Source organism: Rhizobium sp. YJ-22 (assembly GCF_029601685.1).
In the GTDB taxonomy this organism is placed as follows: Bacteria; Pseudomonadota; Alphaproteobacteria; order Rhizobiales; family Rhizobiaceae; genus Metarhizobium.
Window position 1 is genome coordinate 326,741 of sequence record NZ_JARRIR010000003.1, and the last position, 55,373, is coordinate 382,113.

The 55,373-nt window shown below is 64.6% G+C and carries 57 protein-coding genes (1 of these 57 cut by a window edge); 34 read left to right on the forward strand and 23 right to left on the reverse strand.

The annotated features are described in order from the left end of the window. Window positions 1–243: 243 nt before the first annotated feature. From P7F60_RS09520 to P7F60_RS09555, 8 genes are all read left to right on the forward strand, one after another. On the forward strand, window positions 244–918 hold the full coding sequence (locus tag P7F60_RS09520; protein ID WP_277917494.1) for a GNAT family protein: 675 nt from the start codon (window positions 244–246) through the stop codon (window positions 916–918). A gap of 102 nt (window positions 919–1,020) precedes the next feature. Continuing rightward, a complete protein-coding gene (locus tag P7F60_RS09525; RefSeq protein WP_277917495.1) occupies window positions 1,021–1,770 on the forward strand; it encodes a GolD/DthD family dehydrogenase in 750 nt (249 codons plus the stop codon). A 71-nt stretch (window positions 1,771–1,841) separates the two neighbouring features. Next, window positions 1,842–2,711: an SIS domain-containing protein gene (locus P7F60_RS09530; RefSeq protein ID WP_347276866.1), complete on the forward strand. Its 870-nt coding sequence runs from the start codon at window positions 1,842–1,844 to the stop codon at window positions 2,709–2,711. Window positions 2,712–2,909: 198 nt separating this feature from the next. Beyond that, window positions 2,910–3,077, forward strand: a complete 168-nt coding sequence (locus P7F60_RS09535; protein WP_277917497.1) for a hypothetical protein — start codon at window positions 2,910–2,912, stop codon at window positions 3,075–3,077. 9 nt (window positions 3,078–3,086) lie between these two features. Continuing rightward, on the forward strand, window positions 3,087–3,371 hold the full coding sequence (locus tag P7F60_RS09540) for a hypothetical protein (RefSeq protein ID WP_277917498.1): 285 nt from the start codon (window positions 3,087–3,089) through the stop codon (window positions 3,369–3,371). A gap of 191 nt (window positions 3,372–3,562) precedes the next feature. Further along, window positions 3,563–4,186, forward strand: coding sequence for a glucose-6-phosphate isomerase (locus P7F60_RS09545; protein ID WP_277917499.1), 624 nt, complete (start codon window positions 3,563–3,565; stop codon window positions 4,184–4,186). Window positions 4,187–4,193: 7 nt separating this feature from the next. Further along, window positions 4,194–5,147 (forward strand): shikimate dehydrogenase, encoded by a 954-nt coding sequence (locus tag P7F60_RS09550; protein WP_277917500.1) that lies wholly within the window; start codon window positions 4,194–4,196, stop codon window positions 5,145–5,147. A gap of 105 nt (window positions 5,148–5,252) precedes the next feature. After that, window positions 5,253–6,095: an MBL fold metallo-hydrolase gene (locus tag P7F60_RS09555; protein ID WP_277917501.1), complete on the forward strand. Its 843-nt coding sequence runs from the start codon at window positions 5,253–5,255 to the stop codon at window positions 6,093–6,095. 358 nt (window positions 6,096–6,453) lie between these two features. Here the strand turns inward: P7F60_RS09555 and P7F60_RS09560 are convergent, their stop codons facing one another. Beyond that, window positions 6,454–7,950, reverse strand: a complete 1,497-nt coding sequence (locus P7F60_RS09560; RefSeq protein ID WP_277917502.1) for a CoA-acylating methylmalonate-semialdehyde dehydrogenase — start codon at window positions 7,948–7,950, stop codon at window positions 6,454–6,456. Between the two features lie 289 nt (window positions 7,951–8,239). Here P7F60_RS09560 and P7F60_RS09565 point away from each other — a divergent pair, with 289 nt between their 5' ends. From P7F60_RS09565 to P7F60_RS09580, 4 genes are all read left to right on the forward strand, one after another. Then, the gene (locus tag P7F60_RS09565; protein WP_277917503.1) at window positions 8,240–9,118 is read left to right on the forward strand and encodes a LysR family transcriptional regulator; all 879 of its coding nucleotides are present in this window, start codon (window positions 8,240–8,242) and stop codon (window positions 9,116–9,118) included. Between the two features lie 371 nt (window positions 9,119–9,489). After that, complete coding sequence (locus P7F60_RS09570) at window positions 9,490–11,589, forward strand: methyl-accepting chemotaxis protein (RefSeq protein WP_277917504.1); 2,100 nt, start codon at window positions 9,490–9,492, stop codon at window positions 11,587–11,589. Between the two features lie 145 nt (window positions 11,590–11,734). Beyond that, window positions 11,735–11,980, forward strand: coding sequence for a DUF982 domain-containing protein (locus tag P7F60_RS09575; protein WP_277917505.1), 246 nt, complete (start codon window positions 11,735–11,737; stop codon window positions 11,978–11,980). A 127-nt stretch (window positions 11,981–12,107) separates the two neighbouring features. Continuing rightward, on the forward strand, window positions 12,108–12,578 hold the full coding sequence (locus P7F60_RS09580) for a hypothetical protein (protein ID WP_277917506.1): 471 nt from the start codon (window positions 12,108–12,110) through the stop codon (window positions 12,576–12,578). A gap of 159 nt (window positions 12,579–12,737) precedes the next feature. Here P7F60_RS09580 and P7F60_RS09585 read toward each other — a convergent pair whose 3' ends face one another. After that, window positions 12,738–13,127, reverse strand: a complete 390-nt coding sequence (locus P7F60_RS09585) for a hypothetical protein (RefSeq protein WP_277917507.1) — start codon at window positions 13,125–13,127, stop codon at window positions 12,738–12,740. A 241-nt stretch (window positions 13,128–13,368) separates the two neighbouring features. On the opposite strand from P7F60_RS09585, the gene P7F60_RS09590 reads away from it, so the two are divergent. Continuing rightward, entirely contained in the window at window positions 13,369–13,707 is a 339-nt protein-coding gene (locus P7F60_RS09590) for a hypothetical protein (protein ID WP_277917508.1), read from the forward strand. A gap of 87 nt (window positions 13,708–13,794) precedes the next feature. Here P7F60_RS09590 and P7F60_RS09595 read toward each other — a convergent pair whose 3' ends face one another. Beyond that, complete coding sequence (locus P7F60_RS09595) at window positions 13,795–14,028, reverse strand: hypothetical protein (protein ID WP_277917509.1); 234 nt, start codon at window positions 14,026–14,028, stop codon at window positions 13,795–13,797. Between the two features lie 296 nt (window positions 14,029–14,324). On the opposite strand from P7F60_RS09595, the gene P7F60_RS09600 reads away from it, so the two are divergent. After that, window positions 14,325–15,752 (forward strand): mannose-1-phosphate guanylyltransferase/mannose-6-phosphate isomerase, encoded by a 1,428-nt coding sequence (locus P7F60_RS09600; protein WP_277917510.1) that lies wholly within the window; start codon window positions 14,325–14,327, stop codon window positions 15,750–15,752. Window positions 15,753–15,809: 57 nt separating this feature from the next. Here P7F60_RS09600 and P7F60_RS09605 read toward each other — a convergent pair whose 3' ends face one another. The 3 genes from P7F60_RS09605 to P7F60_RS09615 all read right to left on the reverse strand — a co-directional run bounded on the left by P7F60_RS09605 (window position 15,810) and on the right by P7F60_RS09615 (window position 17,037). After that, entirely contained in the window at window positions 15,810–16,259 is a 450-nt protein-coding gene (locus P7F60_RS09605) for a hypothetical protein (protein ID WP_277917511.1), read from the reverse strand. Then, window positions 16,260–16,475, reverse strand: a complete 216-nt coding sequence (locus P7F60_RS09610) for a hypothetical protein (RefSeq protein WP_277917512.1) — start codon at window positions 16,473–16,475, stop codon at window positions 16,260–16,262. A gap of 82 nt (window positions 16,476–16,557) precedes the next feature. Beyond that, the gene (locus P7F60_RS09615) at window positions 16,558–17,037 is read right to left on the reverse strand and encodes an Lrp/AsnC family transcriptional regulator (RefSeq protein WP_277917513.1); all 480 of its coding nucleotides are present in this window, start codon (window positions 17,035–17,037) and stop codon (window positions 16,558–16,560) included. Window positions 17,038–17,263: 226 nt separating this feature from the next. Between P7F60_RS09615 and P7F60_RS09620 the strand changes: the two genes are divergently transcribed. From P7F60_RS09620 to P7F60_RS09645, 6 genes are all read left to right on the forward strand, one after another. Beyond that, complete coding sequence (locus P7F60_RS09620) at window positions 17,264–18,406, forward strand: PLP-dependent aspartate aminotransferase family protein (protein ID WP_277917514.1); 1,143 nt, start codon at window positions 17,264–17,266, stop codon at window positions 18,404–18,406. Window positions 18,407–18,429: 23 nt separating this feature from the next. Next, on the forward strand, window positions 18,430–20,004 hold the full coding sequence (locus P7F60_RS09625; protein WP_277917515.1) for an ABC transporter substrate-binding protein: 1,575 nt from the start codon (window positions 18,430–18,432) through the stop codon (window positions 20,002–20,004). A 376-nt stretch (window positions 20,005–20,380) separates the two neighbouring features. Next, window positions 20,381–21,328, forward strand: coding sequence for an ABC transporter permease (locus P7F60_RS09630; protein WP_347276859.1), 948 nt, complete (start codon window positions 20,381–20,383; stop codon window positions 21,326–21,328). 5 nt (window positions 21,329–21,333) lie between these two features. Continuing rightward, window positions 21,334–22,149 carry an ABC transporter permease gene (locus P7F60_RS09635; RefSeq protein ID WP_277917517.1) on the forward strand — a complete coding sequence of 272 codons (816 nt, stop codon included), beginning with the start codon at window positions 21,334–21,336 and terminating at the stop codon, window positions 22,147–22,149. A gap of 5 nt (window positions 22,150–22,154) precedes the next feature. Next, a complete protein-coding gene (locus tag P7F60_RS09640; RefSeq protein ID WP_277917518.1) occupies window positions 22,155–23,801 on the forward strand; it encodes an ABC transporter ATP-binding protein in 1,647 nt (548 codons plus the stop codon). Window positions 23,802–24,199: 398 nt separating this feature from the next. Continuing rightward, entirely contained in the window at window positions 24,200–24,577 is a 378-nt protein-coding gene (locus tag P7F60_RS09645) for a hypothetical protein (protein WP_277917519.1), read from the forward strand. 18 nt (window positions 24,578–24,595) lie between these two features. Here the strand turns inward: P7F60_RS09645 and P7F60_RS09650 are convergent, their stop codons facing one another. The 4 genes from P7F60_RS09650 to P7F60_RS09665 all read right to left on the reverse strand — a co-directional run bounded on the left by P7F60_RS09650 (window position 24,596) and on the right by P7F60_RS09665 (window position 27,427). Next, complete coding sequence (locus P7F60_RS09650) at window positions 24,596–25,699, reverse strand: PLP-dependent cysteine synthase family protein (protein ID WP_277917520.1); 1,104 nt, start codon at window positions 25,697–25,699, stop codon at window positions 24,596–24,598. 26 nt (window positions 25,700–25,725) lie between these two features. Next, a complete protein-coding gene (locus P7F60_RS09655) occupies window positions 25,726–26,136 on the reverse strand; it encodes a hypothetical protein (protein WP_277917521.1) in 411 nt (136 codons plus the stop codon). Next, window positions 26,133–26,387: a hypothetical protein gene (locus tag P7F60_RS09660; RefSeq protein ID WP_277917522.1), complete on the reverse strand. Its 255-nt coding sequence runs from the start codon at window positions 26,385–26,387 to the stop codon at window positions 26,133–26,135. The genes P7F60_RS09655 and P7F60_RS09660 overlap by 4 nt, the downstream gene beginning before the upstream one ends. A 200-nt stretch (window positions 26,388–26,587) precedes the next feature. Then, on the reverse strand, window positions 26,588–27,427 hold the full coding sequence (locus P7F60_RS09665; protein WP_277917523.1) for a bifunctional allantoicase/(S)-ureidoglycine aminohydrolase: 840 nt from the start codon (window positions 27,425–27,427) through the stop codon (window positions 26,588–26,590). A gap of 428 nt (window positions 27,428–27,855) precedes the next feature. Between P7F60_RS09665 and P7F60_RS09670 the strand changes: the two genes are divergently transcribed. Continuing rightward, window positions 27,856–29,379, forward strand: a complete 1,524-nt coding sequence (locus tag P7F60_RS09670; RefSeq protein ID WP_277917524.1) for a VOC family protein — start codon at window positions 27,856–27,858, stop codon at window positions 29,377–29,379. A 112-nt stretch (window positions 29,380–29,491) separates the two neighbouring features. Here the strand turns inward: P7F60_RS09670 and P7F60_RS09675 are convergent, their stop codons facing one another. Then, a complete protein-coding gene (locus tag P7F60_RS09675) occupies window positions 29,492–31,285 on the reverse strand; it encodes a diguanylate cyclase (RefSeq protein ID WP_277917525.1) in 1,794 nt (597 codons plus the stop codon). 180 nt (window positions 31,286–31,465) lie between these two features. On the opposite strand from P7F60_RS09675, the gene P7F60_RS09680 reads away from it, so the two are divergent. Continuing rightward, window positions 31,466–31,993, forward strand: coding sequence for a GNAT family N-acetyltransferase (locus P7F60_RS09680; protein WP_277917526.1), 528 nt, complete (start codon window positions 31,466–31,468; stop codon window positions 31,991–31,993). Here P7F60_RS09680 and P7F60_RS09685 read toward each other — a convergent pair. From P7F60_RS09685 to pcaF, 4 genes are all read right to left on the reverse strand, one after another. Next, on the reverse strand, window positions 31,990–32,373 hold the full coding sequence (locus P7F60_RS09685) for a hypothetical protein (RefSeq protein WP_277917527.1): 384 nt from the start codon (window positions 32,371–32,373) through the stop codon (window positions 31,990–31,992). The two genes, P7F60_RS09680 and P7F60_RS09685, sit on opposite strands and share 4 nt — an antisense overlap. After that, window positions 32,345–32,488: a hypothetical protein gene (locus tag P7F60_RS09690; RefSeq protein WP_277917528.1), complete on the reverse strand. Its 144-nt coding sequence runs from the start codon at window positions 32,486–32,488 to the stop codon at window positions 32,345–32,347. The genes P7F60_RS09685 and P7F60_RS09690 overlap by 29 nt, the downstream gene beginning before the upstream one ends. After that, window positions 32,475–32,756 (reverse strand): nucleotidyltransferase domain-containing protein, encoded by a 282-nt coding sequence (locus P7F60_RS09695; RefSeq protein WP_277917529.1) that lies wholly within the window; start codon window positions 32,754–32,756, stop codon window positions 32,475–32,477. The genes P7F60_RS09690 and P7F60_RS09695 overlap by 14 nt, the downstream gene beginning before the upstream one ends. Before the next feature lie 144 nt (window positions 32,757–32,900). Beyond that, the gene (gene pcaF / locus P7F60_RS09700; protein WP_277917530.1) at window positions 32,901–34,103 is read right to left on the reverse strand and encodes a 3-oxoadipyl-CoA thiolase; all 1,203 of its coding nucleotides are present in this window, start codon (window positions 34,101–34,103) and stop codon (window positions 32,901–32,903) included. A gap of 432 nt (window positions 34,104–34,535) precedes the next feature. Here pcaF and P7F60_RS09705 point away from each other — a divergent pair, with 432 nt between their 5' ends. Further along, the gene (locus P7F60_RS09705) at window positions 34,536–35,828 is read left to right on the forward strand and encodes an NCS2 family permease (RefSeq protein WP_277917531.1); all 1,293 of its coding nucleotides are present in this window, start codon (window positions 34,536–34,538) and stop codon (window positions 35,826–35,828) included. Between the two features lie 273 nt (window positions 35,829–36,101). Here the strand turns inward: P7F60_RS09705 and P7F60_RS09710 are convergent, their stop codons facing one another. Both P7F60_RS09710 and puuE read right to left on the reverse strand, forming a co-directional pair. Further along, window positions 36,102–36,587: an ureidoglycolate lyase gene (locus P7F60_RS09710; protein ID WP_277917532.1), complete on the reverse strand. Its 486-nt coding sequence runs from the start codon at window positions 36,585–36,587 to the stop codon at window positions 36,102–36,104. A gap of 113 nt (window positions 36,588–36,700) precedes the next feature. Further along, window positions 36,701–38,119 carry an allantoinase PuuE gene (gene puuE, locus P7F60_RS09715; protein ID WP_277917533.1) on the reverse strand — a complete coding sequence of 473 codons (1,419 nt, stop codon included), beginning with the start codon at window positions 38,117–38,119 and terminating at the stop codon, window positions 36,701–36,703. A 165-nt stretch (window positions 38,120–38,284) separates the two neighbouring features. Here puuE and uraH point away from each other — a divergent pair, with 165 nt between their 5' ends. From uraH to xdhC, 4 genes are read left to right on the forward strand one after another with little or no spacing between them, the layout of a single operon-like run. Further along, window positions 38,285–38,650, forward strand: a complete 366-nt coding sequence (gene uraH / locus P7F60_RS09720) for a hydroxyisourate hydrolase (protein WP_277917534.1) — start codon at window positions 38,285–38,287, stop codon at window positions 38,648–38,650. Window positions 38,651–38,653: 3 nt separating this feature from the next. Continuing rightward, window positions 38,654–40,138, forward strand: coding sequence for a xanthine dehydrogenase small subunit (gene xdhA / locus P7F60_RS09725; RefSeq protein ID WP_277917535.1), 1,485 nt, complete (start codon window positions 38,654–38,656; stop codon window positions 40,136–40,138). Window positions 40,139–40,141: 3 nt separating this feature from the next. After that, complete coding sequence (gene xdhB / locus P7F60_RS09730) at window positions 40,142–42,496, forward strand: xanthine dehydrogenase molybdopterin binding subunit (RefSeq protein ID WP_277917536.1); 2,355 nt, start codon at window positions 40,142–40,144, stop codon at window positions 42,494–42,496. Window positions 42,497–42,502: 6 nt separating this feature from the next. Beyond that, window positions 42,503–43,348 (forward strand): xanthine dehydrogenase accessory protein XdhC, encoded by an 846-nt coding sequence (xdhC, locus tag P7F60_RS09735; RefSeq protein ID WP_277917537.1) that lies wholly within the window; start codon window positions 42,503–42,505, stop codon window positions 43,346–43,348. Between the two features lie 6 nt (window positions 43,349–43,354). Here the strand turns inward: xdhC and P7F60_RS09740 are convergent, their stop codons facing one another. Genes P7F60_RS09740 through P7F60_RS09750 form a run of 3 tightly spaced genes read right to left on the reverse strand, consistent with a single transcriptional unit; the run spans window position 43,355 to window position 45,050 of the window. Beyond that, window positions 43,355–43,786 carry a type II toxin-antitoxin system VapC family toxin gene (locus tag P7F60_RS09740; protein ID WP_277917538.1) on the reverse strand — a complete coding sequence of 144 codons (432 nt, stop codon included), beginning with the start codon at window positions 43,784–43,786 and terminating at the stop codon, window positions 43,355–43,357. After that, complete coding sequence (locus P7F60_RS09745; RefSeq protein WP_277917539.1) at window positions 43,783–44,037, reverse strand: type II toxin-antitoxin system Phd/YefM family antitoxin; 255 nt, start codon at window positions 44,035–44,037, stop codon at window positions 43,783–43,785. The genes P7F60_RS09740 and P7F60_RS09745 overlap by 4 nt, the downstream gene beginning before the upstream one ends. A gap of 56 nt (window positions 44,038–44,093) precedes the next feature. Beyond that, the gene (locus P7F60_RS09750) at window positions 44,094–45,050 is read right to left on the reverse strand and encodes a LysR family transcriptional regulator (protein ID WP_277917540.1); all 957 of its coding nucleotides are present in this window, start codon (window positions 45,048–45,050) and stop codon (window positions 44,094–44,096) included. Between the two features lie 139 nt (window positions 45,051–45,189). Here P7F60_RS09750 and P7F60_RS09755 point away from each other — a divergent pair, with 139 nt between their 5' ends. Next, window positions 45,190–46,431 carry a urate hydroxylase PuuD gene (locus P7F60_RS09755; RefSeq protein ID WP_277917541.1) on the forward strand — a complete coding sequence of 414 codons (1,242 nt, stop codon included), beginning with the start codon at window positions 45,190–45,192 and terminating at the stop codon, window positions 46,429–46,431. Then, on the forward strand, window positions 46,428–47,771 hold the full coding sequence (gene guaD / locus P7F60_RS09760; protein ID WP_277917542.1) for a guanine deaminase: 1,344 nt from the start codon (window positions 46,428–46,430) through the stop codon (window positions 47,769–47,771). Before P7F60_RS09755 ends, guaD begins: the two co-directional genes overlap by 4 nt. Here the strand turns inward: guaD and P7F60_RS09765 are convergent, their stop codons facing one another. Next, window positions 47,772–48,065 carry a hypothetical protein gene (locus P7F60_RS09765; RefSeq protein WP_277917543.1) on the reverse strand — a complete coding sequence of 98 codons (294 nt, stop codon included), beginning with the start codon at window positions 48,063–48,065 and terminating at the stop codon, window positions 47,772–47,774. It lies immediately after the preceding gene. A gap of 55 nt (window positions 48,066–48,120) precedes the next feature. Continuing rightward, window positions 48,121–48,948 (reverse strand): HTH-type transcriptional regulator BhcR, encoded by an 828-nt coding sequence (gene bhcR, locus P7F60_RS09770; RefSeq protein ID WP_277917544.1) that lies wholly within the window; start codon window positions 48,946–48,948, stop codon window positions 48,121–48,123. Between the two features lie 164 nt (window positions 48,949–49,112). On the opposite strand from bhcR, the gene gcl reads away from it, so the two are divergent. From gcl to P7F60_RS09795, 5 genes are all read left to right on the forward strand, one after another. Next, window positions 49,113–50,900, forward strand: coding sequence for a glyoxylate carboligase (gcl, locus tag P7F60_RS09775; RefSeq protein WP_277917545.1), 1,788 nt, complete (start codon window positions 49,113–49,115; stop codon window positions 50,898–50,900). A 71-nt stretch (window positions 50,901–50,971) separates the two neighbouring features. Beyond that, complete coding sequence (hyi, locus tag P7F60_RS09780) at window positions 50,972–51,751, forward strand: hydroxypyruvate isomerase (protein ID WP_277917546.1); 780 nt, start codon at window positions 50,972–50,974, stop codon at window positions 51,749–51,751. 35 nt (window positions 51,752–51,786) lie between these two features. Continuing rightward, window positions 51,787–52,671 carry a 2-hydroxy-3-oxopropionate reductase gene (locus P7F60_RS09785; protein ID WP_277917547.1) on the forward strand — a complete coding sequence of 295 codons (885 nt, stop codon included), beginning with the start codon at window positions 51,787–51,789 and terminating at the stop codon, window positions 52,669–52,671. A gap of 195 nt (window positions 52,672–52,866) precedes the next feature. Further along, window positions 52,867–54,147, forward strand: a complete 1,281-nt coding sequence (locus P7F60_RS09790) for a glycerate kinase (protein WP_277917548.1) — start codon at window positions 52,867–52,869, stop codon at window positions 54,145–54,147. A 106-nt stretch (window positions 54,148–54,253) separates the two neighbouring features. Further along, on the forward strand, window positions 54,254–55,012 hold the full coding sequence (locus P7F60_RS09795) for a hypothetical protein (RefSeq protein ID WP_277917549.1): 759 nt from the start codon (window positions 54,254–54,256) through the stop codon (window positions 55,010–55,012). Window positions 55,013–55,064: 52 nt separating this feature from the next. Here the strand turns inward: P7F60_RS09795 and P7F60_RS09800 are convergent, their stop codons facing one another. Continuing rightward, window positions 55,065–55,373 carry the final stretch of an amidohydrolase family protein gene (locus tag P7F60_RS09800; protein WP_277917550.1) on the reverse strand. It continues 516 nt past the right edge of the window, so 309 of the gene's 825 nt are visible here — the last part of the coding sequence; its start codon lies beyond the right edge, outside the window; its stop codon occupies window positions 55,065–55,067.

Below are 55,373 nucleotides of genomic sequence, written 5' to 3' on the forward strand. Positions count from 1 at the left end.
CCCGCGGCCAGTTCTCCGTCGGCCCGATGGTGATGGCGGCGGCGCGCGCGCGCGGCGTGATCGGCGCGGCGAAAAGCCCCCTCCCCTCCTGAGCCGGATACTTCCATGAAATCAAGGTATTGCCATAGTTCTAAAAATGGTTCGACGGCAAACCGGTGGATTGGTTCTTGGCAAGACGGCTGGTGCGGAGCCAGAAACCATGCAGATATGGCGAGACTGCCGGGATGAAAAAGGATGGATGACATGACGGTTGATTTGAGCAACTGGACGCCGCGGCCGCGGCCGGAACGCAAGATCTTCGAGGGGCGTTACGTGCGGCTGGAGCCGCTCGACGCACAGGTCCATGGCGACGGGCTTTACGAGGCCTCGAGCGTCGCCGATATCGACGGCCGTTTCGCCTGGTTGCCGGACAATCCGCCGCAAGGCCGGGCCGATTTCCAGCCTTGGCTCGACACGGCGGCCGCCAGCGCCGATCCGATGTTCTTTGCCGTCATCGACCGGCAGAGCGGAAAAATCGCCGGTCGCCAGACCTTCATGCGCATCGATGCCGCCAATGGCGTCGCCGAAATCGGCAACATCTACTGGGGACCGCTGATCTCGCGCCGGCCGGCGGCGACCGAGGCGCTGTTCCTGTTCGCCGACCATATTTTCCGCGAGCTCGGCTACCGCCGGTTCGAATGGAAATGCAACAACAACAACACGCCTTCCAAGCGGGCGGCGGAACGCTTCGGTTTCAGCTTCGAGGGCATCTTCCGCCAGCACCTGATCGTCAAGGGCGCCAATCGCGATACCGCCTGGTATTCGATCATCGACGGCGAATGGCCTGATCTCTCCGCCGCCTTCACAGCCTGGCTCGACCCGGACAATTTCGACGCCGAGGGCCGGCAGAAACGCCGGCTGGAGGATTTTCGCCGCTGAGCCTGTCGCCACGCGGAAAGGTTTGACCGAATCCCGGTTGCGAGACTACAAATCGCTGGCGGCGTTGGAGGCAGGCGCCGCCGGGACCGGGAGGCGGACGGCATGAAAATCAACGACAGCGAATTCGAGGGACGCGTGGTGATGGTCACCGGTGCGGCCGGCGGCATCGGCCAGGCGATGGCGGAGGCCTTTTGCGCCCGCGGCGCGACCGTCGTGCTGACCGATCGCAGCGAGGCGGTGCATGAAACCGCCGGAAAACTCGGCCCCCGCCACCGCGCCTTCGTCATGGATGTCTGCGACGAGGCCGGGATTGCCGCAACCGTCCGCGCCGCGGAAGAGACGCTCGGGCGCATCGATGCGCTGGTCAACAATGCCGGGATCGGCATCCTCGCGCCCGCCGAAAGCCTGACGACCGAGGTCTGGGACCGGCACATGGACGTCAATCTCAAAGGGGCTTTCCTCGTCGCCCGCGCCGTTGCTGCGGGAATGCTGGCGCGCGGTTATGGCCGCATCGTCAACATCGCTTCGCAGGCGGCGGTCATCGGCATCGAGGGCCATGTCGCCTATTGCGCTTCCAAGGCTGGATTGCTTGGCATGACCCGATGCATGGCGCTGGAATGGGCCCCGCGCGGCGTCACCGTCAATGCGATTTCGCCGACCGTGGTCGAGACGGATCTGGCGCTGGTCGGCTGGGCCGGCGAAAAGGGTGAGCGGGCGCGCGCCGCCATCCCCACCCGCCGCTTTGCCCAGCCCTGGGAAATCGCAGCCGCCGCCTGCTTCCTCGCCGGCGAGGGCGCGGCGATGATCAATGGCGAAAACATGCTGGTCGACGGCGGCTACACCGTCATCTGATCGGGTAAAGCCCCCTCCCCTGCCCCGAAAGGGGAGGGCGGGGCCAAGCGAAGGGCCAGCCATTCATGAAAATGCAGACCGAGCCGCCGGCCAGCGGCGCCAATATCCTGGAAATCGCCCGCGGCATGCGCGGCAGCCTGCGCAAATCGGACCGCAAGGTCTGCGACGTCGTGCTTGCCGATCCCAGGCGTATCCTCACCGCCACGGTCGCCGAAACCGCCGATCTCGCCGAGGTCAGCCAGCCGACCGTCATCCGCTTCTGCACCGCCATCGGCTGCGAGGGGTTTCAGGATTTCAAGCTGCGCCTGGCGCAGGCCCTGGCGCTCGGCCTGCCGGCCACCCATTCCGTCATCGCCGATACCGATACGCCCGACGATGTCGCCGACAAGATCTTCGACTACATGATGACCAGCCTCGACTGGGCGCGCCATCACCTCGACAAGCGGGCGCTGACGGCGGCCGTGGATTGCCTGACGGCGGCAAAACGCATCGAATTCTTCGGTTTCGGTGCCTCGGGCATCGTGGCGCGTGATGCGCAGCAGAAATTTCCGCTGTTCGGTGTGCCCTGCGGCGCGGAAATCGACTCGCACCAGCAGGTGATGACCGTTTCCATGCTGGGGCCGGGCGATGTCGCCGTGATGATTTCCAACACGGCGGCGACACGTTCCATTGTCGAGATCGCCCGGCTGGCCCGGGCGCGCGGCGCCCGTGTCATCGGCCTTGTCGGCATGAGGGGAGCGTTGACAGCGGAATGCGATATCGTGCTGCGCGCCGAGACGCTGGAAAACACCAATATCTATACGCCGACCATTTCCCGCATCGCCGCACTGACCGTCATCGATATTCTTTCCACCTCGGTGGCGCTGCGGCGCGGCGCGGCGCATATGGAAGACGTCAAGGAAATGAAGCAGGCGCTTTCCGAATTGCGGATCACGCTTTGAGCATACTGGGAAGGCATATCAACGGCATCGCGATTGTCTTCGCCCTCCCCTTCCTCGCGCTGCTGATGTTCACCTCTTCCCCGACAACCAGCCGCAGGTGCATGCCATAACCGAGGGCGAGGCCGGCCGCGATGCGCTCGACACATTGCGTGCTTGCGCCCGGATCGCTATCGCCCGGCCCGCTTCGGGCGCGGCGGCTTGCAGATCGTCGTCCTGCCGGGCTTTTTGGGCAAGGACACGGCAGAGCGTAAGGAGTTACTAACAAAGAACGGCGTTTCCGCCGATTTCGCCGCGATGCTGCGTCCCCTCCCCGTTTCGCATCCGCCCTGCTCCGCCTTTCTGGGCGAGGCCAATGGCTGGGCGTAGGGCGGTTTCGTGTTCGTCGATCCGCAAGCCGGCGCGATGTCGCAGGAGGATGCGCGCGCTTGTGTCATCGCCGGCTTCGATTACCTGCTCGGCGTGCCGGTTGCCGGCGGCCGGTTCGATTGGAAGCTGTTTCCCGATCCGGCCGCAAGCCTGGTGCTGCTCGACCATGTCAGGCAATGCGCCCATGCTGGCAAGACCAATCATGCGCCGCCGCTGCGCAACAACCGGGGCATCACCAGTCTGCCGTCGCTCTCCTGCATCCGCGCCGGAATTGCCGCCGCACTGAAGGATTGACGGCTATTTTTGATGACGGATTTGTAGTGGCACAACAAAGCGCGGGGTCAACCACTGGAACTTGTGCACCGCAGCGTTCAATTCTGTAGTAATGTTCCCGAAAATGCTTTCGAGCAGGCCGATTCTGATGTAAACATGCACGCACGGAGCGCGACGCCGTAGCGACGCGACATCAGGCATGGAGATCGGGAATGATACGCGAACCTTTCGGCGGCGTCGTCGATGTGGTCACAGGCGGGCTGGGCGGCGGAACGGGGCGATATGAAAAGAAGCTCGGTGACCTCGACGGCCTCTATCTCGATGCCGATGCCCATGAAAAGCTGATGCGGGAGCTCGGCAATCCTCTCGTCTATGCCGTCGAGGATTTTCGCCCGGGCACGCAAGCCGGCGACCTGATCTATGGCGTCACCCGCATGATTCCCGGCAAGGTCGGCGACGAATTCTTTTTCACCCGCGGCCATATCCATGCCAGGGCCGACCGCCCGGAGATCTATTACGGCCAGCAGGGCCGGGGGCTGATGCAGCTCGAATCCCCCGAGGGCGAAACCCGCATCGTCGAAATCGGCCCACAGACCATCTGTTACGTGCCGCCTTTCTGGATCCACCGCTCGATCAATGTCGGCGAGGAGGATTTGGTGATGGTTTTCGCCTACCCTTCCGATAGCGGCCAGGATTACGGCATCATCGAGCGTTCCAACGGCATGCGCCACCGGGTGATGAGCGACGGCAAAGGCGGTTGGCAACTGGTGGAGAATGCCGACTACCGCCCCCGCGATGCCGCCACCGTCGCCGCCCTGCTCAGCGATTACGCCTGAGGACATCATGACCGTGCTTCAGCCCGCCACCCGCCCGACGCTGTATTTCATCGGCGTCACCACCGCCAAAAGCTCGATCATGAAAGTGTTTCCCGCCTGGGCCGACTATCTCGGCCTCACCGATGCGGCGATCCAGGGCATCGACTTCGCCCTGCATGACGACCCGGCCGCCTATCGCGCCGCCGTCGAGTTCATCCGCGACGATCCCCTCTCGCGCGGTGCGCTGGTGACCACGCACAAGATCGATTTGTTCAATGCCTGCAAGGACATGTTCGACGAGATCGATCCGCATGCGCAACTGATGGACGAAACGAGCTGCATTTCCAAGCGGGAGGGCAGGCTGATCTGCCACGCCAAGGATCCGATTTCTTCCGGCCTCGCCATCGATGGTTTTCTGGGGCCGGATTATTTTGCCCGCACCGGGGCCGACCTGTTTTCCATGGGCGCCGGCGGCTCGACCATCGCCTTTACCTGGCACCTGATGCGCCGGTCGCGCGGCGACAATGTGCCGTCCCGCATCGTCATCGCCGATCGCGACCCGCATCGCCTCGACGACATCCGCCGCATCCACGCGGAAATCGACAGCGCCGTGCCGGTCGAATACGTGCTTTCGGCGCGGCTGGAGGACAACGACGCCGTGCTCTGCGGCCTGAAACCCGGCTCGCTGGTGGTCAACGCCACCGGCCTCGGGAAGGATGCTCCAGGCTCCCCCCTGTCACCTGCGGCGGTTTTTCCGGAAGGGGCAATCGCCTGGGATCTGAACTATCGCGGCGACCTCGTTTTCCTCGACCAGGCCCGCGCCCAACAGCAGGCCAAAAAGCTGGGCATCGAAGGCGGCTGGACCTATTTTCTGCACGGCTGGACGCAGGTCATCGCCGAGGTTTTCGATATCGACATTCCAGCCTCGGGGCCGGTCTTCGAAAGGATTTCGGACATCGCCAGGCAAGCCGCCGGGCGCTAGGCGGATCGGGCGCAAATGCTCCTTAGCCGGCCTGCCGGTCCTGTTCCCTCCGCAACCACGAGGCAGCTCCGGTCACCGAACACAGGGAAATATTCGATGCCCTTCATGGCCCGCGCAACCACAAGCCCCCTGCCCTCGATGCTCGCCGAACCGCCGGCGGCATCCCTCGCCATCCACTGGCTCGGCCAGGCCGGCTTCGTCATCGACCTGGCCGGCCGGCGCGTGGTGATCGATCCATATCTCTCGGATACGCTGGCGACAAAATACCATGGCAGCGAAACGCCGCATGAGCGGATGATGCCCGCGCCGGTGACGCCGGAGGGCATCGCGCATGTCGACGCCGTGCTCGTTACGCACGCCCATACCGACCATATGGACCCCGGCACCCTGCCCGCCTTGCTCGCCACCAATCCCGCCGCGCCGTTGCTGGCGCCAAAGGCTTCGCAGACGCAAGCCATCGACCGCTCCGGCCTCGATGGCGATCGTCTCATCCCGACGGATGCCGGCGAGCGCCTGGTGTTCGGCCCGCTGACCATTCTCCCGACGCGGGCGGCGCATGAGGCGCTGGAGCGGGACGACGAGGGGCATCACCGCTTTCTCGGCTACGGGATCGAGGCGGACGGCCTTCGCATCTGGCATTCCGGCGATTGCGTGCCGTTCGAGGGGCTGGTCGAGGAGGTCGCGGCATGGAAGCCGGATATCGCCCTGCTGCCTGTCAACGGCCGACGGCCGGAACTTTCCGCACGCGGCATCGCCGGCAATTTTTCGCTCGAGGAGGCGGTGGAGTTGACCCAGGCCGTTGGCGCGGGCGCCGCCATCCTGCATCACTACGGGCTGTTTGCATTCAACACCGAAAGCCCCGAGAGGATCGATGCGACGATTGCGGCGCATCCGGACCTGGCGCTTTTCCGGGCGCGGACCGGAACGGTCATAACGCTGGATCGATAGTGGCATACCTTGTCAGGTGACAAGGTTTTTGGAAGGGAGGCGGCTACCGCCCGATGCCTCCCGGTTGTTTCGAAACCTTGTCAGGTGACAAGGTCCAGCCACTCCAGAACGGATCTCCTTCCCCTTCGTCCATCTTTTAAAGGACCGGGCCGTTGCGTGTTGGTCGGTCTCGTTCCGCCAGAATCCTTTCGTGTCCGAGGGGAGAAGGGGTGGGCGAGGGCGCGCCGTTCATGGAGGGCGGTTTCAGAAGACGCCCAGCGGCAACCACGGCATTCCAACAGGCCCTTGGAGAGCTACAAAACAAAACCGCCGCCCTCTTGCGAAGGCGGCGGTCGTTGTGTTCAGGCTTTGAAGATAGTTACTTCATGGTCGGGATGGAGAATTCGGCGCCGTCCTTGATGCCGGAGGGCCAGCGCGAGGTGACGGTCTTGGTCTTGGTGTAGAAGCGGAAGGCATCCGGGCCGTGCTGGTTCAGGTCGCCGAAGCCGGAGGCCTTCCAGCCGCCGAAGGTGTAGTAGGCGATCGGAACCGGGATCGGAACGTTGATGCCGACCATGCCGACCTGGACGCGGCTGGCGAAATCGCGGGCGGCATCGCCGTCGCGGGTGAAGATGGCGACGCCATTGCCGTATTCGTGGTCGTTGGGCAGGGCGAGTGCGTCTTCATAGGTCTCGGCGCGAACGATGGAAAGAACCGGGCCGAAGATTTCTTCCTTGTAGATGCGCATGTCCGGCGTGACGTTGTCGAACAGGCAGCCGCCCATGTAGAAGCCGTCCTCATAGCCCTGCATCTTGAACCCGCGCCCGTCGACGACCAGGTCGGCGCCTTCCTGGACGCCGAGATCGACGTAGCCCTTGATGCGCTCCAGGGCCTGCTTGGTGACGACGGGGCCGAAGTCGGCGGACGCATCGGTGGAGGGGCCGACCTTCAGGCTTTCGACGCGCGGCACCAGCTTGGAAAGCAGGCGCTCGGCGGTGTCCTTGCCGACGGGAACGGCGACAGAGATTGCCATGCAGCGCTCGCCGGCCGAGCCGTAGCCGGCGCCGATCAGGGCGTCGACGGTCTGGTCCATGTCGGCGTCGGGCATGATGATCAGGTGGTTCTTGGCGCCGCCGAAGCAATGGGCGCGCTTGCCGTTGGCGGTGGCGCGGCCATAAATGTACTGGGCGATCGGCGTCGAGCCGACGAAGCCGATGGCCTGGACGTCCTTGTCGTCGAGCAGCGCGTCGACGGCTTCCTTGTCGCCGTTGACGACGTTGAAGATGCCCGCCGGCAGGCCGGCTTCGATGAACAGTTCGGCAAGGCGCATCGGCACGCCCGGATCGCGCTCGGAGGGTTTCAGGATGAAGGCGTTGCCGGAGACGATGGCGGGGCCGGCCTTCCACAGCGGGATCATCGCCGGGAAGTTGAACGGCGTGATGCCGGCGACGACGCCAAGCGGCTGGCGCATGGAATAGGTATCGATGCCGGAGCCGGCATTGTCGGTGAACTCGCCCTTGAGCATATGGGCCGCGCCCAGGCAGACTTCGATGACTTCGAGGCCGCGCTGGATGTCGCCCTTGGCGTCGACGACGGTCTTGCCGTGTTCGCGGGCCAGCAGCTCGGCCAGCGAATCATATTCGGCCTCGACCAGTTCCAGGAACTTGCGCATGATGCGGATGCGGCGCTGCGGGTTCATCGCGCCCCAGGCGGGCTGCGCCGCCTTGGCGTTTTCGACGGCTTCGCGCACCTCGGCCGAGGTCGCCAGCGCGACCTTGCCCTGGATGGTGCCGTCCATCGGCTGGAAGATGTCCGCCGTCTTGCCGCTCTTGCCGGCGACATGCTTGCCGCCGATGAAATGTCCGACTTCCCGCATGGGTCTAGCCTCCCTGATGTTTCCGTTGACGAGATGGGCGGATCATGGCTTTAAATTTTGATCATAGCAAGACGAGGTTCGGCGTATCCGTTGTGCGGAAATGGATGTTCGAAAGCGGGAGAGAGGGCATGAAGGATGACATTTTCGCCATGGCGTGTAGCCACTCCAGCCCTGCGCATCCCTTGTTCTCCCGGGAGGAGAAAGGGAAAACGGCGCCGGTGTGCCGTATCGAAGACCGCCTCGCGGGGGGAGGGCAGGGCGGGCGGGCTCGCAAGGCGGGGGCGCGGGCATGAACTGGGATGACGTGCGCATCTTTCTCGCGGTCGCGCGCGCCGGGCAGATTCTCGCCGCCGCGCGCCGGCTGGGGGTGAACCACGCGACGGTGGCGCGGCGGGTGAGCGCGCTGGAGGCGGCGCTGAAGACCCGCCTGCTCACCCGGCGCACCAATGGCTGCGACCTGACGCCGGCGGGCGAGGCTTTCCTGCTTTCGGCCGAGCGCATGGAGGCGGAAATGCTTTCGGTGCGCTCCTCGCTGGGGGATGAGGATGTCGCGGTCTCCGGCTCGGTGCGCATCGGCGCGCCGGATGGTTTCGGCGTCACCTTCCTCGCACCGCGCCTCGGCGAACTGACGGCGCGGTATCCCGATCTGAAAATCCAGCTCGTGCCGGTGCCCCGCTCCTTCTCGCTGTCGCGGCGCGAGGCGGATATCGCCATCACCGTCGAGCGGCCGGACCAGGGCCGCTCGGTGGCGCGAAAACTGGTGGATTATTCGCTGGGCCTCTATGCCAGCCGCGCCTATCTGGCCGACAATCCGCCGCCCGCCGCAATCGACGACCTCGCGGGCCATCGCCTCGTCGGCTATGTCGACGATCTCGTCATCAATCCCTCGCTGAACTACGCCCCCGACATCACCCGCGACTGGAAGCCGGCCTTCGAGATCTCCAGCGCGCTGGGGCAGGTGGAGGCGGTGCGGGCCGGCGCCGGCATCGGCATCCTGCATGCCTTCATCGCCAGGCTGCATGACGACCTGGTTCCGGTGCTGCCCGAAAAGACCATCCGCCGCGCCTATTGGCTGTCCTACCATGAATCCGTGCGCTCGCTGCGCCGCATCCATGTCGTCGCCACCTTCATCTCGGATGCCGTGGCCAGGGAGGCGGCGCGGTTCTGAGCCCATGCGTGGCGCCGCGAAAAAAATGCGGTTACGCAATTTTTCCTGCGCAGGGGCAGGCGGCGGGACGCGCCGACGATGCGCGGCAGACCGGCCGGCCAGAAAGACAAGGCGGAAGGAGACAAGGGAAAACAAACGGTTAACGCGCGGCATCGAATTTTGTGCGGGGCGGGATCTCCGCGCCGGCCGCTTTCCCGCTGGAATCGCCCAAACCGCCGGGATTCAGGCGTTTTTAACCTCCTTGGCCTAGCTTCGGCTCAGCGCGACCTTGCGTCGCAGCCCCGCCATGACGGCGACCATCTTCCAGAAAAACGAATTCGGCCCCGCTGTCGCCAGACACGCGGCCGGGTGACATCCACGGGGGTTCCTCCTTGCGTACACGTTTCAACCTCATGGCCAAGATCCTGATGGTGGCGTCGTTGGTCGTCGTCGCGTCGCTCACGGGCTTCTCGGTCTATATCGACAGCCTGCAGCGCCAGACCACCGCCAAGGGCATCGGTGAGGACATCCAGTCGTCAGGAGAGCTGGCGGCGACCGGCATAGCCAACTGGCTGAATGCCCGCGTGATGCTCACCCAGTTCGCCGGCGACATCGCCGGCAAGGCGCCGTCGAACGACGCGATGCTCAAGGGCTTCGACAACCCGATGATGACGCGCGAATTCTCGATGATCTATTTCGGCTCCGAGCAGGACGGTTCGTTCACCCGCCTGCCGGCCGCCGAAATGCCCAAGGGTTACGATCCGCGCCTGCGCGGCTGGTACAAGGATGCCGTCGCCGCGCGCGGCCCGATCATCACCGATCCCTATACGGATGCCGCCTCCGGCGAGCTGGTGCTTTCGGTCGCCTCGCCCGTGGAGCGCGACGGCAAGCTGGCCGGCGTCGCCGGCACCGATTTCTCGCTCACCAGCCTGCTCGGCATGATCCGCGATATCGACATGGGCGGCATCGGCTCGGCCTTCCTGGTCAACAAGGACGGCACGGTCCTCGTCCACCCCGACAACGCCATGCTCGCCAAGAAGCTCGGCGACATCTTCCCCAAGGAGACGCCGGTCATCGGCGCCGGCCTCAGCCAGACCGAGTTGGCCGGCAAGCCGGTGCTGGTCAACTTCATTCCGGTGCATAACCTGCCGGTCGAAGGCTGGTATCTCTGTGTCATCGTCGATCGCGACATGGCCTATGCCGCCGTCGGCGAATTCCGCATCGCCGCCACCATCGCCACCGTCGTCGGCGTCATCGCCATGGTCGGCGTGCTCGCCATGCTGCTCTCGAACATGGTCGTCCGCCCGGTCGTGCGCATGACCGGCATGATGAGCAAGCTGGCGCGCGGCGATGTTTCCGAGGAAATTCCCGAAGCTCACCGCACCGACGAGATCGGCCAGATGGCCGCCGCCGTCGCCGTGTTCCGCGACAATATCGTCGAGCGCGGGCGGCTGACCCGCCAGGCCGAGGAAAACCAGGCGCTGACCGAGCGCGAACGCCAGGAACGCGAGGCGCTGAAGGCGCGCGAGGCGGAAACCGTCGCCTTTGCCACCCACACGCTGGCCGATGCGCTGGGACGCCTCGCCGATGGCGACCTCGTCTACCGCATCGAAACGCCCTTCGCCGGCGATCTCGACCGGCTGCGCCTCGACTACAACGGCTCCGTCTCCAAGCTGAACAAGGCGCTCAACACCGTGGGGCAGAAGGCGATGGCCATCGATGGCGGCGCCAACGAGATCCGCACCTCCGCCGACCAGCTGGCGCGGCGCACCGAGCAGCAGGCGGCCTCCGTCGAGGAGACCGCCGCCGCGCTGGAAGAGATCACCACGACGGTCAAGGACAGCGCGCGGCGCGCCGAGGAGGCCGGCAATCTCGTCACCCGCACCCGCGCCGGCGCCGAACAGTCCGGCGAGATCGTTCAGCGTGCCGTCGGCGCCATGCAGGGCATCGAGAAATCCTCCGACGAGATCTCCAACATCATCGGCGTCATCGACGACATCGCCTTCCAGACCAATCTTCTGGCTTTGAATGCCGGCGTCGAGGCGGCGCGCGCGGGCGAGGCCGGCAAGGGATTTGCCGTCGTCGCCCAGGAAGTGCGCGAGCTGGCGCAGCGCTCGGCCAAGGCCGCCAAGGAGATCAAGGCGCTGATCACCACCTCCGGCGACCAGGTGCGCGCCGGCGTCGATCTGGTCAACCAGACCGGCAAGGCGCTGGACGTCATCGTGCGCGAGGTGCAGGAGATCAATGCCCATGTCCACGCCATCGTCACCGCGACGCGCGAGCAGGCGACGGGGCTGCAGGAGATAAACACCGCCGTCAACACCATGGACCAGGGCACCCAGCAGAACGCCGCCATGGTCGAGGAACAGACCGCCGCCAGCCACGGCCTCGCCGGCGAGGCGGCTGAGCTTGCCGCCCTGCTCGCCCAGTTCCGCCTGGACGGCGCACCGGCTTCGCCCCGGCAGACGCGCAACATCGCCTACGCGGCCTGAGGCGACGCAAGCTGCGCACGACAGGCCCTTCGCGACGGAACGCCGTCGCGAAGGGTTTTTTGCGTGGAAGGGGAGGGGAAGCCCTCTCATCAAACCGGCCGTTCGATGCTATCACCCTGAAAAACCGCATTCAGGAGGCAAAGCCGTGAGCGACAATTGGAACAAGGGCGTGACTTTGGCGCTGGAAGGCCCGGGCAAATTCACGACGATCAGCACGCTGCAACAGGCCTCATGGGCCCTCATCGAGGATTGGCCGACCGAGGACGGCGAAGCCCTGGACCGCGCCCTGCTGGTCATCGAGGCCGCGCTCAAGGGCAGGAAGACGCCCGAACAGGCAAGAATGGCCTTCATCGCCGCAGCGCATGAAGCACAGATCGAGATTCGCGAGTAGGGCGGGCGACTGCCCGAGGGGAACGACGACGCCACCGCTGCAAACGGCTGCATCTGGCCGGCTACCGTCATGACGCCGAAGCGTCAATGTCGCTCTCACTGCGTTTTCGTCGATTGTGGCGGGCTGTATGTTCGTTTCAATTGGTTTTTTTGAGGAAATAGAGCTTGTGAGATTTATTGCGTCGCTTTTGTTTCTTTTCCCGGCATCAGCGGTGGTGGCTCAGGTGCCGCCGGGACCACCGCCATGGTCATGCTCTTTGGTGGCAGCGTGCAATGTTGCGGATGTGTGCATTCCTCTGCATGCCATTCCCATGCGGTTGCGCTTCAAGCTTACTCAGGTCGATGGTGATGCGAGACGGTATCATCTGGAAGGAAATGATGGATTTGAGGACATCGCGTTGGAACTTCCCAGCCTGGAGGACGCGAAACACTTTGCCGAAACCTACAGCTCCAATGAGCCGACGCCGCTTATGCTGATCCGAAACGACAGGGTTTTCGATGCACATGGTTTCTGGCTCCAGGCCATCTGGCGGCGCGGCGGCGGCGGGCACGTCGTGGCAGACGAAAAAATGCTCGTCGCTTGCGACAGCATTCGGTAGACATGTATTTCGATCGTAAAATTCTTATGCAGAAGCCGCGTTTTTGCGACCGAGTTTTGCAATGCGTCTGGGCCGCTTCGGGTTGGCTGCGCACCCGCTTGCGGCTGCGCACCACGAGCGGCTGTGTTGTTCGCCATAGCGCCAGCCTGCTCAGACCGACTATTCCGCCGGTGGCTCAAGTCCGTTCGGCAGCGAAATCCAGATGACGGTCTGGGCCTGCGGGGCATGGCGCGACAGATGGCCTTTGCCATGCGTGTCCTCGACCAGCACGAAGCTGCCGGCCGGGACATGGCGGACGGCTCCGTCGCTGGTCTCGTAGTCCACCGCGCCATCCAGCCGGATCGTCAGCACCGGTTCCGGCACCGTGTGCCAGGCGACCGGGCGCATGCCGGCGGGGATATGGGTGATGCGCACGCGCGATGCCGGATAGCTGGCCGTCACATCGAAAGGAACGGCGTCGGGATGCACCGATACCGGCATTGTCGGCAATTCGATCTCGTCGAAATGGGATTCGCCATCCGGGGTGGCGTAGATGCGAAGGCATTTCATGCGGACAGTTCCATCTCGGTTGATGCGCTGACGGTATGGCTGTCTAGCATGGGATTACGGATCGATACCACATGCAGACACTATCCCTGCCTTCCGCTTCCGGCCGCTTCCGCATCGCCAACTTCCCGTATTCGACCGATACCCTGGCAATAGGTCCGTGACTTCGCGGAATATAGCGTGGCTGCAAAAGCATCGCAAAACCGGTAAGCTCTGTCGTGGCGCATTCTCATGGAGGTGGTTCATGCCCCGTTTTCTTGCCGTTTACACCATGAAATCGGAAGACGTCGCGTCTTTCAGAAGCATGCCGAAAGCCGATCAGGACGCTGTCGATGCCGTCGGGGTCAAACAGTGGGCGGCCTGGGAGGAAAAAAATGCCGCGTCAATCCTGGATCGTGGCGGCATGGTCGGGAAAACGACACGCGTCACCCGGGACGGCGTTTCCGAGGCGGTCAATCCGTTCTGCGGCTATCTGGTCGTCGAGGCCGAGAGCGCCGATGCCGCCGCTCAGCTTTTCCTCGACCATCCCCACATCACGGTCTTTCCCGGCGATGGCGTCGATATCATGCCCTTCGTCACCTAAGTGCTTGCGCCCGCGGTGGCGTAGCGGTGGAAGCCCGCGTCGGGCCGAAGCCGCCATGCGTTTTCGGCCGCGACACCTTGGAAAGGGTTACGAGGCCGAGAAGGTCACCGTCACGCCGCGCTGGCGAAAATAGGCCTGCATCAGCTTGCGGCCCGAGCGGTTGTTCTGCACGAGCTTCGCCGGGTCGAAGACGGCCTGTTTCAGGCCCTCGCGCGTCAGCGCCGCCTTGAGGGTGGCGATATGCGTGTCGAGATCGGCATTATCCGCCTGCAGCGATTGATAGATGCGGTCTGTTGCCTCTGCTACGGTCGGTTCGCTCAATGCTTGCACTCCTGTTTCGGCTGGCGGGGGCCAGGGTTCTTCTTCGCCCTGACCCTATCGCGGCGAATGATGGCGCCGTCAATGGGGCAGCGTGCCGGGCAGGGGGGCGCGGTTGTGTCTCGCGCGCCGCATGTACCGTAAAATGACGTGTCGCGCGGTCCAAAAATCAATTCCGATTTGCCGGCCTTTGCTGTAGAACCCCTCGCGCGGCCCTGGAAGGCGGGCCGCCGGCAGGGCCGATGAACCTTCCGCCGGGCATGGCGAGACCGGCCGCCAGTTTTGAGGATAGTGCACAGATGAGCAAGAAAATCGTTCCCGTCATTCTGGCCGGCGGCAAGGGCACCCGGCTCTGGCCGCTGTCGCGCGCCACCGCGCCAAAACAGTTCATCCAGTTCGTCGGCGACCAGACCCTGTTCCAGGAAACGCTGATGCGCGTGTCCGACACCGCCGTCTACGAAGCGCCGATCGTGCTGACCAACGAGGAATTCCGCTTCCTCGTGGCCGAACAGGCGCGCGAGGTGGGCGTGGCGCTCTCCACCGTGCTTCTGGAGCCGATGGCGCGCAACACCGCGCCGGCCGTCGCCGCCGCTGCTGCCGTCGTTGCCGAGCGTTTCGATGCCGATACCGTCATCCATGTGTTGGGTTCGGATTACGAAATCGACGCCAACGCCACCTATTTCGATTGCGTGCGCACCGCCCGCGACGGCGCCGCCTCCGGCAAGCTGGTGACCTTCGGCATCACGCCGACCGAGCCGGCCACCGGCTATGGCTATATCGAGGGCGGCACGGAGGTCGGAAACGGCATCCAGGCCGTCAAGCGCTTCATCGAGAAGCCGGTTCTGGAAAAGGCCGAGGACATGCTGGCCGCCGGCGGTTTCTACTGGAATTCCGGCATGTTCATGTTCAAGGTCTCGACGCTGCTGGCCGAAATGAACGAATATGCGCCGGAAGTTGTGCGCGCCGCCAGCGAGGCCGTGCGCGCCGCCGTCAACGATCTCGATTTCACCCGCCTCGACGCCGAAGCGTTTTCGAAGAGCCCCGACATTTCCATCGACTATGCGATCATGGAAAAGACCGCCAACGCCACGGTTGTGCCTTCGCCCTTCCGCTGGTCGGATCTGGGAAGCTGGGATTCGGTGTGGAAATCCGGCGACCGCGACGCCGACGGCAACGTCGCCACCGGCAATACGACGGTCGTCAACACCCGCAATTCGCTGGTCATGACCCATGGCGTGCATCTGGCCGTGCAGGGGCTGGAAGACGTCGCCGTCATCGCCAGCGAGGATGCCGTCTATGTCGGCAATCTCAAGGACAGCCAGAATGTCGGCAGCCTCGTCAAGCTGCTGGCCAAGTCGCCGAAAACCTCGAAGCTGACCGAGCTGCACCCGACCTCCTACCGCCCCTGGGGCGGCTATACCTCGATCTGCAACGGCGACCGCTTCCAGGTGAAGCGCATCTTCGTGACGCCGGGCAAGAAGCTGTCGCTGCAGAAGCACCATCACCGTTCCGAACACTGGATCGTCGTCAAGGGCACGGCCGAAGTCACCGTCGGCGACAAGGTGCAGATGCTGCGCGAAAACGAATCCGTCTACATTCCGCTCGGCGAAATGCACCGCCTCGCCAATCCCGGCAAGATCATGCTGGAACTGATCGAGGTGCAGACGGGGTCGTATCTGGGCGAAGACGATATCGTGCGTATCGTCGACGAGTTCGGGCGGACCTGAGCCTGTCATCCTTATCCCTCTCCCTGCCATGTCGGGGGGAGGGGACTTGCACGGCGACTAAGCGCCCGTGAACTGTTTGTATTGCGCTTTCAGGCGTTCCTTCATGGCATCGGTAAAATGGCCGGAAATCGTCGACCTGCCCTTCGCGTTTGAAAAATAACGCGGGGACCAGGGAAGCGTCAGGTGATCGCTCAGATCGAAGACGGTATCGACGCTCAGCCCGCAGGCCCGCTTCTCTTCGGCATCGTCCACATGCAGGCCATGCGGCGGATTGAACTTGTCGATCTGCTTGGTTCCGTAGATGACAACGACATAGCCGACGGCATGGCGCACGCCCTTGATCAGGGTGTCGCGCCGATAAACCCTGCGCACCAGGCAAGGCCGCGCCACGGGACCGGGCTCAAGCCCCTGCTGTCGATACGGAAAATGGCACCAGATAATATCAAAAGCGACCGGCAAGGCGGTCGCTTCGAGATCGAAAATATCGTCGGGACCGAGGTCCGGCAATTACCAGCCAACCTCTCCGACCGGCACCAGGTCATCGGGCGTCGGCCCGAATCGGTCTTCAACATCCTTCCGCAGGGCGGCTTTCCATTCGTCCGGCGACATGCCGTTATAGTCGGCTTCTTCGGCTGAGGGTTTGGAAAAGGCGCGCGCCTTTCCATCGTCCGCGCGGCTGTGGCGCGGGTGATGATGGGGTATGCTGGATTTCGCGGTGGCCATTCTCAACTCCCGGAATCCCAAACGGCGAGGATTCAACGTCCTTAAACAATAGGCGTTCCCGACGTCGTTTGCAATCCAGCCCTCACTCCTCATCGAACGCCAGCGTCGGCTGCAGTTTCACATGTTGCGCGACGGTGATCGAGCGGTAGGTCTTGATGATCGGGCAGCGGCGCATGAAGTCGCGGGTGACTTCGCGGAATTCTTCCATGTCGGCGACGTTGAGGCAGGCGAGGATGTCGGTGTCGCCGGTGATGACGTCGCAGCAGGAGACGTAAGGCGAGGCGCGCAGCACGTCGATCAGCGCGTTGAACATGTCGAGCTGGTGCGAGGACAGCGAAATTTCGATCCACAGCGAGAGTTTGCGCTCCGAATAGGCGCGGTTGACCACCGAGATATCGCCGAGGATGACGCCGGCGTCGCGCAAGCGGCGGATGCGGCGGTGGCAGGCGGGCTGGGAAATGCCGACCTTGTCGGCGAGTTGCTGGAAGGTCGGCAGGCTCGATTGCTGCATCAGGTTCAGGAGTTTTCGGTCGATGCGATCGAGAACGAGCTTTTGCGACATCGCGGGACTCCATGATAGATGTGCCCGTTTGCTAGAGCCTTTCCCCCACCGTGGCAAGGCGAGCGCGGCGGAAGATTTATGCGTGACGAGCCGCATTCGGTTATGAATTTCTCGCCCCGGCGGATCACTATGAGAAAACCATAATCCCCGCCAATGCCATACTCGCCTCCGGGCCGGCTTCGGGAGGCGGCCCCGGAATTTCAAGGGACGGGGAATTTTGGTTCGCATGCCGCACTACGTTGCCGATACCACGCTGGCGCAAGGCGCCTGCGAGATCCACGATCCGACCGGCGCGGTGGTGCCGCCGATCCATCTGGCGACGACCTTTTTGCGCCCGCCGGAGGGATATTCGGCGGATGGCTGGAGCTATAGCCGCTACGGCTATCCGGGGCTGGAGCAGCCGGAAGCGACGCTAAAGGTGCTGGAAGGCGCTGCCGATTGCCGGCTGTTCGCTTCGGGCATGTCGGCGATGACGGCGGTGCTGCTGGCGCTGAAGCCCGGCGATCACTGCGTTTTCCCCATCGACATGTATCACGGGCTGCGCACCTGGCTGAAGCAGTACTCCGCCCATTGGGGCATCGGCATCGACCATGTCGACATGACAGACCTCGATGCGGTGCGCGAAAAACTCGTGCCCGGCGCGACACGCCTCGTCTGGGCGGAAACGCCCTCCAATCCCCATTGGCATATCTACGATCTCACGGCCCTTGCCGAGATTGCGCACGCGGCCGGCGCGCGCCTCGTGGTCGACAATACCGTGGCGACGCCGATCCTGACGCAGCCGATTTCCTTCGGCGCCGATCTCGTCGTCCATTCCGCCACCAAATATCTGAACGGCCATTCCGACGTGCTGGCCGGTGCGGCGCTGACGGCGAAGGCCGACGATTTCTGGGAAAAGGTAGTCTTCAACCGGGATTATACCGGCGGTCTGCTCGGCCAGTTCCAGGCGGCGCTGCTGATGCGCGGCATGAGGACGCTGCATTTGCGCGTCGAGCGCGCCTGTCGGTCAGCCGAGGCGCTGGCGGCGGCGTTGCAGACCCATCCGCGGGTCAAGGCGGTGTTTTATCCGGGCCTGAAAAACCATCCCGGCCATGGGCTGGCGGCGCGGCAGATGCGCGGCGGCTTCGGCGGCATGGTCTCGGCCATCGTCGAAGGCGGCAGGCAAGAGGCCGAACGGGTGATGCAGCGCACGCGCATCTGGAAACCGGCGACCTCGCTCGGCGGCGTCGAAAGCCTGGTTGAGCGGCGCGAGGCGGTGGAAGGGCCGAATTCGCATGTCGATGCGGCGCTGCTGCGCTTTTCGGTCGGCATCGAAGGCACGCAGGATCTGATCGACGATATTTTCAGCGCCCTCGAAGCGGGCAGATAACAGGCAGCAAAGGGATAGATCGCATGGGAATGAACGACATGAACCTGCTCGGCGAACAGTCGCGGCGGCATTTTCTGAAGACCTCGGCGCTGCTCGGCCTCACGGCCGCCTCCGCCTCGACCATGATCGGCCGCGCCTTTGCGCAGGAAGCCGTGAAGAAGGGCGGCACGCTGAAGATCGGCATGCGCGGCGGCTCGACCACCGACACGCTGAACCCGACCACCTATTCCAATGCCGTGCCGCTGCTCGTCGGCTATGCGATCATGAACGGTCTGATCGAGATCGACGAGAAGGGCGTGCCGCGCCCGGAACTGTTCGAAAGCTGGGAGATCGGCGCCGGCGGCACCGAATGGGTGTTCAACGTCCGCAAGGGCGTCTCCTTCCATAACGGCAAGGCGATGACCGCCGACGACATCCTCTATTCGCTGTCGCTGCATACCGGCAAGGACAGCAAGTCGGCCATCGCCGGCTCGCTGAGCCATATCAAGGAAGTGACCAAGCTCGATACGCACCAGGTCAAGATCACGCTCTCGGCCCCGGATGTCGACCTGCATTATGCGCTCAGCGATTACCATATCCTCGTGGTGCCCGAGGGCTTTTCGGATTGGGGCAATCCGGTCGGCACCGGCGCCTTCAAGCTGGAAAGCTTCGATCCGGGCGTGCGTTGCGTGCTGGTCAATGCCGGCAATTACTGGAAGGACGGGCGCGGCAATGTCGAGCGCATCGAGATCACCGTCGTCAACGATATCGTGCAGCGCATGAATGCGCTGGTCGCCGGGCAGGTGGATGTCATCAACGACGTCGACAAGCGCGCCGTCGACCTGTTCAAGGCGGCCCCCGGCATCGAGCTGGTGCAGGCGCCGGGCGGCTGGCACACGATCATGGCGATGCAGAGCGACGTCGCGCCGTTCAACAATGCCGATTTCCGCCTGGCGCTGAAATATGCCTGCGACCGCGAGCAGATCCTTTCGGCGCTGTTCAACGGCTTCGGCCGCGTCGGCAACGACCAGCCGATCCCGGTGTCCGATCCCTTCTTCAACAGCGAATTGCCGCAGCGCGCCTTCGATCTCGACAAGGCGAAGTTCCACCTGCAAAAGTCCGGGCTGGCCGACAGCAAGATCGTGCTCTCCGCCTCGGATGCGGCCTATGTCGGCGCGGTGGATATGAGCGTGCTGTTCCAGGCCTCGGCCGGCAAGGCGGGGATCCAGGTCGACGTCAAGAAGGAGCCGCATGACGGTTTCTGGAGCAATGTCTGGCTGAAGGCGCCGTTCTGCACCTCCTACTGGGCCGGCCGCGCCTCGGCTACCGACATGCTGGCCTCCGCCTATCGCTCCGGCGCCAACTGGAACGAGACGCATTGGAAAAGCGAGAGCTTCGACAAGATGCTGGACGCGGCGCGCGCCGAAGTCGACGAGGGCAAGCGCAAGCAGCTGATCTGGGACATGCAGGCCATGCTTTCGGAAGAGGGTGGCGCGCTGATCCCGGTGTTCTCGGATTGGCTGGATGCGCATCGCAGCCACGTCAAAGGGCATACGCCGCATAGCCAGTTCGACCTGGCGAACGGCCGGCTGTGCGAGAAGGTGTGGCTGGACGCGTAAGCGTTTGAAGCAGGAGGGGTGCCGAAGATCCTTCTCCCCTCGGGGGAGAAGGTGGCCCGAAGGGCCGGATGAGGGGGACGGCGGAGCCGAATACCCTCATCCCTATGTGCCTTCGGCATCCCCCTCATCCCGCTGCCGCGACCTTCTCTCCCGAGGGGAGAAGGGCCGGGGCGATGGCTTCTCCAACAAGGGCCGTGGGCGAGCAAAGCTCCTTCTCCCCGTCAGCGGGATGAGGGGAAAGCGCAGCAGGATTGCCGTGAAAAACCCGCCGTCTGTTGAAACTGCAAAAGCCAAAACCGCTTTCGAGTAGGCGATGAAATGACTAAACCGGCGTCGAGCCGTGCAAAAACGGCGAAACCGCCGAATTGGGGGACACTTGCTTAAACTCGTGTTGAGGCGGGCGGCGCTGGGGGTGATGACCCTGTGGGCCGCCTCGGTGCTGATCTTCGCCGGCACGCAGATCCTGCCAGGCGACCTCGCGCAGGCGGTATTGCAGAACAATGCCACGCCCGAAAACGTCGCCGCCATGCGCCACGAACTGGGCCTCGACCGCCCGGCGGTGGAGCGTTACGTAGAATGGCTCGGCAATGCCGCGCAAGGGGATTTCGGCAAGTCGCTGGTCAACCAGCGCGATGTCGCCCAGGAGCTGGCGCCGCGCCTTTACAACACCCTGTTCCTGGCGGTCTATGCGGCGCTGATCGCGGTGCCGCTGGCGCTCGTGCTCGGCGTGCTCACCGCCGCCTTCCAGGGCCGCGCCTTCGATCATATCGCCAATGCGGCGACGCTGTTTGCCATCTCCCTGCCGGAATATTTCCTCGGCTACCTGCTGATCAAATGGGTGGCGCTTTATCTCGGCTGGTTTCCGGTGCTCGCCAATGTCGCGCCCGAGACCGGCTTTTTCGGCCGGCTCTATCTCTCCTTCCTGCCGATGCTGTCGCTGGTGCTGGTGATCATCGCCCATATGATGCGCATGACCCGCGCCTCGGTGCTGGCGGTGATGGCGAGCCCCTATATCGAGATGGCCTTTTTGAAGGGCCTGCCGAAATGGCGGGTGGTGGTCGAACATGCGCTGCCGAACGCGCTGGCGCCGATCATCAACGTCGTGGCCCTCAACCTTGCCTATCTCATCGTCGGCGTCGTGGTCATCGAGGTGGTCTTCGTCTATCCCGGCCTCGGCCAGTCCATGGTCGATGCGGTTTCCAAGCGTGACGTGCCGGTGGTGCAGGCCTGCGGCCTGATCTTCGCCGCCGCCTTCATCACGCTCAACATGGTCGCGGATATCCTGGCGCTCGTCAGCAATCCGCGCCTGCGCCATCCGAGGTGATCGCCATGCAGCTTTTCGGACGCAAAATGCCGCTGAGGGCGCAGATCGGCCTCGCCATCGTCATCGTCAACCTGCTGGCGGCGATCTTCGTGCCGGTCATCGCGCCTTACCCGGAGGCCGAGGTCGTCGGCCGCGCCTGGGCGGGATCGAGCGCCGAACACTGGTTCGGCCTCGACAATCTCGGCCGCGACATCCTTTCGCGCCTGCTCTATGGCGCGCGGCTCTCCATCGGCCTGTCGCTGCTGATCACGACTTTGTCCTTCTCCATGGGCGTGTTCGGCGGTTTTGCCGCCGCCGTGCTCGGCAAGGCGGCCGACATGGTGCTGTCGCGCATCGTCGACCTGCTGCTCTCGATGCCGGCGCTGATCTTCGCCATGGTGGTGCTCTCGGTGCTCGGCACCGATCTCATCGTGCTGATCGTCACCATCTCGGTGCTCGATGCGACGCGTATCTTCCGCGTCGCCCGGGCGCTCGCCATGGATATCGAGGCGCTGGATTATGTCGAGGTGGCGCGGCTGCGCGGCGAGGGCCTGTGGTGGATCGTGCGCCGCGAAATCCTGCCCAATGCCGTGCCGCCGCTGGTGGCCGAATTCGGTCTGCGCTTCTGCTTCACCTTCCTGTTCATCTCGGCGCTCAGCTTTTTGGGCCTCGGCATCCAGCCGCCGAATGCCGACTGGGGCAGCATGGTCAAGGATTATTCGGCGCTGATCATGCTCGGCGTGCCCGCCGTCTTCTATCCGGCCGGCGCCATCGCGGCGCTCACCATCGGCATCAACATGCTGGTCGACTGGCTGCTGTCGATCAACACGGTAAGGCGGTGATTTCCATGACGAACACGCAAACCCTGCTCAATGTCGAAAACCTGCGCATCGAGGCGGCCTCTCAGGCCGGCGGCAAGACGGTGCTGGTCGATAATGTCAGCTTCTCGCTGCGGCGCGGCGAGGTGCTCGGCCTGATCGGCGAATCCGGGGCCGGCAAATCCACCATCGGCCTGTCGAGCATGAATTATACGCGCGGCGGCTGCGCCATCACCGGCGGCCGCATCGTCTTCGACGGCGAGAATATCCTCGAACTCTCCGAAGCCGGAAACCGGGCGCTGCGCGGCGTGCGCATCGCCTATATCGCCCAAAGTGCGGCCGCCTCCTTCAATCCGGCGCTGACCATCGGAAAACAGGTCTGCGAGGTGGCGGTGCGCCATCATCTGCTCGGCAGGGCGGACGCTTCCGCCAAGGCGGTGGAGTTGTTCAAGGCGCTCGAACTGCCGGACCCGGAGCATTTCGGCGAGCGCTATCCGCATCAGGTCTCCGGCGGCCAGTTGCAGCGCGCCATGGCGGCGATGGCGATGATCGCCGAGCCCGACCTGCTGGTCTTCGACGAGCCGACCACGGCGCTCGACGTCACCACCCAGGTAGAAGTGCTCTCGCTGTTTCGCAAGCTGATCCGCGAACGCGGCACGGCCGCACTTTACATCACCCACGATCTCGCCGTCGTCGCCCAGATCGCCGACCGCATCCTCGTGCTGCGCCACGGCAAGATGGTGGAGATGGGGGCGGCGCAGGATATCCTGACCGCGCCGAAGGAAGACTATACCCGCCGTCTCGTCGCCGAACGCGAGGCGGCGACCGCCGATGCCTTCGTTTCCGAAGGGGAGGGGGGCCGCGAGGCGGTGCTGACGCTCGACGCCGTCACCGCCAGCTATGCCGCGCTGCCGCGCGTGGTCGATACGGTCAGCCTGTCGATGGCGCGCGGCGATACGCTGGCGATCGTCGGCGAATCCGGCTCGGGAAAAAGCACGCTCGCCCGCGTCATCGTCGGCCTGCTGCCGCGCGAAAGCGGCAGGCTGGTGTTTCAGGGCAGGGAGTTGTCGCCGGGTTTACGGGAACGCTCGCGCGAGGAATTGCGCCGCATCCAGATGATCTACCAGATGCCGGATATGGCGCTGAATCCAAAACATACGCTGCTGGAAATCATCGGCCGTCCCGTCGAGTTCTATCTCGGTAAGTCCAAGGCCGAGGTGCGGGCCCGCGTGCTCGAACTGCTGCGCCAGATCGAGTTGCCGGAGCATTTCATCGACCGGCGGCCGACGGAGCTTTCCGGCGGCCAGAAGCAGCGCGTCTGCATCGCAAGAGCACTGGCGGCCGAACCGGACCTGATCATCTGCGACGAGGTGACCTCGGCGCTCGATCCGCTGGTGGCGGAGGAAATCTTGGCTCTTTTGCGCCGGCTGCAGGAGCGGCTGGGGCTGGCCTACCTGTTCATCACCCATGACCTCTCCACCGTGCGCCGCGTCGCCAACACGGTGGCGGTGATGCGCAAGGGCAAGGTGGTGGCCTATGGCAAGACGGCGGAGGTGTTTTCGCCGCCCTATCACCCCTATACGGAATTGCTGCTCGATTCCGTGCCGGAAATGCGTCCCGACTGGCTCGACGACGTGCTGGCGGCGCGAAAAGGCCGGGTGGAGGCGACGCGCTGATTTCTTCCGCTCTCGCACGTTTGCATCTGCTGGCGCGGCGCCGCGCCGCGAAAATTGTGCCGCAATCCTGCAACACACGCCGCGCGTCGCAGCGGTTTTCGCCGAAAATGGATTGTGCGACGCATTTCGCTTCGCTATGCAGGGCTTGAACCTGGGCAAATCGGCTTGGCCCATTCCGAGACAGGAATGCTGGCGGCGCGCTGATGGCCTGCAAGCGCCTTCCCGTGTCGTGTAGCGCTTCCTTAATCTGTTCGTGCGAGTCTGGTGTTCTGTTCCGCGAGGCCGAGGGGCTTGCGGCTGCGTACCGCAGATTCCGATCGTCATGGCGTCCTCGCATGTCCGGTCCGGCGTGCGCGGGGGCTTTGGCGATTGTCAAGGCAACCATCGAAGGGGCTTTCATGTCTTCCAAATTCGCAAGATCCGGCGCCGCCGGATCGTGGGGGTATCGCCGCGTTCTTGCCGCCGCCGGCGTGCTCGCCGTCTCGGCGCTGCTAACCTCCTGTTCGCTCGACAACATGCTGTCCGAGCGCCCGGCCGCGACCGCCATGGCCAGGCCGCAGGTCCACAAGCCGATCCATAAGGTCGCCGCCGCCAAGCAGCCGCGCGTCGCCGCACCGAAGATCGCGGCCGCCAGGCCGGAGCCGAAGGCCCGCACCTTCGAGGTGAAGATGGCCAATGTCACCGAAGTCGCCGCCTATGGCCGCGGCCCGTATATCTGCTCGCCGAGCGGTTTCGGGCAGAAGTCGCACTGCGTCGCCCGCAGCCTGTTCAACTGAAGTCGATAACGGTCTGCCTCAGTCCTGGCGGGCCGATTGCAGCGGCGTTTCCAGAATGCCGGTGGCGAAAAACGCTTCGATATCGGCCTCCGACTGCGCGCAGTCGAGGCCGCAATCGGCAAGCCAGCCTTGCGCATAATAGGTGCGCGAATAGCGCTCGCCGGAATCGCAGATCAGCGATACCAGCGAACCCTGCTCGCCGTTGCGGATCATCTCGGCCGCCTTCCAGCACAAAGCGAACATGTTCGAGCCGGTGGAGCCGCCGACGCGGCGTCCCAGGTGATGCGACAGCGCCCGCATGGCGCCAAGCGCCGCCTTGTCCGGCACGCGCACCATTTCGTCGATCACTTCCGGGATGAAGGACGGCTCGACGCGCGGCCTGCCGATGCCTTCGATGCGCGACGGCTTTTCGCAGGTCGCGGCGCGGTCGTTGCCGGCATAACCGTCGAAAAAGGCGGAGAATTCGGGATCGACGCCGAGCAGGCGCGTCGCCAGCCGCTTGTAGCGGATATAGCGGCCGATGGTCGCGGTCGTGCCGCCGGTGCCGGCGCTCATCACGATCCAGCGCGGCACGGGATGCTGCTCGCGTGCCAGCTGGTCGAAGATCGATTCGGCGATATTGTTGTTGCCGCGCCAGTCGGTGGCGCGTTCGGCATGGGTGAACTGGTCGATGTAATGGCCGCCCAGCGACTCGGCCAGCCGCGCCGCCTCCTCGTAGAGCGAGACGCCCGGCGCGACGAAATGGCAGCGGCCGCCATAATGCTCGATGGTCGCGATCTTTTCGGCGGACGTGCTTTTCGGCATCACCGCATAGAAGGGCACGCCGATCATCCGCGCGAAATAGGCTTCCGACACGGCCGTCGAGCCCGACGACGCCTCGACCACCGCAACGCCCTCGCGGATTTTTCGATTGACCAGCGCATAGAGGAACAGCGAGCGCGCCAGCCGGTGCTTCAGGCTGCCGGTCGGATGGGTGGATTCGTCCTTGAGATAGAGATCGACGCCGCGAAACCCGGTTTCGAGCTTGAGCAGATGCGTATCCGCCGACCGCCGCTGGTCCGCCTCGATCAGCGCCACCGCCTGATCCGCCCACCCCCGCCCGGAAATCTGGTCTTGCGTCATTGTTCCTGTCTTTCCTGAATGGCTATCTACCGGTTGGTTTGGCGAAGCAGATGCGACCTTACTTCGTCGGCGAGGCGTTTGCGAAGCGCGTCGAAGAACTCCTTGGGGATCATGCCGTAGTCAACCCTGCCGGGATCGTTCGGCAAGGGACGCAGGTGATCTCCCGGCCATTGAAACCGGTTGACCTCCAGCTTGACGTAGTTCACGCCGTCGTCAAGGGCGATCTCGGCGGGGATTTCCATGGAAAGCGCCTCTTCGCCCGGCTCGGGATAGGAATGGGTGATCGGGACGACGGTGACCAGCCCGGTTTGCCGGGAGGCGATGACGATGGCGCAGGGCCTGTCCTTGCTGCCTTCGGAAAAACCCTTCAGCCTGTCGTCACACCAGAGGTAATTGTAGCGGATCACCAGACCCGGAACCGGATCGGGAAGCTTCACTTGCCGACGACGCCATATTCAGCGCCTTCGAGTTCGGCCAGCATCTCCGCGTCGAAATCGACGGCGCGGAAAACCTCGCGCTCCCTCTGCTTGAGGCGCTGGTAATGCTCCAACTCCTTGGCGCCGAGATACCCGCCGATCACCCGGCCGTGGGAGGTGACCTCGATGACATCGGTGGAAAAAGCCTCTTCGCGATAGCGCGCGAAGCCACGGGCAAACTCGGTTGCCGACACTTTTAGAACCTGCACCATGCCGATCTCCTTTATTCTGTGTAAAATACACAAAATGCGTATTTTGGCAAGGTCGGCGGCGTGCCGGGCAGGTGACGTCACTCCCGCCAACTGGCAAGGCTGTTGCTTCTGGAACAAGGGCGTCGCCCCAAGGTCCCTTCCCCCCGAGGGGAGAAGGGGTCCTCGGCAACGTCGTGCCTGGAATGCGATTGCGCCGCCGCTTACCGCGCCCCGCCGCCGAGGCGCAGCGGCATGTGGCGGTTGACGTCCTTGTAGAGCAGGTAGCGGAAGGGTTCCGGGCCGCCGGCGTAGCAGGCTTGCGGGCAGAAGGCGCGCAGCCACATGAAATCGCCGGCCTCGACTTCCACCCAATCCTGGTTGAGGCGATAGACCGCCTTGCCCTGCAGCACGTAGAGACCGTGCTCCATCACATGCGTTTCGGCAAAGGGAATGACGGCGCCGGGCAGGAGGGTGACGATGGTCACATGCATGTCGTGGCGCAGGTCGCCCGGATCGACGAAACGGGTCGTCGCCCAGCGGCCCTCAGTGCCGGGCATGGCGGCGGGTTCGATATCCTTCTCGTTCAGCACCAGCGGCTCGGGATGGTCGAGGCCGTCGACGGCCTGGTAGGCCTTGCGGATCCAGTGGAAGCGGACATCGGCCTGCGACGTGTTGCGCACCGACCAGCTGGCGCCCGGCGGGATGAAGGCATAGCCGCCCGGCGTCAGGGTGTGGGTCTTGCCGGCGAGCGTCAGTTGCAGCTCGCCGTCGACGATGAACAGCACGCCTTCTGCGCCCGCATCCGGCTCCGGCCTGTCGCTGCCGCCGCCGGCGGCGACTTCCATGATATATTGCGAAAAGGTCTCGGCGAAACCGGAGAGCGGCCGGGCGATCACCCAGCAGCGCGTCTTGTCCCAGAAGGGCAGGAAGCTGGTGACGATATCCTTCATCACGCCCTGCGGAATGAAGGCATAGGCCTCGGTGAAGACGGCGCGTCCCGTCAGCAGGTCGGACTGGGGCGGATGGCCCCCGACGGCGGAGAAATAGCTCTTCTTGGACATGATCAACCCTCTCAGTCTCGCCGCGCCCGCAAAACGTCCGCGCGGGTGGGGACGGAAAAGGCCGGCTGCCTTGTCCATAGCCTGTTTGGCGGCGTCTGTCGCCGGGCCGGCTGCGATTTTCGCATGGCTGGCCGGTCATTGCCGGCGGCGCGCGGGGCATCGGACGCCGTTTCGCGCCAGACCGCCCCGCTGGCGTTACGGTCGCCATTGGGTTTGATAAAGCCTTGTTATACCTCGGTTATCTTCACGCGGGTCGGATTTCGCGTTCACCCAAGAACGGTAAGCCGGTGAAAGGGAGGCGGCGATTGTCGTTTTGGGCTGGAGGATTTTCAGGAAAAGTGTGAAACAGTTTCCCGTCCGAACCCATGTAAAGGCGAGGGAGCGGCAATGCTTCCGGCGCGAACGGCATCACGACGGGAGAAAAGCCATTGGCCAGCGCCGCGACCGGCATCCACCACGTCACTCTCATCACCGCCCGCGTGCAGGCGAACGTGGATTTCTATCTCGGCTTTCTCGGCCTCGATCTGGTCAAGCGCACCGGTGGCTATGAGGATGGCGAGCAGCTTCACCTGTTCTATGGCAATGCCGAGGGCGCCCCCGGCACGCTGATCACCTTCCTCGTCTGGGAAGACGGCGCGGCCGGGCGGGTGGGCAACGGCCAGGTTTCGGAAATCGCCCTTGCCGTGCCGCGTGGCTCGATCGGCGGCTGGCTGACGCGGGCGCTGTCGCGGGGACTTGCCGTCGAGGGACCGTTGCGCGAATTCGACGAGCCGGTGCTGCGGCTGAAGGATCCCGATGGCGTCATCGTCAAGCTGGTCGGCGTCGAGGCACCCGGAGAGGAGCCGACCATCCTGCGCCTGCGCGGCGTGACGATCCTGACCGAGACGCCGGAGGAGACGGCGGCCTTCGTCGCCCGCTTCGGCTATCGGCCGGGGCCGGTCTCCGGCTCGGTGCGGCGGCTGCTGTCGCAGACCGATGCCGTCGATGTGCGCGATGCGACCGGTTATGTGCCGGGCATTCCGGGCACCGGCACGGCCGATCACGTCGCCTTCCGCGCCGCCGATGTCGCGGCGGTGCGTGAGGCCGAGCGCGGTTTCGCACGGCTGAACTCCTCGCCCACCAATGTCCACGACCGCAAATATTTCACCTCGCTTTATGTGCGCGAGCCCGGCGGCACGCTGATCGAATATGCCACCGACGGCCCCGGCTTCGCCATCGACGAGGCCCCCGGCCAACTCGGCAAGATCCTGTTCGTGCCCGATCACGATGCCGCCCGCGGCGAGGATCTGAAGCTGCTGATGCCGCAATTCTCCCTGCCCGGGGAGCCGCGCATGCCGCGCCGCGACCTGCCCTTCGTGCATCGTTTCCATGTGCCGGAAATCCCCGGAGACGAGACGCTGGTGCTGCTGCATGGCACCGGCGGCAACGAGGCCGACCTGATGCCGCTCGCCCACCGCATCGCGCCATCGGCGACGCTGCTGGGCCTGCGCGGCCGCGCCCATGAGGAGGGCGTCGCCCGCTGGTTCCGTCGCTTTGGCCCTGATCGTTTCGACGAACCCGATATCCGCGCCGAGGCGGACGCCTTCGAAGCCTTTATCGAGGGTGCGCGGACCGGCTACGGCCTCGATCCGGCGCACACCACCTATCTCGGCCTCTCGAACGGCGCGAACTTTTTGGGGGCCGCGATGGCGCTGCATCCGGGTCTCATCCGCCGCGCCATCCTGCTGCGCGCCATGCCGGTGCTTTCGGAACTGCCGGAGGTCGATCTCGGCGGCACGGCGGTCTTGTCCATCGCCGGCACGCAGGATGCCTTCGTGGCGGAGGCGGAGCGGCTGGAAGCCTGGCTTTCCGCCTGCGGCGCAGAGGTCACCGCGAAACGCATCGAGGCCGGGCATGGGCTGGCCGCCGAAGACGCGGTGCTGGCGCGGGACTGGCTGGCGGGCCTGGCGTAGAGTCTTTTCCGTAGCGGAAACTCAGGCCATCCTTTGGGTCTAAGGGCGAAAACTCCCGTGATTGCGGGGATCGTCGCGTCTTCACCGAGAGACCATGACTGACAATCCGTCCTTACCCCGCCGCCGCGCCGGGGCGAAACCCGCGCAGCGACGAAACGGCGACGGCGCGGTTGCGGCCGGCGGTTTTCGCGGCGAGCAGGGCGGTGTCGGCGCGGGCGAGCAGCGTCGCCACCGGCCCCTCCTGGGGGGCTGCGGCGACGCCGACGGAGACGGTGACCGTGCCGAGGAAACGGCCGTGATCGGACAGCGGGGCGGCGGCGATCTGGGCGCAGAGGGTTTCGCCGAGGCGCAGGGCCTCGGCCTCGCCAACACCGTCCAGCAGGATGGTGAATTCCTCGCCGCCGAAGCGGAAGACTTCGCCGGCCTCCGGCAGCGCCGAATGCAGGATATCGGCGACATGGCGGATGACGGCGTCGCCGGCGTCATGGCCGAATTCGTCGTTGAAGCGCTTGAAATGGTCGATGTCGAGCATCAGGCAGGCATGCGGGGCCGGTGCCTTGGCGATGCGGTTGATCGCCTCGTCCAATGAGCGGCGGTTGAGAAGGCCGCTCAAGGGGTCGCGGATCGCCATGCCGGTCAGCCGCTCGCGCAATTGCAGGTTGGCGATGGCGAGCCCGAGATTTTCGGCGATCAGCTCCAGATAGAGCCGCGCCTCTTCCAGCCGGTCGAGCTCGGCCGCTTCCAGATGCAGCAGGCCGACGGTTTCGCCGAGGGCCGTCAGCGGCACGCACAGCGCCGGGCGCTGCGTCTCTTCCAGATGCGGGCAGGCGACGTCGTGGTCGTTGCTGTCGCTGAGATGCGGCCGGCCGCGGCGCAAGGCCCAGCATTGTTCGGCCGGGAAGGCCGCGGGTGTGGTTTCCGGTCCGTTCCAGCTGCTGCGCGGCACCAGAGACCGGTGCCCCTCGTCATGGGTATAGAGGCTGCCGGCCATGCCCGGAAAGGTCTGGGGCATGAACAGGGCGACGACATCGGCGATCTCGTCCTGCGTCTGGCAGGCCTGCAGGCGATGCATCATCTGCAGGATGAAATCCTTGATGCGCTGGTCGCGGCGCAGCTCCGCCGCCAGCCTTTCGCGCTCCAGCCCGTTGGCGCGGAAGACGGCGATGGCCGCCGTCATCTCGCCGATCTCGTCGCGACGCGCCACCTGCGGCACCTCGACGTCGAAATCCTGCTTCGCCAGCCGGTTGATGATTCCGGTCATGGCGACGATCGGGGTGGCGATGCGCCGCTTCAGCACGAAATAGAGTACGCCGAGGAAGACCAGCGCCGTCAGCGCCAGCATGGATTTGGCGATGATGTCGAAGAGATCGCTGCGCGCCTTTGCGCGCGACAGCGCCTCACCGCTGCGCGCCGTCATCATCTGCTGCACCTCGTCGACGCTGCCGAGCAGGTCTTTATGGGCCGCCTCATGCGCGGGGCCGAACACGGCCTGGCGCGCCGCCTCCTGTCGTCCGTCGCGATAATCGGCGATCGCCGTGCGCTCGATCCTATCCAGCGCCTCGGCCTCGCTGACGATGCGGGTGAGGACGGCGATCTCGTCTTCGGTGGCGCCGAGCGTCCTGGCGCGCTGTGCCGCCGCCTCGAAGCCGCGCTCGTCCTTCTCGTCGACGTAGAACGCCGCCAGCTCATCCTCTGCGCCGCGCATGAAATAGAGGCGGATGTCGTCGGTGCGCTTTTCCGCGCCGATATCGAGTTCGTCGACCAGTTCGCCGAGCGCCAGATGCTGCTCGACGGCGCGGCGCTCCAGAAGCGCCGAATGCGCCGAGAGAATGAAGGACAGGCCGGCCAGCATGGTCAGTAGCACGGTGGCGACATAGGCCAGATTGGTGATCGTCCCGATCCGCATTCTGCAAAAATCTCCCCGGAAAGGCATGGGCGTTCCGATGGAACCGAACCGGCTTATAGCACGGATTGATTAATGGGAGACGACCGGAATTTGCCGGGATCGGGAGCGGCCGCTTGTGCGTGCATAAGCCGTGCTGTACCACCTTCGTGCCGAAATGCAGCGCTGGAGGACTGGTCGCTTATGGCCGTTTTGTTGACGAAACATCTGAGGCTCAGCCCCTGCTGCCCGGCCGACCGCGCCGATTTCATCGCGCTGGAGCAGGATCCGGACGTCATGCGCTTCCTCAATGGCGGCCACCCGGTCGACCGCGCCAAGGCCGGCCCCGACGCCAGTTTTCTCATGCCCGAGGGAAACGAACCGCATGTCTGGACGGCGCGGCGGACGGACAACGGCGCCTTCGTCGGATGGTTCTGCCTGTGGCCGGAAAGCGAAACGCTTGCCGAACTCGGCTATCGCCTGGCGCGCGGGGAATGGGGGCGGGGGCTGGCCTCGGAAGGCGCGGCGGCGCTGGTCGGCTGGGGCTTCGAATGCGCCGGCTATGACAGGATCGTGGCGACCACCATGGCGGTGAACCTCGGCTCGCGCCGGGTGATGGAAAAGATCGGCATGACATACGCCCGCACCGAGCATGGCGAATGGGCCGATCCGATTCCGGGCTGCGAGCAGGGCGAGGTCTGGTATGAGGTGACGCGCCCGATCCGATCCTAGCCTGCGGGCTTGCCGTTTCCGCCGTCGTGATCGTCCCCGCCTTTCATCGTCTTTTCCAGCGCGGTCACCGCAGCGAGGAAGACGGGAAAGGTTTTGCGGAGAAGCGCAAGATTTTCGACGACTTTCTCCGGCTTGAGGTCGAAACCGTAGCGGTGCCGCACGAGGTGGCGGAACCCCTTGATTTCCGTCAGAGCCTCGTAGAGATCGAGATCGAGCAGGGCCGGCCGCGTTCCGGCAATCTCCGCCGCCATCTGGTCCAGCACGTCCTGATGGGCGGAGGGGCCGGTCGGCACGGCGTCGTCGATGTCCCGCGCGAGGCTGAGAAGCATGTCCTCGATGCCGTTGTAGACGCTATGGATGCCGGCGGAGACAGTCGCCATCCGCCAGCGCTTTCGCCTGTTTCTCGTAAAACTGCTGCATCTGCGCCAGCTCGCGCTCGGCGCGGAGGATCTTTGGCGTCAGCCGTGAGAAGGTCGGCAGGCTAAACGATGTCATTCAGGAGCTCCCGAAGGCGGTCTTCGGTCAGGTCGGCCTCGAAGATGAGATCGTAGGGAATATCCGAGCCGCGCATGCCGTCGGCCACAAGCCTCTCGACGAGAAGGCGGCGCTTCGGATCCAGCGGGCCACGGACGAGAAGGTCGACATCCGAATGCGCGCGAAAATCGCCGCGCGCCAGCGAGCCGACGAGGCTTATGTCGATTCCCTTGGCGGCGGCATCACGCAGAATGTGAAACACGGCTGCGGACGCATTTTCGCGCCGCATGTCGCGTCTCCTCGCCATCAATGCCGCCATCCTGCTCATGCGCAACTCCCGTTTCGGGAGGCAGTATCGCATGGGGCGCGGCCGGCGAAAAGCCGGCGGCATGGCCGTCGCGCGCCAATCGGCGCGCAACGCATTACCCTGCAATCAAACCCGTTCCAGCGCCAGTGCAATGCCCTGACCCACGCCGATGCACATGGTCGAGAGCGAGCGGCGGCCGGCGGTTTCGGCCAGTTGCAGGGCGGCGGTGCCGGTGATGCGGGCGCCGGACATGCCGAGCGGGTGGCCGAGCGCGATGGCGCCGCCGTTGATGTTGACGCGGGGGTCGTCGTCGGCGATGCCGAGCAGGCGCAGCGTCGCCAACCCTTGCGAGGCGAAGGCTTCGTTGAGCTCGATGACGTCGAAATCGGCCGGGGTCAGGTTCAGGCGGGCCATCAGCCTTTGCGAGGCCGGCGCCGGGCCGATGCCCATGATGCGCGGGGCAACGCCCGCCGTGGCGCCGCCGAGAATGCGGGCGATGGGGGTGAGGCCATGCTTCTTCGCCGCTGCTTCCGAGGCGATGATCAGGCCGGCGGCGCCGTCATTGACGCCGGAGGCGTTGCCGGCGGTCACCGTGCCCCCCTTGCGGAAGGGCGTGCCGAGCTTGGCCAAGGCCTCCACGGTGGTGGCGCGCGGATGCTCGTCGCGCTCGACGACAATGGCGTCGCCCTTGCGCTGCGGGATGGTCACGGGGGTGATTTCCTTCGCCAGCCGGCCGTTGGCTTGCGCGGCTGCCGCCTTCGCCTGCGAGCGCACGGCGAACAGATCCTGGTCCTCGCGGCTGACATGATAGTCCTCGGCAACGTTTTCGCCGGTTTCCGGCATGGAATCGATGCCGTATTGCGCCTTCATCAGCGGATTGACGAAACGCCAGCCGATGGTGGTGTCGTGGATTTCGGCGGCGCGGGAAAAGGCGGTCTCGGCCTTGGGCATGACGAAGGGGGCGCGGCTCATGCTCTCGACGCCGCCAGCGATCATCAGCTCGGCCTCGCCCGCCTTGATGGCGCGGGCGGCGACGATCACGGCATCCATGCCGGAGCCGCAGAGCCGGTTGATCGTCGTGCCGGAGACGGCAATCGGCAGGCCGGCGAGCAGCACGGCCATGCGCGCCACGTTGCGATTGTCCTCGCCCGCCTGGTTGGCGCAGCCGAGGATGGCGTCGTCGACCGCTTCCCAGTCGACATTCGGATTGCGCGCCATCAGCGCCTTCAGCGGCACAGCCGCGAGATCGTCCGCGCGCACCGAAGACAGCGCGCCGCCGAAGCGGCCGATCGGCGTGCGGATATAGTCGCAGATAAAGGCTTCCGTCATCATCGTCTCCTCACAGGCGCCCAGCGCGGCCGGGTGATGCTTTATGTTTAAAGCATTTCGGCAAAAGCGCGAAGCGGTTTGCGCGCCCTCATGCGGAAAATATCCATGCCGCTTGCGAGACAGGAGATAATTTGCAGCGATGCCGGTCGCAATCAATTTGTGCGATATCGCTACTTTGTTCGATTATCGCACGATAGAGATGGGCAGCTCGGCCGGCGAATCGTGAAAGAGTTTCGCTCAAATCCACGGCAATCGTGCTCTGGCGCGCGAGGACGGGAATGCGCAGTATGACGAAACTGTGATTGCGTCGCGGCCTTCGGGTCCGGCGCCGGCAGGGGCGGAAACATCCGCGAACGGACCGATCGCTGGAGGAGCGGCGGGCCGGTCATTCGTGCGGGCGGCCTCATGAAACGGCCGACCAGGGGAGGAATTATGTTTGAACGGCTTTTCAGGCTGAGTGAGCACGGCACGTCCGTGCGTACCGAAGTGGTGGCGGGTCTGACGACCTTTCTCACCATGTCCTATATCATCTTCGTCAATCCGGACATCCTGTCGACGACAGGCATGGACCGGGATGCGGTCTTCGTCGCCACCTGTCTGGCGGCGGCGCTGGGCTCGCTGATCATGGGCCTTGTGGCCAATTGGCCGATCGGCATGGCGCCGGGCATGGGGCTGAACGCCTTCTTCGCCTTCACCGTCGTCGCGGCGCTCGGCTTCACCTGGCAGCAGGCGCTGGGCGCGGTGTTCATCTCCGGCATGATCTTCGTTTTGCTGACGGTGACGGGCGTCAGAAGCTGGCTGATCGCCGGCATTCCTCATTCGCTGCGCAGCGCGATTGCCGCCGGCATCGGCCTGTTCCTCGGCATCATCGCGCTGAAGAATGCCGGCATCGTCGTCGACAATCCGGCGACGCTGGTCGGCCTCGGCGACCTCAAGGCCACCGGCACGCTGCTCGCCATCCTCGGTTTCCTGGTCATCGCGGTGATGGATTCGCTGCGCATCCGCGGGGCGATCCTGATCGGCATCCTCGTCGTCACCGTTCTCTCGTGGATCTTCGGCGTCAGCGAGTTTCGCGGCGTCGTCTCGGCCCCGCCGTCGATCATGCCGACCTTCCTGCAACTCGATATCGTCGGCGCGCTGCATGGCGGCCTGCTGCATGTCATCCTCGTCTTCGTGCTCGTCGAGGTCTTCGACGCCACCGGCACGCTGATCGGCGTCGCCAAGCGCGCCAACCTGATCCGCGAGGGCGAAAAGAGCCGCCTGGGCCGGGCCTTGCTCGCCGATAGCGCGGCGATCGTCGCCGGCTCGCTGATGGGCACCAGCAGCACCACCGCCTATGTCGAAAGCGCCTCCGGCGTGCAGGCGGGCGGGCGCACCGGGCTCACCGCGTTTACCGTCGCCATCCTGTTCCTGGCCGCCCTGTTCATCTCGCCGCTGGCCGGCTCCGTGCCGACCTATGCGACCGCGCCGGCGCTGCTCTACGTCGCCGGCCTGATGATGCGCGAACTGACGGAAATCGACTGGGACGACCTGACGGATGCGGCGCCGGCCGCGCTCACCGCGCTCGCCATGCCCTTCACCTATTCGATCGCCAACGGCCTCGCCTTCGGTTTCGTCAGCTATGTCGTGCTCAAGCTGTTCACCGGCAAATGGCGCCAGATTCACCCGGCGACCCTGATCGTCGCCATCCTGTTCGTCATCCGCTTCGCGTTCTTCGCGGAGTAAGGGTTTCGGATCGAGAATGGGAAAGGGCCGCGTGACGAGCGCGGCCCTCAGGCTGCTGACAAAAAGCCGAAAACCTCTCTTTCGTCATGCTCGGCCTTGTGCCGAGCATCTAAGCACGTCGGATATGTTCTTTATCGTCAATGGCTTGGTAGGCGCAGGCAGATCCTCGGGACGAGGCCGAGGATGACGTCGGGGTTGTGGAGAGGGCTTGCCAAAAGCATAAGGGCCGCGTCGATGACGCGGCCCTTGTTCGGTTTCTTTCCTCCAGAATCCTCACCGGATCAGAAACGATTCCGCGTAAAAATGCTCTTCGAGGTTCACGCCCTCGCCGCCGCGGTCGATGACGGCGAAGTCGGAGGTGGTGTCGAGGGGGGTGAGGATTCCATGCCAGACGTTGCGGGCGATGTTGACGCCCTGGCCGGGGGCGGTGCGAAAGGCGATGGGGTCGGCAGGGCCGTTTTCGGTCTCCTCGGCGACGACGACGAGGAAGGCGCTGTCGCCGAGCGGAATGAAGGCCTGGCTGCCGAGCGGATGGCGCTCGACCATCTTCAGCTCCAGCGGCAGGGCATAGGGCTCGCCGCGCAGCAGGCTGATCATCGGCCTGGCTTTGTCGCCTGTCGTCTCGATACGGGCGAGGTCGTGGTAGCGGGTGCATTTGCCGGCATTGATCGGAAAATTCTGCGCGCCGTCCTGCTCGATCACCTGACCGAAAGGCGCGAATGCTGCGCGGGTCAGCGGCCTGATCTCGATGGTCTTCATGTCTTCCTCCCTTGAAAAAAAATGCCGGACGATCCGGCTTTTGACGGATGCTCGATGCGTTGGCCGATGCGATGGGGAGGGGAGGCCCCCAGGCACCGGCCGGATCTATGGTCTCAGTTCGGCAGCAGCGCTTTCAACCGCAGCAACGCGATGCGCTCGACCTGCTTGCAGGCGGTTGCGAATTCGGTGTCACGGTCGTTGGCGATGCGGGTCTCGAAGGCGGCGAGGATGCTGGCCTTGGTATTGTCGCGCACGGCGATGATGAACGGGAAGCCGAATTTCTTCACATAGCTTTCGTTGAGTTCGGTGAAGCGGCGCCGTTCGTCGTCGGTCAGCGCATCGAGGCCGGCGGAGGCCTGTTCCTCGGTGGAGCTTGCCGTCAGGCGTTTCGCCGCCGCCAGCTTGCCGGCGAGATCGGGGTGGGCGACGAGCACGCCGAGGCGCTGTTCGTCGCTGGCGGCGCGGAACTGGAAGGTGAGCGCCGCCGCAAGGCCGATGGCCGTATCATGCGCGGGCGAAAGCTCGCCGGCAAAGGCGCGCCGCGCGATCCAGTCGGAATGCTCGAAGATACCGCCGAAACGCTCGACGAAGGTCTCTTCCGACATTTGCGACGGGCGCTCGGCCAAGGGCTGCGGCGGATGGGTCTTCGCCCAATGCTCGGCGATATCGACGCGGCGGGGGATCCACACCTTGTCGTGGCTCTGGATGTAATCGATGAAGCGGGCCAGCGCCATGACGCGGCCGGGGCGGCCGATCAACCGGCAATGCAGGCCGATCGACATCATCTTCGGGCTGCCGGCTTCGCCTTCGGCATAAAGCGCGTCGAAGGAATCCTTGAGGTAGCTGAAGAACTGGTCGCCGCTGTTGAAGCCTTGCGGCGTGGCGAAACGCATGTCGTTGGCGTCGAGCGTATAGGGGATGATCAGCTGCTGCCTGCCCTTGTGCTCATACCAGTAGGGCAGGTCATCGGCATAGGTGTCGGAGATGTAGTCGAAGCCGCCGGCTTCCGTCACCAGATCGACGGTGTTGACCGAACAGCGGCCGGTATACCAGCCGCGCGGGCGTTCGCCGGTCACCAGCGTGTGCAGGCGGATCGCTTCGGCAATCGCGGCGCGTTCCTCTTCGGCCGGCATGTCCTTGTGCTCGACCCATTTCAGGCCGTGCGAGGCGATTTCCCAGCCGGCCTCGATCATCGCCGCCACTTGCGCGGGCGAACGCTGCAGGGCGGTGGCGACGCCGTAGACGGTGACCGGCACGTCCTTTTCCGTCAGCAGCCGGTGCAGGCGCCAGAAGCCGGCGCGGGCGCCGTATTCATAGATGGATTCCATGTTCCAGTGGCGCTGGCCCGGCCATTGCGCGGCACCGACGATTTCGGAGAGGAAGGCTTCCGAAGCCGCGTCGCCATGCAGCACGCAGTTTTCGCCGCCCTCCTCGTAGTTCAGCACGAATTGCACGGCGACGCGCGCCTCGCCCGGCCAGGCGGCCTTCGGCGGCGTTTGTCCATAGCCGTGCATGTCGCGGCAATATCGCATGGGAATGCTCCTCCAGACCTGATCGATGGCAAATTTCTAACCCATAAATCGCGCGCGCCATTCCCCTTGGAAAATTTGAAAGTCTCCCACGATACCTGCGGCTTTTCAGTGGTAAGGGGGTGGCGGATAGTGGATGCAGGAGCGCTACGTTCGGGAGGAAAACGCATGCATTCTCAATCGCAAACGGGCGGTCGGCTGACGACTCATGTGCTCGATACCGCGCTCGGCAAGCCGGCCGGGGGGCTGCGCGTCGATCTCTACCGGGTCGAGGGCGATGCCCTGCTTCTGGTCAAGTCGGTCGAGACCAATGACGACGGCCGCTGCGATGCGCCGCTGCTGTCCGGTGAGACGATGAAATCCGGCACCTATGAGCTGCGTTTCCATGCCGGCGATTATCTCGGCCGCACTGGCGAGGGGCCGATGTTCCTCGATGTCATCCCGATCCGTTTCGGCCTTGCCGACGAGGGCGCGCATTACCATGTGCCGCTGCTCGTCTCGCCCTACAGCTATTCCACCTATCGCGGGAGCTAAGCCATGGCAGACGCCGCCGTCCGCTCGCATCTTCGTTTCATCCTCAACGGCCGCGACGTCACACTGACCGATGTCGCGCCCGACCAGACGCTGCTCGACTGGCTGCGCCTGGCACGCGCGCTGAAGGGCACCAAGGAAGGCTGCGCCGAGGGTGATTGCGGCGCCTGCACCGTGCTTGTCGGACGCCTGACGCCCGATGGCGGCCTCGTCTATGAGGGCGTCAATGCCTGTATCCGGTTCCTCGGCTCGCTGGATGGCTGTCATGTGGTGACGGTCGAGCATCTGGCGGCGAAGGACGGGCATCTGCATCCCGTGCAGCAGGCGATGGTGGATTTTCATGGCTCGCAATGCGGATTCTGCACGCCGGGCTTCGTCATGTCGCTCTATGCGCTCTGGATGCAGACGCCGAACCCGGACGACCGGCAGATCGAGACGGCCTTGCAGGGCAATCTCTGTCGTTGCACCGGCTATGAACCGATCCTGCGCGCAGCGCGGGCCATTTCCAGCTATGGCGGTACGGAGAAGGATCCGCTGCTTTCCGAGCGCGAGACGATGATCGCCCGTCTCAAGGCATTGAAGGATGGCGCCCGTGTCGAGATCGGCGCAGGCAAACACCGCCTCGTGGTGCCGGCCGGGCTCGACGATTTCGCCGATCTGCTGGAGGCTTCGCCGGCCGCGACCCTTGTCGCCGGCTCCACCGATGTCGGGTTGTGGGTCACCAAGCATATGCGCGATATCTCGCCCGTGATCTTCATCGCCGGGCTGGACGAGTTGAAATCCATTTCGGTGAAAGACGGCGCTGTCAGCATCGGCGCCGGCGTGACCTATTCCGAGGCCATCGACACGCTGGGCCAGCATATCCCGGCGCTCGGCCCGCTGATCGCCCGCATCGGCGGCCAGCAGGTGCGCAACATGGGCACCATCGGCGGCAACATCGCCAACGGCTCGCCCATCGGCGACACGCCGCCGGCCCTGATTGCTCTTGGCGCGACGCTGACCTTGCGCAAGGGTAAGGCACGGCGCACCATCCCCCTGCAGGATTTCTTCATCGCCTATGGCAAGCAGGATCGCCAGCCCGGAGAATTCGTCGAGGCCGTGCATATCCCGATCCCGGAAAGCCACGAACACTTCGCCGTCTACAAGGTGACCAAGCGCCGCGACGAGGACATTACCGCGACGCTCGGCGCTTTCCGCATGACGCTGGCCGAAGACGGTACGGTCGCCTCGATCTGCATCGCCTATGGCGGCATGGCGGCGACGCCGAAGCGGGCCTTGGCGGTAGAGGCCGCTCTTCTCGGCCAGCCCTGGACGGAAGCGACGGTGGAAGCGGCGATGGAAAAATACGCGGACGATTTCTCGCCGCTGACCGACATGCGCGCCACCGCCGATTACCGGGCGCTGGTCGCCAAAAACCTTCTCCTGCGTTTCTATCTGGAAACGACGTCGAACGCGGCACCGGCGCAGGTGTCCAGATACGAGGCTGCGTGAGCCATGAACAAGCATATGACCGATCTCACGGCGGAAACCATCACCGGCGGCGTCCATTCCAGCCCGCGCCATGACTCGGCGCACAAGCATGTGGCCGGCACTGCCGTCTATATCGACGACATCACCGAGCCCGCCGGCACGCTGCATGCCGGTCTCGGCCTTTCCACCGTCGCCCACGGCATTTTGAAATCCGTCGATCTCGACGCCGTGCGCGCCGCCCCCGGCGTCGTCGACGTGCTGACCCATGCGGATATCCCCGGCGTCAACGACATCTCGCCGTCCGGCATGAACGACGATCCGGTGCTGGCCGAAGGCAAGGTGCAATTTCACGGCCAGCCGATTTTTTGCGTGATTGCCGAGACCCGCGAACAGGCCCGCCGCGCGGCAAAGCTGGCCAAGATCGAATACGAAGAACTGCCGGCCGATATCGACATCTGGGATCTCGACGTCAAGACACATCGCCAGGTCTTCACGCCGCTGACGCTGAAGCGCGGCGATGCGGCCGGCGCGCTCGAAACCGCGCCACGTCGCGTCAAGGGTCGCATGCGGCTCGGCGGCCAGGACCATTTTTATCTCGAAGGACAGGTGTCGCTCGCCGTGCCCGGCGAGGATGACGAGGTGCTCGTCCATTGCTCGACGCAAGGGCCGAGCGAAACGCAGCACATGATCGCCCATGCGCTCGGCGTGCCCAGCCATGCGGTAACAGTGGAAGTGCGCCGCATGGGCGGCGGTTTCGGCGGCAAGGAAACACAGGCGAACCAATGCGCGGCCCTTGCCGCCATCGCCGCCAAGAAGCTGAACCGCGCCGTCAAGGTGCGGCTCGACCGCGACGAGGACATGGTGGCGACCGGCAAGCGGCATGATTTCGCCATCGATTACGATGTCGGCTTCGACGACGAGGGCCGCATTCTGGCGGTGGATTACACGTTTGCCCTTCGTGCCGGCTTTTCCGCCGATCTCTCCGGCCCGGTCGGCGACCGCGCCCTGTTTCATTGCGACAACGCCTATTTCTTCCCGCATGTGCATGCGAAGTCGGCGCCGCTCTATACCAACACGGTTTCCAACACCGCCTTCCGCGGTTTTGGCGGGCCGCAAGGCATGGTCGGGGCCGAGCGTGTCATCGACGAAGTGGCGTTTGCCGTGGGCAAGGATCCGCTCGATATCCGCAAGCTGAATTTTTATGACGCCATGGGCGTCGAGGGCGAGCGTAACGTCACGCCCTATCACCAGAAGGTCGAGGATTGCATCATCCAGCGCATCGTCGCCGAGCTTGAGACCAGCGCCGATTATGCCGGCCGCCGCAAGGCGATTGCCGAATTCAACGCGAAAAGCCGCGTCGTCAAGCGCGGGCTGGCGCTGACGCCGGTGAAATTCGGGATTTCCTTCACCAAGACCGAATCCAACCAGGCCGGCGCGCTGGTGCATGTCTATACCGACGGTTCCGTCCACATGAACCATGGCGGCACGGAAATGGGCCAGGGCCTGCACCTGAAGGTGGCGCAGGTGGTGGCCGAGGAATTCCAGATCGATCTGGAGCGGGTGAAAATCACCGCGACGACGACGGCCAAGGTGCCGAACACCTCGCCGACCGCCGCCTCCTCCGGCGCCGATCTCAACGGCATGGCGGCGCAGGATGCCGCCCGCCAGATCAAGGACCGCCTGATCGCCTTCGCCGCCGAGACGTATCAGGTGCCGCGCGAAGCCGTGGTCTTCCTGCCGAACCGGGTGCGCATTGGCGAGACGGAGATCCCGTTCAACGATCTGGTGAAGAAGGCTTATATCGCACGCGTCCAGCTTTCGGCCGCCGGTTTCTACAAGACGCCGAAAATCCATTGGGACCGCTCCAAGGGGCGTGGCCATGCCTTCTATTATTATGCCTATGGCGCGGCCTGCTCGGAGGTCTCCGTCGATACGCTGACCGGCGAATATGTGGTCGAGCGCACCGATATCCTCCACGATACCGGCCGTTCGCTGAACAAGATCATCGATATCGGCCAGATCGAGGGCGGCTTCATCCAGGGCATGGGCTGGCTAACGACGGAGGAGCTGTGGTGGGACGGCAAGGGGCGCTTACGCACCCATGCGCCCTCCACCTACAAGATCCCGCTTGCCTCGGACCGCCCGAAAATTTTCAATGTGGCGCTGACCGATTGGTCGGAGGCCTATGAGCCGACGATCCACCGTTCCAAGGCGGTGGGCGAGCCGCCGCTGCCGCTCGGCCTTGCCGTGCTGCATGCGCTGTCGGATGCGGTGGCGAGTGTCGCCGATCACACGGTCTGCCCGCGCCTCGACGCGCCGGCGACGCCGGAGCGGGTGCTGATGGCCATCGAACGGCTGAAGAAGGACAGGAAAGGATAGGCAGCCATGTCTGCGGTTCGTGAAGACATCCGGGATTTCCTGCGCCGCGAGCCGGCGGCAATCCTGGTCGAGGTGACGGGTGCGGCGGGATCGACGCCGCGCGATACCGATGCCTGGATGCTGGTGTCGGAACGGGCGATTTTCGCGACCATCGGCGGCGGGCAGCTCGAATATATGGCGATCGACCAGGCGCGGCGCGCCATTCGTTCCGGCCTGTCGGCCGAGCCGATGACCGTGCCGCTCGGGCCGGAAATCGGCCAGTGCTGCGGCGGGCGTGTGGGCCTTTCCTTCACCGCCATGCATCCGGCGCTGGCCGACGATCTCATCGCCCGCAGCGACAAGGACATGGCCGAGCGGCCGCATGTCTATGTCTTCGGCGCCGGCCATGTCGGCGATGCCTTGGTCATGGCGCTGTCGCTGGCGCCGCTGCGCGTCGTGCTGGTGGATACGCGCGAGGAGGAACTGACCGCCTGCACCGTGCCGCGCATCGAAACCTGCCTGACCGCCATGCCGGAGGCGGTGGTGCGCGCTGCCCCCGAAGGCAGCAGCTTCGTCATCCTCACCCATGACCACGCGCTGGATTTCCTGATCGCGGCGGAAGCGCTGAAGCGCGCCGATGCGGCCTATGTCGGCATGATCGGCTCGAAGACCAAGCGCGCCACCTTCCGCAACTGGCTGACCCGCGAGATCGGCCGCGCCGACCTCTTCGACCGCCTCGTCTGCCCCATCGGCGCCACGGCGCTGAAGGACAAGCGCCCCCCGGTGATCGCCACGCTCGCCGCCGCCGAAATCATGACCGCGGCGCTGATGTGGCGCGCCCAGACGCAGGAGGCGGTGCGGGGCAGGGGGTGAATAAGTTCAATTTGTCGGGGGCCTATCCCATGGGTTCAGGCACCCGACGCCGAGCGGCCGAAAATCGGCGAGATTGCGGGTGACAAGGACAAGGCCGTGATGAAGTGCCGTCGCCGCAATCATCGCATCGGCGGTGGGGCGCTTGTCCGCCGTTGGCAAGCGGCCTGTCACGACAGCCGTCTGCTCCTCAAATGGCAGGATTCGCCCCTTGAAAGCGGGCAGCACCATTGTTGTAAACCAGCGTGAGAGATCCTCGGCAAAGGCCTGATTACGGCCGCGCTCCCGCTCGATGCCGAATTCGATCTCCATCACCGTGATTGCCGAGATAAAGGCCTTGTCCACATCGAATTCCCGCAGGAAAGACCGGAATTCTGCGGTCTGGCGATCCGGCCGGCGAGACGCCGAAACGACATTCGTATCCAGAAGATAGGCTATCAAAACTCTATATCCCGGTGGCCGACATCGGCGCGCTCGGGCATAAAATCCGCATCGAATTTGGACTCGGTGTCTTCCAGTGCCTCGTAAAGGCTTTTGGGCTTGCGCCAGTTTTCCTGAAAATCCGCGTAGCGGATCAGCACATAGCTCGCCTCGCCATGCTCGGTGATAACGAGTGGACGCTCGTCCGCTTCCTTTTTCGCCTTGCTGGGATTCTGGTTGAAGGCGGCACTGGTCATGTAGGTGAAACGCATCGACGGCCTCCATCTAGTACATTTTGTACGAAATATACTAGCGGTCTCGGCTCCATTCAAGTCGCCTGTGCTTCCGCCTCCGCATCTTCCGCCGCCGTATTCGCCAGCAGCTTGCCGATCAGCCGCTGACAGCGCTCGGACATGAAGTCGATCATCAGCCGCACCTTCGGATCCTGGAAACGCTTGTGCGGATAGATGGCGGCGAGCTGGACGGGGGCGGGCGGGGTGTCCTTGAGAATCTCCACCAGCCGGCCCTCGTCGAGATGGGCTTTGACCTCGAACAGCGGCTTGTTGATGATGCCCCGGCCTTCCAGCGCCCATTGGGTGAGCACGTCGCCGTCGTCGCTGTCATAGGGGCCGCCGATCTCGAATTTGCGCGGGCCTTCCGCCGTCATCAGCGTCCAGTAATATTCCTTGGAACCGGGGTAGCGCAGCAGCAGACAGTCGTATTTCTCCGAAATCAGCGCATCGGGATTGGCCGGGATGCCGCGCCGCGCCAGATAGGCCGGGGCGGCGCAGAGCACACGCTCGCAATTGAGAATCCCGCGCATGCGCAGATTGGAATCTTCGAGCACGCCGAGCTTGAAGGCGACGTCGACGCCCTCGGCGAGGATGTCGACATTGTGGTCGGAGAGGCGCACGCGCACCTCGATATCCGGATATTTGTCGTGGAATTCCGGGATGCCAGAGGCGATCAGCCGCCGGCCGATGCCGAGCGGCGCGGTGATCCTCAACGACCCCTTGGGGTTGCGCGACAGGTCGGCGATGGCGGCTTCGGCCTCGTTCACCGCCTCGATGATCTTGACCGCGCCCTCGTAGAATACCCTGCCGTGCTCGGTCGGCGAAAGCTTTCGCGTCGTGCGGTTGAAAAGCCGCACGCCCAAATGGCGCTCCAGCTCCTTGATGCGGTTGCTGGCGACCGCCGGCGTGACGCGCTGGTCGCGGCCCGCCGCCGAAAGCGTACCGAGTTCGACCACGCGAACGAAGACGCGGACATTATCGAGATAGGACATGGCCCCTTCTACCACATCGGTATGCGGATCACAGGGGGCGCGATCTTAAAGATTTTTTTGAAAGTGTTGGTGATAGCGAGGGATTTCTAAGAAAATCGCGCGATGGCAAGACGGATCTTCGAAGACTGGGAGGTCCCCTATGTATGAATACGCCATTGCCTGGGACTGGCTGACATTCGCCGTCCGCTGGTTGCACGTCATCACGGCGATCGCCTGGATCGGCTCGTCGTTCTATTTCGTCGCGCTCGATCTCGGCCTGAAGAAACATCCCGGCCTGCCGCCCGGCGCCCATGGCGAGGAATGGCAGGTGCATGGCGGTGGCTTCTACCACATCCAGAAATACCTGGTGGCGCCGGCCAACATGCCGGAGCATCTCGTCTGGTTCAAATGGGAAAGCTACGTCACCTGGCTCTCCGGCTTCGGCATGCTGTGCCTCGTCTATTATGCCGGCGCCGACCTGTTCCTGATCGATCCGAACGTGCTCGACGTCACCAAGCCGGTGGCCATCGCCATTTCGCTGGGTTCGCTCGCCTTCGGCTGGATCGTCTACAACCTGATCTGCAAGTCGTCTTTCGGCAATGACAATACCCGGCTGATGGTGGCCCTGTATTTCATCCTCGTCGCCGTCGCCTGGGGCTATACGCAGCTTTTCACCGGCCGCGCCGCCTTCCTGCATCTCGGCGCGTTCACCGCGACGATCATGTCGGCCAACGTTTTCTTCATCATCATGCCGAACCAGCGCATCGTCGTCGCCGACCTGATCGCCGGCCGCACGCCCGATCCGAAATACGGCAAGATCGCCAAGCAGCGCTCGACACACAACAACTACCTGACGCTGCCGGTGCTGTTCCTGATGCTGTCGAACCATTATCCGCTGGCCTTCGGCACGCAGTATAACTGGATCATCGCCTCGCTGGTCTTCCTGATGGGCGTCACCATCCGCCATTACTTCAACACCCGCCATGCCGATGCCGGCAACCCCACCTGGACGTGGCTGGCGACCGTGCTGCTGTTCATCGTCATCATGTGGCTCTCCACCGTGCCGAAAATCCTGAGCGGCGAAACGGCGGAGGCGAAAATCTCGGCGGCGCAACAACCCTTCGTGACGGCGCAGGCCTTTCCCCAGGTGCGCGACACCATTCTCGGGCGCTGTTCCATGTGCCATGCCAGGGAGCCCGGCTGGGAAGGGATCGTCGTTCCGCCCAAGGGCGTGACGCTGGAAACGGACGGCGACATCGCCGCTCATGCCCGCGAAATCTACCTGCAGGCCGGCCGCAGCCACGCCATGCCGCCCGCCAACGTCACCCAGATCTCCGGCGACGAGCGCCGCCTGCTGGTCGCCTGGTATGAAAGCGCCGTCAGCGGAGGCAAGACCGAATGAACACGCTCCTGATCCGCGGCCGTGTGCTGACCTTTCTTGCCGAGCCGCAGGGGATCGATGACGCCGCGTCCTATCGCTATATCGAGGACGGCGCGGTGCTGGTCCGCGACGGCAAGGTGGTGGCGAGCGGCGACTATGCCGATCTCCAGACGAAGGCCGGCGCCGATGCCGAGACTGCCGACCATCGCCCGCATCTGATCCTGCCGGGCTTCATCGACACGCATCTGCATTTTCCGCAGACGCAGGCCATCGCCTCCTACGGCGCCCAGCTTCTCGAATGGCTGAACACCTATATCTTCGTCGAGGAGCAGAAATTCGCCCATGCCGCCCATGCGGCCGCTGTGGCCGAACGCTTCATGGACGAGCTGATTTCCAACGGCACCACCACCGCCGTCGCCTATTGCTCGGTGCATCCGACAAGCGTCGACGCCTATTTTGCGGCGGCCGAAACGCGCGGCATGCGCATGATTGGCGGCAAGGTGATGATGGACCGCAACGCGCCGGATGCGCTCACCGACACGCCGCAGCAGGGTTATGACGAGACCAAGCGGCTCATCGAAAAATGGCATGGCCGGGGCCGCGCCCATTATGCCATCAGCCCGCGTTTCGCCATCACCTCGACGCCGGAGCAGATGGCGATGGCGCAGGCGCTCGTCGCCGAACATCCCGATTGCTACGTGCAGACGCATCTCTCCGAAAACCGCGACGAGATCGCCTTCGCCACCTCGCTTTACCCGGAAGCGAAGAATTACACCGACATCTATGCCCGTTACGGCCTGCTGAACGACCGCATGCTGCTCGGCCATTGCATCCATCTCAGCGACCGCGAGATTTCGGTGCTGGCCGAAACCGGTTCCGTCGGCGTCTTCTGCCCGACCTCGAACCTGTTCCTCGGCTCCGGCCTGTTCGACCGCGACCGTTTCGATGCGGCCGGCGCGCGCTGGTCGGTGGCGACCGATGTCGGGGCCGGCACCAGTTTTTCGATGCTGGAGACCATGGACGAGGCCTACAAGGTGCTGCACCTGCGCGGCCAGAAGCTGACGCCGTTCAACTCCTTCTACCGCATGACGCTCGGCAACGCCCGGGCGCTCAAGCTGGAAGACCGGATCGGCTCGCTGCATGACGGCGCCGATGCCGATATCGTCGTGCTGGATTCCAGCGGCAAATCGGCGATGGAATACCGCATGCGCACCGCGACGACGCTGGCCGAGGAACTCTTCATCCTCCAGACCATGGGCGACGATCGCTGCATCGCCGAAACCTACGTCGCCGGCAAGCCGATGAAGACCAAGGCCGCCAAGCGCCAGGCGGCGGCGAGCCGGTTGCTCGAAACCGTCTGATTACTTGACGGTGCAGATCCCGTTCGCGCCGCCGTGTCCGGTATAGGAGACGGCGGCGGAGCCGTCGGGATTGATGCTCAGCGAAATCGTCACCTTGCTGTTCTTGGCCTCGTAATAATTGTCGTTGACGACACGCAGCTTGGCTTCTTTGCCATTGATATAGATTGGCCCGCCTTCATCGGCATGCACCTCGATCTTGCCGGGGCAGGTGGCGTTGAGCAGCGGAAGCTTTGCGAAAGCCGGGCTTGCGGCGAGAAAGGCGAAGCCTGCGGCGGCGATGGCAAGGCGGATCATCGGCAGTTCCTTTTTCTGAGGTCTGTCGTAGGAACTGCGCCCCGAACGCACAAAGTCAAGCGCCGGCCACACGCCCGCCCATCGCCTTGGTCAGCCCCGCAGCAGCCGTCACCACGATGGGTCCGAGCGCGTCCACCTTCTCGTCCGGCAGGCGCACGGCCGGGCCGGAGACGGAGATGCCGGCGACCGCCTCGCCATATTCGTCGAAGATGGGGGCGGCGACGCAGCGCATGCCGAGCGTGTGCTCCTCGTCGTCGATGGACCAGCCGCGGGCGCGGATGTTTGCGATATCGTCGAGCAGCAGGGGCAGGCTGTCGCGGGTCTTGTCGGTGAAATGCTGCAAGGTGCGGCCAGCCAGCAGCGCCTCGATGCGGGCATCCGTCCAGGTCGACAGGATCGCCTTGCCGATGCCGGATGCATGGATCGGCCCGCGCCTTCCAGGGCGGAAGAAGGCGCGCATCGGCGCATGGCTTTCCACCTGCGAGATGAACACCACGTCGCCGTCGTCCTCGATGGCGATATTGGCGGTCTCGCCGCAACCCTCCATCAATTGCTTGAGAAACGGCCGGCTGATCGTGCCGAGCTTGCGGAAACGCAGGTAAGCGGTGCCGATCTCGAAGGCCTTGACGCCGATGGTCCAGGCGCCGGTCTCGGCGTCATGGGTCACCATGCCATGGCCGGCCAGCGACGTCAGCAGCCGGTGGACGGTGGACGGGGCCATGCCGGACTGGTCGGCGAGATCGGTCAGCCCCGCGCCATCGGCGCCGGCCACCAGCTCCAGCAGCTTCAGGCTGCGGTCCAGCACCTGAACGGAGGAGGGCGCGGCGTTCTTGCCGGCCTTGCGCCCCGGTTTGCCCCTCGTCGTTTCCTGCCGCCCGGCCATGCCTGCCTCTTCCTTTTTGGTGAGTCTCTCATAGCCGCCCTGCATCGATTGTTCCAGTTTTGTTGAAAATGTTTATTTCCATATGATGAGATTGATTTCCATTTTTAGATTGCGCGCCTCCGCCGTTGCGCTACCCTGCCTGTGAAGAGACGGAGGAAGACCCAATGGCGAAAATGCGTGCTGTCGATGCGGCCGTGCTGGTTCTGGAGAAGGAAGGCATTGCCTGCGCCTTCGGCGTTCCCGGCGCTGCGATCAATCCCCTCTATTCGGCGATGAAGGCGCGCGGCTCGATCCGCCATGTGCTGGCCCGCCATGTCGAGGGCGCCAGCCATATGGCCGAGGGTTACACCCGGGCGAAGGCCGGCAATATCGGCCTGTGCATCGGCACGTCCGGCCCTGCCGGCACCGACATGATCACCGGCCTCTATTCGGCCTCGGCGGATTCTATTCCCATCCTGTGCATCACCGGCCAGGCGCCGCGCGCCCGCCTCGACAAGGAAGATTTCCAGGCGGTCGATATCGCCAAGATCGCGGCCCCGGTCACCAAGTGGGCGGTCACGGTCATGGAGCCGGCGCTGGTGCCCTTCGTTTTCCAGAAGGCGTTCCACACCATGCGCTCCGGCCGTCCGGGCCCGGTGCTGATCGACCTGCCGATCGACGTCCAGCTCGCCGAAATCGAATTCGACATCGATACCTATGCCTCGCTCGGCGCCTACAAGCCGGCCGCCACCCGCGCCCAGATCGAGAAGGCGCTGGCCATGCTCAATGAGGCGGAACGGCCGCTGATCGTTGCCGGCGGCGGCATCATCAATGCCGATGCCTCCGACCTGCTGGTCGAATTCGCCGAGATCACCGGCGTTCCGGTCGTGCCGACGCTGATGGGCTGGGGCACGATCCCCGACGACCACCCGCTGATGGCCGGCATGTGCGGCTTGCAGACCTCGCACCGCTACGGCAATGCGACGATGCTGGCTTCGGATTTCGTCCTCGGCATCGGCAATCGCTGGGCCAATCGCCACACCGGCAATGTCGCGACCTATACGCAGGGGCGCAAGTTCGTGCATGTCGATATCGAGCCGACCCAGATCGGCCGCGTCTTCGCCCCCGATTTCGGCGTGGTTTCCGATGCGGGCGCCGCATTGAAGCTGTTCCTCGACGTCGCCACCGAATGGAAGGTTGAAGGCCGGCTGCGCGACTGGTCGTCCTGGCGCGAGGAATGCCGCGCCCGCAAGCGCACCATGCTGCGCAAGACCCATTTCGACCAGACGCCGCTGAAGCCGCAACGCGTCTATGAGGAGATGAACAAAGCGTTTTCGCGCGATACCTGCTACGTCTCGACCATCGGGCTCAGCCAGATCGCCGGCGCGCAGTTCCTGCATGTCTACAAGCCGCGCAACTGGATCAATTGCGGCCAGGCCGGCCCGCTCGGCTGGACGCTGCCGGCAGCCCTTGGGGTTCGCGCCGCCGATCCGGACCGGCCGATCGTCGCGCTCTCGGGCGATTACGACTTCCAGTTCCTGATCGAGGAACTGGCGGTCGGCGCCCAGCACAAGCTGCCCTATCTGCATGTGGTCGTGAACAATTCCTATCTCGGCCTCATCCGCCAGGCGCAGCGCGGCTTCAACATGGATTTCGAGGTCTCGCTCGGCTTCGACAACATCAATGCCACCGCCGATTCCGAAGCCGGCTACGGCGTCGACCATGTCGCGGTCGCCGAAGGCCTCGGATGCAAGGCGATCAGGGTGCGCAGCCCCAACGAGTTCCAGGAAGCCTTTGCCACGGCGCAGGATCTGATGCGGGAGCACCAGGTTCCCGTCGTCATCGAGTTCATCCTCGAACGGGTCACCAACATCGCCATGGGCGCCGATATCGATGCCGTCGTCGAATTCGAGGAATTGGCCGAACGCGGCGAGGACGCCCCGACCGCGACGCTGGCCGCCCTGCTGGACTGAGGAAAAGCATTTCCAGGAAAAGTGTGAAGCGGTTTTCCGTCCGGAAATGCGTCAATATCAGGAGAACAAAAATGCCGAAATTTGCGGCCAATCTCACCATGCTGTTTACCGAAGCGCCGTTCATGGAGCGTTTCGCCCTGGCCGCCAAGGCCGGTTTCGAAGGGGTGGAATATCTCTTCCCCTATGATTTCGACCGCGACGCCATCCGCGCCGAACTTGACAGGCACGGCTTGAAGCAGGTGCTGCACAACCTGCCCGCCGGCAACTGGGCCGGCGGCGAGCGCGGCATCGCCATCTTGCCCGACCGCATCGATGAGTTCCGCCGTGGCGTCGCCTCCGCCATCCAGTATGCGACGACGCTCGGCTGCACGCAGATCAATTGCCTCGCCGGCATCATTCCGGCCGGCATTGCTGAGGACGTGCTGCGCACCACCTTCGTCGCCAACCTGAAATACGCCGCCGCCGAACTCGGCAAGCACGGCATCAAGCTTTTGATCGAGCCGATCAACCGCTTCGATATTCCCGGCTTCTACCTGCATACCCCGGCGCAGGCGGCCTCGATCATCGCCGAGGTGGGCAGCGACAACCTCTACATCCAGTACGACCTCTACCACCAGCAGCGCACCGAGGGCGAGCTGATCGGCACCTTCAGGACGCATCAGGCGAAAATCGCCCATGTGCAGCTGGCCGACAATCCCGGCCGCAACGAGCCGGGGACCGGGGAGATTGCCTATGGCTACGTGTTCAAGACGCTGGATGGCCTTGGTTACGACGGCTGGATCGGCTGCGAATACAAGCCGCGCACGACGACGGAAGAAGGCCTCGGCTGGCTGGCCGAAGCCGGCCGCTGAGCCGGACGCATCGTTACAAGATCGGGAGACAGAACATGGCAAACATCGGATTCATCGGCCTCGGCATCATGGGCGCGCCCATGGCCCGCCACCTGCAGCAGGCCGGCCACACGGTCATCACCTCGAAACATTCGAGCCCGCCGCGCCAGGAGCTGGTGGAGGGCGGCCTCCGGGTCGTCGATACGCCGAAGGCGGTGGCCGAAGCCGCCGAGACCATCATCCTGATGCTGCCGGATACGCCGCAGGTGCAGGATGTGCTGTTTTCTGAAAACGGCGTCGCCAAGGGCCTTTCCGCCGGCAAGCTGGTCATCGACATGAGCTCGATCTCGCCGATCGAGACCAAGGAATTCGCCAAGAAGGTTCGGGCGACCGGCGCTGAATATGTCGACGCCCCGGTATCGGGTGGCGAAGTCGGGGCGAAGAACGCCTCGCTGTCGATCATGGCCGGCGGTTCGCAGGAAAGCTTCGACCGGGCGCTGCCGCTGTTCCAGCTGATGGGCAAGAACATCACGCTGGTCGGCGATTGCGGCGACGGGCAGGTGACCAAGGTCGCCAACCAGATCATCGTGGCGCTGACCATCGAGGCGGTGTCCGAGGCCCTCGTCTTCGCCTCCAAGGCCGGCGCCGATCCGGCCCGCGTCCGCGCGGCGCTGATGGGCGGTTTCGCCTCGTCGCGCATTCTCGAAGTGCATGGCGAGCGCATGGTCAAGCGCACCTTCGATCCCGGTTTCCGCATCTCGCTGCACCAGAAGGATCTGAACCTCGCGCTGCAGGGCGCCAAGGCCATCGGCGTCGCGCTGCCCAACACGGCCTCGACGCAGGAACTGTTCAACCAGTGCGCCGCCCATGGCGAGGCCGGTCTCGACCATTCAGGTCTCGTCAAGGCGCTGGAGCGCATGGCGAACCACGCCGTCGCCTGACGACGGCCTGGCCGGGCGGGGAGGGGAGCCCCGCCCGGCCGTTTTTTGATGCGCGGACGTTGTCCCTCTGAAAAACCGGACCGCCAGGGCCTTTTCCGGCCTTGAGAGGCGCGCCATTTTCTGCGATGGCGCCTATCGATGCGATGATGTGATTGCGGGCGACCTGCCCAAGCGCCCGATACCCGGAGGAAACCCATGTCGATTGCCAATCCGCGCGCCTTTCTGGAAAGCCTCTTTCATGCCGCCGTGGCTGCTGCCGATCCCGAAAAGGTGCTGGCTGCCAACCTGCCGGAAAAACCGAAGGGGCGCACGGTGGTGATCGGCGCCGGCAAGGGCGCGGCGCAGATGGCGCGCGCCTTCGAGCGCCTCTGGGACGGCCCGCTGGAGGGCGTCGTCGTCACCCGCTATGGCTATGGCGCGCCATGCGAGCGTATCGAGGTTCTCGAAGCCGCCCATCCGGTGCCGGATGAAAACGGGCTTGCCGCCTCGGCCCGGCTGAGCGCGGCCGTCAGCGGGTTGACGCAAGACGATCTGGTGGTGGCGCTGGTGTGCGGCGGCGGCTCGGCGCTATTGCCGTCGCCGGCGGGCGACCTGACGCTCGCCGACGAGATCGCCGTCAACCGGGCGCTGCTCGCCTCGGGCGCGCCGATCAGCGCCATGAACGCCGTGCGCAAGCAGGTGTCGCGCATCAAGGGCGGACGGCTTGCCGCCCTTGCCCATCCGGCCCGCGTCGTCTCGCTGGTGGTTTCCGATATTCCCGGCGACAATCCCGCCCTCGTCGCCTCCGGCCCGACGATATCGGACGCCACCACCCGCGCCGATGCTTTGCGTCTCATCGAGCGCTACCGTCTCGACCTGCCGGAAAACGTCATGCGCCATATCCGCGACGGCAAGGACGAGCCGCCGCTGCCGGGCGATCCCCGTTTCGCCCGCAACGAGGTAAAACTCGTCGCCTCCGCCGCCGTGTCGCTGGAAGCCGCCGCCGAAGCGGCGCACAAGGCCGGCATCGAGGCTGTCATCCTCTCCGATGCCATCGAGGGCGAGGCGTGCGAAGTCGGCCGCGTCCATGCGGCAATCGCGGCGGAAGTCGTGCGCCGCGACCGGCCGTTCCAAAAGCCGGTCGTCATCCTCTCCGGCGGCGAGACCACCGTGACCATCAAGGGCAAGGGCAAGGGCGGCCGCAACGGCGAGTTCCTGCTGTCCTTCGCCTGCGCCATCGACGGCTTGCCGGGCATTTGCGCGCTCGCCGCCGATACCGACGGCATCGACGGCTCCGAGGACAATGCCGGCGCCTTCGCCGACGGCGACAGCGTGTCGCGCCTCGCCGACCAGGGCAGGGACGCCGCCGAATTCCTGGCCCGCAACGATAGCTGGAGCGCCTTCGATGCGCTTGGCGACCTCTTCGTTCCCGGCCCGACCGGCACCAATGTCAACGATTTTCGCGCGATCCTGGTCCAGCAGGCTGAGTTGCCGTGATTTTCCGGTGAATTCGCGCGGCTGAGCACGACGGGGGTTGAGCAAATCAGCCAGGACGTGCATTGTCACAGGCTTGTCACACGATAAGCCTGAGGCAGAAGGATTGATGGCGGGGTTTGAGTCGGGCATCGCGGAACGCCTGTGTGCGATCGTGGAGAAGCAGGGCCCGGGCGAACGTGTCTGGCGCATCGAGCTCGATGGCGTCACCTACTGGGTGAAGCGGCCGGAAGCGCATTCCCTCTGGTGGCGGCTGCGCAAGGGGGATCCCGCGCGGGCGCTGGAGCGCGAGCGCAAGGGCCTGCATGCCATGCGCCGCCTTGGCCTGCCGGTCGCCGATCTCGTCCATGAAGGCCCCGATTACCTCGTCACCCGCGATGCCGGCATTCCCATGTCGGAGGTGGTGCGCAGCACGACGATCCCCGACGAGGAGCGCTGCCGCGCGCTGCTTTGCGCCGCCACCGCCCTGCATCGCATCCATGAGGCAGGGCTTGCCCATGGGCGGCCGAACCTCAAGGACATCCTCTGGGACGGCGCCGACGTCACCTTCATCGATCTGGAAATGTTCGGCGTGGTGCGCAACCTGCGCCGCGCGCAGATCCTCGACCTGCTGATGTTCGGCCTGAGCTGCTTTGCGGTCGGCGGCCGCGCCGCGCCCGATATCGACCGGGCGTTGCTGCATTACCGCAAGCTCGATCTCGGCAATATCTGGAGCGGGGCGATCCGCTGGCTGCGCCGGGTGCGTCCGATCGAGCGCGCCACGCGCCCGATCCAGCGCTCCGCCAAGCCGATGCGCGACCTGCGCGCCTTCTCGGCTCTGGTCGAGCACATGCTGGACGACGAAAAACGCGCGGCGGAGGGGCGCTGACGCGCGTCGCGCATTTCCCAGCCGGTGAGATCGCTGCGGGCGTCGGGACGCTTTAGCCGAGCCGGTAGAACCGCAGCCCGTTGGTTTCGAATATCCCCTGCAGCGCGTCCGCCCCGAACATCCCGCCGAGCAGATCGCGGGCGAGGTCGACGACGTGGGCGTGGCTGGCCGCCAGCGTGCAGACCGGCCAGTCGGAGCCGAACACCAGCCGCTGCGGGCCGAAGGCGTGGGCGACATGGGTGACGAAGGGGCGGATGCGTTCGGCCGACCAGTCGGGACCGGCCTCCGTCACCAGCCCGGAGATCTTGCAATGCAGGCCGGGAATGGCGGCCAGCGCCGTGATGCCCTCGGCCCAGCCGGC

Excerpts from the sequence above, each read along its gene's own strand:
- P7F60_RS09785 (WP_277917547.1), top strand. The coding sequence starts at position 51,787 with ATGGCAAACATCGGATTCATCGGCCTCGGCATCATGGGCGCGCCCATG.
- P7F60_RS09545 (WP_277917499.1), top strand. The coding sequence starts at position 3,563 with ATGATACGCGAACCTTTCGGCGGCGTCGTCGATGTGGTCACAGGCGGG.
- P7F60_RS09675 (WP_277917525.1), bottom strand. The coding sequence starts at position 31,285 with ATGCGGATCGGGACGATCACCAATCTGGCCTATGTCGCCACCGTGCTA.
- P7F60_RS09580 (WP_277917506.1), top strand. The coding sequence starts at position 12,108 with ATGTTCGTTTCAATTGGTTTTTTTGAGGAAATAGAGCTTGTGAGATTT.
- P7F60_RS09555 (WP_277917501.1), top strand. The coding sequence starts at position 5,253 with ATGGCCCGCGCAACCACAAGCCCCCTGCCCTCGATGCTCGCCGAACCG.
- P7F60_RS09685 (WP_277917527.1), bottom strand. The coding sequence starts at position 32,373 with ATGGCGACTGTCTCCGCCGGCATCCATAGCGTCTACAACGGCATCGAG.
- P7F60_RS09755 (WP_277917541.1), top strand. The coding sequence starts at position 45,190 with ATGTATGAATACGCCATTGCCTGGGACTGGCTGACATTCGCCGTCCGC.
- P7F60_RS09645 (WP_277917519.1), top strand. The coding sequence starts at position 24,200 with ATGTCTTCCAAATTCGCAAGATCCGGCGCCGCCGGATCGTGGGGGTAT.
- xdhB (WP_277917536.1), top strand. The coding sequence starts at position 40,142 with ATGAACAAGCATATGACCGATCTCACGGCGGAAACCATCACCGGCGGC.
- xdhC (WP_277917537.1), top strand. The coding sequence starts at position 42,503 with ATGTCTGCGGTTCGTGAAGACATCCGGGATTTCCTGCGCCGCGAGCCG.
- P7F60_RS09530 (WP_347276866.1), top strand. The coding sequence starts at position 1,842 with ATGCAGACCGAGCCGCCGGCCAGCGGCGCCAATATCCTGGAAATCGCC.
- P7F60_RS09600 (WP_277917510.1), top strand. The coding sequence starts at position 14,325 with ATGAGCAAGAAAATCGTTCCCGTCATTCTGGCCGGCGGCAAGGGCACC.
- P7F60_RS09665 (WP_277917523.1), bottom strand. The coding sequence starts at position 27,427 with ATGTCCAAGAAGAGCTATTTCTCCGCCGTCGGGGGCCATCCGCCCCAG.
- bhcR (WP_277917544.1), bottom strand. The coding sequence starts at position 48,948 with ATGGCCGGGCGGCAGGAAACGACGAGGGGCAAACCGGGGCGCAAGGCC.
- P7F60_RS09795 (WP_277917549.1), top strand. The coding sequence starts at position 54,254 with ATGGCGGGGTTTGAGTCGGGCATCGCGGAACGCCTGTGTGCGATCGTG.
- P7F60_RS09695 (WP_277917529.1), bottom strand. The coding sequence starts at position 32,756 with ATGCGGCGCGAAAATGCGTCCGCAGCCGTGTTTCACATTCTGCGTGAT.
- P7F60_RS09690 (WP_277917528.1), bottom strand. The coding sequence starts at position 32,488 with ATGACATCGTTTAGCCTGCCGACCTTCTCACGGCTGACGCCAAAGATC.
- P7F60_RS09640 (WP_277917518.1), top strand. The coding sequence starts at position 22,155 with ATGACGAACACGCAAACCCTGCTCAATGTCGAAAACCTGCGCATCGAG.
- P7F60_RS09660 (WP_277917522.1), bottom strand. The coding sequence starts at position 26,387 with ATGGTGCAGGTTCTAAAAGTGTCGGCAACCGAGTTTGCCCGTGGCTTC.
- gcl (WP_277917545.1), top strand. The coding sequence starts at position 49,113 with ATGGCGAAAATGCGTGCTGTCGATGCGGCCGTGCTGGTTCTGGAGAAG.
- P7F60_RS09525 (WP_277917495.1), top strand. The coding sequence starts at position 1,021 with ATGAAAATCAACGACAGCGAATTCGAGGGACGCGTGGTGATGGTCACC.
- puuE (WP_277917533.1), bottom strand. The coding sequence starts at position 38,119 with ATGCGATATTGCCGCGACATGCACGGCTATGGACAAACGCCGCCGAAG.
- P7F60_RS09565 (WP_277917503.1), top strand. The coding sequence starts at position 8,240 with ATGAACTGGGATGACGTGCGCATCTTTCTCGCGGTCGCGCGCGCCGGG.
- P7F60_RS09765 (WP_277917543.1), bottom strand. The coding sequence starts at position 48,065 with ATGATCCGCCTTGCCATCGCCGCCGCAGGCTTCGCCTTTCTCGCCGCA.
- P7F60_RS09710 (WP_277917532.1), bottom strand. The coding sequence starts at position 36,587 with ATGAAGACCATCGAGATCAGGCCGCTGACCCGCGCAGCATTCGCGCCT.
- P7F60_RS09750 (WP_277917540.1), bottom strand. The coding sequence starts at position 45,050 with ATGTCCTATCTCGATAATGTCCGCGTCTTCGTTCGCGTGGTCGAACTC.
- P7F60_RS09520 (WP_277917494.1), top strand. The coding sequence starts at position 244 with ATGACGGTTGATTTGAGCAACTGGACGCCGCGGCCGCGGCCGGAACGC.
- P7F60_RS09560 (WP_277917502.1), bottom strand. The coding sequence starts at position 7,950 with ATGCGGGAAGTCGGACATTTCATCGGCGGCAAGCATGTCGCCGGCAAG.
- P7F60_RS09585 (WP_277917507.1), bottom strand. The coding sequence starts at position 13,127 with ATGAAATGCCTTCGCATCTACGCCACCCCGGATGGCGAATCCCATTTC.
- P7F60_RS09790 (WP_277917548.1), top strand. The coding sequence starts at position 52,867 with ATGTCGATTGCCAATCCGCGCGCCTTTCTGGAAAGCCTCTTTCATGCC.
- P7F60_RS09550 (WP_277917500.1), top strand. The coding sequence starts at position 4,194 with ATGACCGTGCTTCAGCCCGCCACCCGCCCGACGCTGTATTTCATCGGC.
- P7F60_RS09625 (WP_277917515.1), top strand. The coding sequence starts at position 18,430 with ATGGGAATGAACGACATGAACCTGCTCGGCGAACAGTCGCGGCGGCAT.
- P7F60_RS09650 (WP_277917520.1), bottom strand. The coding sequence starts at position 25,699 with ATGACGCAAGACCAGATTTCCGGGCGGGGGTGGGCGGATCAGGCGGTG.
- P7F60_RS09620 (WP_277917514.1), top strand. The coding sequence starts at position 17,264 with ATGCCGCACTACGTTGCCGATACCACGCTGGCGCAAGGCGCCTGCGAG.
- P7F60_RS09680 (WP_277917526.1), top strand. The coding sequence starts at position 31,466 with ATGGCCGTTTTGTTGACGAAACATCTGAGGCTCAGCCCCTGCTGCCCG.
- pcaF (WP_277917530.1), bottom strand. The coding sequence starts at position 34,103 with ATGACGGAAGCCTTTATCTGCGACTATATCCGCACGCCGATCGGCCGC.
- P7F60_RS09590 (WP_277917508.1), top strand. The coding sequence starts at position 13,369 with ATGCCCCGTTTTCTTGCCGTTTACACCATGAAATCGGAAGACGTCGCG.
- hyi (WP_277917546.1), top strand. The coding sequence starts at position 50,972 with ATGCCGAAATTTGCGGCCAATCTCACCATGCTGTTTACCGAAGCGCCG.
- P7F60_RS09635 (WP_277917517.1), top strand. The coding sequence starts at position 21,334 with ATGCAGCTTTTCGGACGCAAAATGCCGCTGAGGGCGCAGATCGGCCTC.
- guaD (WP_277917542.1), top strand. The coding sequence starts at position 46,428 with ATGAACACGCTCCTGATCCGCGGCCGTGTGCTGACCTTTCTTGCCGAG.
- xdhA (WP_277917535.1), top strand. The coding sequence starts at position 38,654 with ATGGCAGACGCCGCCGTCCGCTCGCATCTTCGTTTCATCCTCAACGGC.
- P7F60_RS09745 (WP_277917539.1), bottom strand. The coding sequence starts at position 44,037 with ATGCGTTTCACCTACATGACCAGTGCCGCCTTCAACCAGAATCCCAGC.
- P7F60_RS09615 (WP_277917513.1), bottom strand. The coding sequence starts at position 17,037 with ATGTCGCAAAAGCTCGTTCTCGATCGCATCGACCGAAAACTCCTGAAC.
- P7F60_RS09705 (WP_277917531.1), top strand. The coding sequence starts at position 34,536 with ATGTTTGAACGGCTTTTCAGGCTGAGTGAGCACGGCACGTCCGTGCGT.
- P7F60_RS09610 (WP_277917512.1), bottom strand. The coding sequence starts at position 16,475 with ATGGCCACCGCGAAATCCAGCATACCCCATCATCACCCGCGCCACAGC.
- uraH (WP_277917534.1), top strand. The coding sequence starts at position 38,285 with ATGCATTCTCAATCGCAAACGGGCGGTCGGCTGACGACTCATGTGCTC.